We start from the raw sequence: 57,489 nt of genomic DNA, 5'->3' as shown, positions 1-57,489 counted from the left end.
AGCGCGTCGGCGTGATCGGCACCGGCTCCTCGGGCATCCAGGCGATCCCTGAGATCGCCAAGCAGGCCAGCCACCTGACGGTCTTCCAGCGGACGCCGAATTTCAGCGTCCCCGCACTCAACGGCCCACTCGACCCCGAGTTCTGGGCCGACGTGAAGGCCAACTACCGCGATGTGCGCAAGCGCGCCCGCAGTACGCCTACGGGCATGCCCTTCCCCCCGGGGTCGGAATCAGCCCTGGACGTCGGCGATGCGCGCGTCCAAGAGGTCTTCGACGAGCACTGGACACTGGGTGGATTCCGGATCGGCGCATGCTTCTCCGACCTCGGCATCTCGCGCGAGGCCAATGACAAGCTTGCCGACTACATCCGGGGCAAGATCGATACGATCGTCGAGGATCCAGCAACGGCCGAGAAGCTGAAGCCCCGCGACTACCCCGTCGGGGCCAAGCGCATCTGCGTGGACACGGACTATTACGCGACGTTCAACCTGCCCCATGTCGACCTCGTCGACGTGCGCGCGAATCCGATCTCGCGGATCACCCCCGAAGGCGTGGCCACGGGACAGGAAGAGTACGCCATGGATGTCCTGGTGTTCGCCACCGGGTACGACGCGATGACCGGCTCCCTGTCGAGGATCGACATCCGTGGACGCGATGGGAGGTCCCTGCGGGACCACTGGGCGGCCGGCCCCAAGACGTACCTGGGCCTCAGCGTGGCGGGCTTCCCCAACATGTTCTCCGTTGCCGGCCCGGGCAGCCCGAGCGTGCTGACGAACATGGTCACCGCGATCGAGCTGCACGTGGAGTGGATCGACGAGCATATCGCATACCTCTGCCAGAACGGACTGGAGACATCCGAAGCGCTCCCGGAGTTCGAGGACGAGTGGGTCCAGCACGTCAACGACGTGGCGGACATGACACTGATGAAGCAGGCCAACTCCTGGTACCTCGGGGCCAATGTGCCGGGCAAGCCGAGGGTCTTCATGCCGTACGCGGGGGGGCTGACCGCCTACACCCAGCGGTGTGACCAGGTGGCCGAGCAGGGCTACCACGGCTTCCAGCTGGCCTGACCCTTCCCGGCGGCCGGTGTCAGGGTCGATCCCCGGCTCCGGCTGCCGGCGCGGCCTGGGACGACGGGCAGCCGGAACGCCGAACGCATCGGAGGGTGATCCATCTCACGCAACCCCCTGGGTAGAGGCCTCGCCCGCATCCCCACTGCGGGCAGGGATTCGGCGTCTCCGCGGGCCGCACCGCCCCTGAAGAACACGGGCCGCCGCGGGCCCCGATGCCGCCATGGGAGCCACCTCCTGGACACCCCTGCCCCGATGGATGCGCATATGATAATAATGGAATTCATCAATAGACGACGGTGGTTCTGACGCTCGTCACGAGCGTCGGCCGGTCGGTGAACACACCACCCGACGGGTGGGCATGAAAGGCGTGGCTACGGATGACGGCGATCGCAGTGCTGGCCGGTGGTGTCGGAGGCGCCCGGTTCGTCCGCGGCCTGCTTCACCATGAGAGGGCCCAGGAGACGACGCCGGCCGGGAGGACCCGGACCCACGTGCGCGTCATCGCCAACACCGGTGATGACATGTGGCTCAACGGACTGCGCGTCTGCCCGGATCTCGACACGCTGATGTACACCCTCGGCGGTGGCATATCCGAGGACCAGGGATGGGGTCGCAATGGGGAGACCCGCAGGACGTCCGCGGAGATCTCCGCCTACGGGCGGGGCTGGGACTGGTTCACCCTCGGCGACCTGGACCTCGCCACCCACGTCGTCCGCACTGACCTGCTCCGCCAGGGATCGACGCTCACCGAGGTCACGGAGTTTCTCTGCCGCCGCTGGCAGCCTGGCGTGGAACTCCTCCCCATGAGCGACGACGCGGTGGAGACCCATGTCCGACTGACCCAGGACATCGATGAACACCCGGCCGGGAGCCTCATCCATTTCGAGGAATGGTGGGTCAGGTATCGTGCGGCGGTGCCCGCCGGCGAATTCGTGCAGGTGGGCCTGGACACGGCCCAGGCAACGGAGCAGGTCATCGAGGCCATCCTCTCGGCCGACGTCGTCGTCCTCCCGCCGTCCAACCCCGTCGTGTCCGTGGGAACCATCCTGGCGGTTCCCGGAGTCCGCGAAGCCCTGGGCCGGACGTTGGCACCCGTCGTGGGCATTTCCCCGATCATCGGCGGAGCGGCCGTGCACGGCATGGCGGATCAGTGCCTGGAGGCCATCGGCGTCCCCTCCACCGCGTTGGATGTCGCACTCCACTACGGTGCGCGGCGTGACGGCGGTGTCCTGGACGCCTGGCTCGTGGACACCACCGACGCATCGGCGGTGGCACCGCTCGACGAGGCGGGCATCCGGGCGGCAGCGGTCCCGTTGTGGATGACGGATGTGCCGGCAACCGCAGACATGGTCGCAGCGGCCCTCGATCTCGTCCGCCTGCCCGCCCCCTCCTGATCCCTGCCCGCACCGCCCGTCCCCAACATCCCGATCCGTCACCCTGGAGGTCCTGACCTTGTCTCCCACCGAAACCTTCATCCCCAACGAGAGCGCGCTGCGCCGTGCCGTGCGCCGCGCCGAGGACGGCGTCACGCTCGACGCCCTGGAGGCACAGACGCTCCTGCACGCCCGCGGCGAGCACCTCGACCGGCTGCTGACCGCGGCGAGCCGGGTCCGGGACGCCGGGCTGTTGGAGGCCGGGCGCCCGGGCGTCATCACCTACTCGAAGAAGGTCTTCGTGCCGGTGACCCACCTGTGCCGCGACCGCTGCCACTACTGCACCTTCGCGCAGACGCCGGGCCAACTGCAGAAGGCCGGCAAGCCCCTGTTCCTGTCCCCGGACGAGATCCTCGACGTCGCACGCCGGGGCGCGGCCATGGGTTGCAAGGAGGCGCTCTTCACCCTGGGCGACCGGCCCGAGGACCGCTGGCCCGCTGCGCGGGAGTGGCTCGACGCCCATGGTTATGACTCCACCCTCGACTACGTGCGCGCGATGGCCATCAGGGTCCTCGAGGAGACCGGGCTGCTGCCGCACCTCAACCCGGGCGTCATGAGCTGGGAGGAGATCCAGCGGCTCAAGCCGGTGGCGCCGTCCATGGGAATGATGCTGGAGACGACGTCCAGCCGGTTGTTCTCGGAGAAGGGCGGCCCCCACTTCGGTTCCCCCGACAAGGACCCGGCCCTGCGGCTGCGGGTCATCGAGGACGCCGGCCGCTCCAACGTCCCGTTCACCACGGGAATCCTGCTCGGCATCGGGGAGACCTATGCCGATCGCATCGATTCCATCTTCGCGATCCGGGCCGCGGCCCGACGCCACGGGCACATCCAGGAGGTGATCGTCCAGAACTTCCGGGCCAAGGACGCGACCGCCATGATGGGTTCCCCCGACCTGGCCACCGAGGAGTACACGGCCGCCGTCGCCGTCACCCGGATGTTGATGGGGCCCAAGGCCCGCATCCAGGTCCCTCCCAATCTCACGGACGAACACGAACTGGGCCTGTTGGTTCGCGCCGGAATCGACGACTGGGGCGGAGTCAGCCCCCTCACCGTTGACCACGTCAACCCGGAGCGGCCCTGGCCACAGCTCGATGACCTGGCCCGGCTCACCGCCGAGAGCGGATTCGAGCTGAGGGAAAGGCTGACCGCACACCCGCACTATGTCCGCGCCGGAGAGCCCTGGATCGATCCGCGCGTCCAGCCTCACGTGCGGGCGCTGGCCGCGCCGGACGGCCTGGCCGTGGAGGACGCGAAGCCGACAGGGCATCCCTGGCAGGAACCGGACCCGGACTGGGCCACGGCGGGGACCGGTCGCGTCAACCTGCACACGGAGATCGACACGACCGGACGCACAGCGGACCGGCGGGGCGACTTCGATGCGGTCTACGGGGACTGGGAGGCCCTGCGCGAGGAGGCGTCATCGTCCGCCGGGTCGGTGTCGCAGGCGGGCCGAGCCGGGTCCGCCGATGTCCGTGCCGCGCTGGGACGTGCGGAGATCGATCCCGCCGGGCTCTCTGACGCCGACTACCTGACCCTGCTCAGTGCCGAGGGCCCCGAGCTGGAAGCCCTCGCCCACCTGGCGGACCAGGTCCGTGAACAGGCCGTCGGCAAGGGCGTCGGCTACGTCGTCAACCGGAACATCAACTTCACCAATGTCTGCTACACCGGGTGCCGCTTCTGCGCCTTCGCCCAGCGACGGACCGATGCCGATGCCTACACGCTGTCGATGGCGCAGGTCGGTGACCGCGTCGACGAGGCATGGGCCATCGGCGCCACCGAGATCTGCATGCAGGGCGGCATCCATCCCGACCTGCCCGGCACCGCATACTTCGACCTCGCTCGTGAGGTCAAGAGGCGTCGACCGGACATCCACCTGCACGCCTTCAGCCCGATGGAGATCGTCAACGGTGCAGCCCGGACCGGTCTGTCTTTCAAGGAGTTCCTGTCGGAGGCCAAGGACGCCGGCCTGGACACCATCCCGGGCACGGCCGCGGAGATCCTCGACGACGACGTCCGGTGGCTCCTGACCAAGGGCAAGCTACCGGCGTCGGCCTGGATCGAGATCGTCACGACGGCCCATCGGCTGGGCATCCGCTCGAGCGCCACCATGATGTACGGACATGTGGACAACCCCTCCCACTGGGTTGGCCACCTGCGGACGCTCTCCCGGATCCAGGACGAGACGGGAGGCTTCACGGAGTTCGTCCTGCTGCCCTTCATCCATACGAACGCACCGGTCTACCTGGCGGGGGTCGCCCGCCCCGGGCCGACCCTGCAGGAGAACCGGGCCATCCACGCGGTCTCCCGGTTGATGCTGCACGGGCGGATCGACCATGTCCAGACCTCCTGGGTGAAGCTCGGCACCGAGGGCACGCGCCTGATGCTGGAGGGTGGTGCCGACGACCTCGGTGGGACCCTCATGGAGGAGACCATCAGCCGCATGGCCGGCGCGGACAACGGGTCAGAGAAGACGGTCACCGAGCTCGAGGCCATGATCCGGGAGGCCGGCCGCACGCCCTGGCAACGAACGACGACCTACGGCGTCCCCTCCTCGGAACGGCTCGCCACCGCTGCACTGCATGCAGACACGGGGTTCGCCGCCACGGGCAAGTCGCTCTCGGTGTCCCCGGAGGAGGCCGACGGCGGTCGCGTCCCCTCGACCAGGGTCCCGGTCTCCATCGGGGTGAGGCCCGCCTAGCGCGGGCCTGGTCCTGGAAAGGAACAGATCATGCTGGGTCGAACGTCCGCTCACGTCAGCGCCTCGTGGACCGTTGTGGTGCCCTTCAAGGGCGGCTCCATGGCCAAGAGCCGGCTCGGCCACGCGAGCGAGGGAAGACCGGGGTTACACCCTGAGCAGCGCAGGCGGCTGGCCCTGGCATTCCTCCGGGACACCGTCGTGGCGGCCAGGGCCGCCGAAGAGGTCGGTCGGGTGGTCGTGGTCTCCGCAGATCCGGCCGTACACACCATGCTGCCCGGGGTCACCGTGGTGGCAGACCCCCAGCGCGGGCTGAATGCCGCTGTCGAGGCCGGCCTCGCCTGGGCCAGGGACCATCATCCCGTTCCGGTCGCTGCTCTCACGGGCGATCTGCCCTGCCTGTCGCCCCGCGACCTCTCGGCGGCCCTGGACCTTGCCCGCAGAGTCTCGCTGGGACTGGTACCCGACAAGGAGGGCAGTGGCTCGACGTTGATCACGGCGGCACCCGGGGCCGGGATTACCCCCCGTTTCGGCCCCGGGTCGAGCCAGGCGCACCGCCGCGCAGGGCACGCGGTGCTGCCCGTACGCGCAGACTCCTCGCTCCGCCAGGACGTCGACACCGTCTCCGACCTCCACCGGGCGCTGGAGCGCGGTGCCGGCCTGGCCACTGAGTTCGCGGCGCTGCAGTGGCACGCCGACCGGACGCCCCGGACCCGTCCCTTCCACGGCACGAGGAGGACAGCATGACCGCCCTGTCGATCACCGCCCTCGGCGGCATCCCCGAGGTCCGGCCCGGCGACGACCTGGCCACGCTCATCGGGGACGCTGCCGCCGCATCACCTGAAGGCCTCCGCACCGGGGACATCCTGGTCGTGACCAGCAAGATCGTCTCCAAGGCAGAGGGACGGCAGGTCCGCGCCGCCGACCGCGAAGAGGCCATCACCGCGGAGACCGTCCGGCTGGTGGCCAGCCGAACCCACCCGGGGGGCCGTACCCGGATCGTGGAGAACCGCCTCGGATTGGTGCTCGCCGCCGCGGGGGTGGACAACAGCAACACCCCCGACGGCACGGTCCTCCTACTGCCCGAGGACCCGGATGGTTCGGCCCGGCATCTCTGCGCGTCGCTCCGCACCCGCTTCGGTATCGCCGTCGGCGTCATCCTCTCCGACACCCTCGGCCGGCCCTGGCGAGACGGCCAGACGGACGCAGCGATCGGGGCAGCTGGCTTGAAGGTGCTCGAGGACTACCGTGGCACCCAGGACACCCACGGAAACCTGCTGTCGGCCTCGGCCGCGGCGGTCGCTGATGAGATCGCCGGAGCAGCCGACCTAGTCAAGGGCAAGGCCACGGGCCGGCCCGTAGCGCTGGTCCGTGGCCTCGGGCACCTGGTCCTGCCCGACGTCGACCCGTCCCGCCCCATGGCGACGGCCCGCGACCTGGTACGCCCCGCCGAGAACGACATGTTCCGGCTCGGCAGCGCGGAGGCCTACGACCTGGGATTCGCCGCCGGCCTGGCGGCGGCCGCCCCCCGGTCGGACGACGCTCGGGAGAACACTCACGAGACGCTCGGTGCCGCTGATCCGTTCACGTGCATGATGTCGAAAGGAACAACGCCATGACCGTCCTGTCCGGCACCGAGGCCCTCGCGAGCCCCGTCCAGACCGCATCGAGGAAGGAGATCCGGCGCATCGTCAGCGGCGGCGTGGCGGGCCAGGTCGTCGAGTTCTACGACTACGCCCTCTATGGGCTCCTGGCCGCCACGATCGCCCGCCTCTTCTTCCCCTCGGACGACCCGGCGATGGGCATCCTGTCCGCCTTCGCGGTCTTCGGCGTCGCCAACCTGATGCGCCCCCTGGGAGGCCTCGTCCTCGGACCGCTCGGGGACCGGGTCGGGCGGCGGACGGTCCTGGTCATATCGGTGACGGCCATCTCTCTGGCCACCTTCCTCGTGGGCGTCCTGCCGACCGAGGTCGCGATCGGTGTGGCCGCCCCCGTCATGCTGGTACTGCTGCGCCTGGTCCAGGGCTTCTCCGCCGGCGGTGAGGTCATCTCCGTGGTCACCTACATCGCCGAGCACTCCCCCGCACACCGCCGGGGGTTCTACACCGCGTTCCTCCAGAGTGGCGCGACCTTCTCCTTCCTGCTGGCCTCCGCCGTCGTCCTCGGGGTCACCGCCCTCGCACCGGGAGAGGCCTTCGACGCCTGGGGCTGGCGCATTCCCTTCCTCCTGGCCCTGCCTCTTGGCGGTGTGGCCATCTACCTTCGGCTGAAGCTGGAGGAGAGCCCGGTGTTCATCAAGCTCCGGCGCGAAGGGGAGTTGTCGCAGCGACCGCTGCGCGAGGCCATCAGGGAGACACCGTGGGTCATCGTCCAGGGGACGGCCGTGGTCGCCCTGACGTTCTCCGCGAACTTCGTCTTCCTCTCCTACTTCCCGACGTACCTGGGAGCTCAGGGGTTCTCCGGCCAGGAGTCATTCCTGGCCACCACCATCGGCCTCGGGCTGAGCGTCGTCCTGCACCCCGTGGTCGGCTGGCTCTCCGACCGCGTGGGCCGGAAGGAGGTGGCCGTCGGTTCAGCCGTGTTCTTCCTGGTCCTGAGCTATCCGCTGTTCGTCCTGCTGTCATCCGGTTCGCTCGCCCTGGTCATCCTGGCACTAGGGCTCATGGCGATCGGCCTCGGAGGCGCCGTGGCGGTCGTCATCTGCTTCTTCACCGAGTTCACCTCATCGCGGACCAGGATGGCGACGTTCGCCGTCGGCTACAACATCGGCGGAGCCGTCTTCGGCGGGACCGCGCTGTTCCTCGTCCAGTTGCTGACGATGAGCACCGGTGACCCGCGCTCCCCGGCGTACTTCCTCATGGGCGCCGCCCTGGTCACGTTGCTGGCCCTGCTGAGCATCCGGCGGTACGCGCGGCCTGGTGAGCCCCTGGACTGACCTGCTCGACCGGGCGGGCACGGGCCCCGGGTGTGATCGGCGAGGCGGACGCCGGGCCCGCAGGCATGAAGGGACCCTGTTCCGGACGCCAGGTCCGGAACAGGGCCCCGGGGCGCCCGAAGGCTAGGGCTGGCCGCCGTCCACGGAGATGATCGCCCCCGTCGTGTAGCTGGATGCATCGCTGGCCAGGTAGAGAGCGGTGCCGACGACCTCCTCGGGTTCGCCGCCTCGGCGCAAGGCGAACGTCTCCGCGCGGCGGCCGAAGGCCTCCTCGTCCCAGGACTTGCTCACGTCGGTCCGGAACGTGCCCGCCATGATGGCGTTGCAACGGACCGAGGGCCCGAAGGTGTGGGCCAGCCCGATGGTGAGCGCGTTGAGGCCGGCCTTGGCGGCCGCATAGGGCAGGACGTGCGGCTTGGGATGCACCGCGGCCGCACTGGAGATGTTGATGATGGATCCACCGTCACCGGCGGCCATCCGGGTCCCGACCAGGGCCGCCAGCCGGAACGGCCCCTTCAGGTTGACGTCGACGACCTTGTCGAAGAGCTGCTCGCTCACGGTGTCGACGGAGTCGTAGAGCGGGGACATCCCCGCATTGTTGATGAGGATGTCGATCTTCCCGAATGCCTCGTAGCATTCGTCGACCAACGGTTCCAGGTCGTCCCAGCGACCCACGTGGACACCGAAGCCGGCAGCCCGGCGGCCCGTCTCCGCCTCGATCTCCCGGGCGAACTCCTCGCAGGCCTCGCCATTGCGGCTGGCGATGATGATGTCCGCCCCAGCGCGGGCCAGTCCCAGCGCCATGGCGCGTCCCAGCCCGCGGCTGCCCCCCGTCACGAGCGCCACGCGCCCGGTCAGGTCGAATTCCTTGAAACTGTCGGTCTGCACGGTTTCCCCTAACTCCAGTGGATCATTGCCGAGGCCCGGCGCACGCTGCACCCGGACCGGCCTCGGCCCCGGCACCGTCCGCCCCTGTCGAACCGATGGCCAGTCTGGTAATCTCTTATCATTATTACTACCTATAGCGTAGCACTCAAGAAAGAGGGTGAGGTTGCCATGGAACAGCCCAAGTCAGAATCCCGATCATTGCTCGATGGCGTGCGGGTCGTGGAATTGGGATCGATGTACGCCGCCCCCACCGCCGGGCGCATGCTGCGCGACTTCGGAGCGGAGGTCATCAAGGTCGAGGACCCGGTCAACGGTGACATGGCCCGGCAGTGGCAACCACAGAAGGACGGGCTGGCCCTGGGATTCGCCCGCCTGAATTCCGGTAAGCGCTCGGTCGGCATCGACCTGCGCCAGCCGGAGGGACGCGAGCTGGCCCTCGAGCTCATCCGCGGTGCGGATGTCGTGATCGAGTCGTTCCGCCCGGGCCGGCTCGAGGCGTGGGGCATGGGGTACGACGTCCTGGCCGAGGTCAATCCGCGACTGGTCCTGACCCGGGTCAGCGGCTTCGGCCAGAGCGGTCCCTACAGTGGCCGCCCCGGCTTCGGCACCGTGGCGGAGACAGCCAGCGGATATGCGTTCCTCAACGGCTGGCCGGACACCCCTCCGACCTCTCCTCCGTTCGGCTTTGCCGACTCGATCGCCGGCATCTCGGCCGCCTTCGGCACCGCCATGGCCCTGTACCGCCGGGAGATCAGCGGCGTCGGCTCCGAGGTGGACGTGGCCCTCTATGAACCGCTGATGTTCATCCTCGGCGACGCGTTGCTCAACTACACCTCCAACGGCGTCATCATGACCCGGGTGGGCAACACCTCCGGCTCGGCCTCTCCTCGCGGGATCTACCAGTCCGGCGATGGAGGGTGGCTGTCCATCGCCGCCTCCGCGCAGACGATCGCCATGCGCCTCTTCGACGCCATGGGCCGGCCGGACCTGAAGACGGATGAACGGTTCTCCACCAATCCCGCCCGCATGGAGAACAACGACGAGCTCCAGGAGATCGTCAAGGGCTGGGTCGGCTCCATGCCCCGCCAGCAGGTGCTCGCCGTGCTGGAGGAGTACGAGGTCGTCGCGGCTCCGGTGAACGACTCCAGCGACATCGTCCAGGACCCACACTTCCTGGAGCGCACCCTGGTCGAACTGTCGGGAACGGTGCTGGGCAACGCCACGATGACCGGCCCCATCCTGCACGTTGCAGGCACCCCCCGGCCGTCCTACCACGGCGTCCCGGCGGTCGGGGAACACACGGCCACGATCCTCGCCGATGAGCTGGGCGTGGAGACGGACACCCTGGACAGACTCGCAGCCGGGGGCGTCATCGCCCACGATGTCACCGCCAAGGCCTCGTGATGCCCGATTCATCCATGCGCCCGCAGAAGACCGCCATGCTGGTCGCCCAGCGGATCGTTGCCGACATCCAGCGCGGCGGCAATACCGTGGGCGACCGGCTTCCCCCGGAACGGGCCATGCTGGAGCACTACCAGATCGGGCGCGGGACGCTCCGGGAGTCCCTGCGGTTCCTGGAGCTCCAAGGGGTGATCGCCCTCAAGCCGGGGCCGGGCGGTGGGCCCGTGGTTCAGCAGCCGGACGCCACGGGACTCGCCACCGCCCTGACGCTGCTCCTGCAGTTCGAGAACGCTCCCTTCCGCACCATCGCCGAGTCCCGCGCCGGCCTGGAACCGATGATGGCCCAGTTGGCGGCCACCAGGATGAGTGGCGATCAACTCGCGGACCTGGCCTACAGCGTGGAGCACATGGGGGAGAACCTCGGCGATGAAGCCACTTTCCTGGAGATGAACCGGCGGTTCCACGACACGATCGCCCACGGTTCCGGGAATGCGATGTTCGGCTACCTCGTGGAGTCGCTGCTGGGCATGCTCGACGGCAGCGCCATCGGCTTCGACTATCCCGAGCACCGGCGGGCGGCCGTGTACGAGGCGCATTCCAGCATCTACCAGGCGATCGCTGCCCGGGACCCCGTGACCGCGGCCGCGGCCATGCACGAGCACATTGCGGCCTACACCCGGTACGCGGAACGGAAGTTCCCCGAGCTGCTGGACACTCCAGTCTCCTGGACCGCCCGCATCTAGGAGCCCGCTCGGGCGGGGCGCCGGCCGGCGCCCCGCCCCCAGGGCCCCGCCGTCGTCGTGCGGTCCTGCACGTCCGACACGACGACGGCGGCTCACCGGGAGCGGGGCCGGATCACCCCGCCGTCCGACGGCAGCATCACCACAGGTACTTCTTGAGCCAGGCGCTCCCCTGCTCCGAGTACAGCGACTCCGGCCAGTCGGACGGCCGGTGGTCACCGTAGGCCCGGACGCTGTTCCGGTCGCCCAGCCCCTCGGCGTACTCGGTGACGGGCAGGTAGTACATGTAGGACATCAGGCGGTCGGCGATCCGCCAGCGGCCGTCCACCCGACGGTAGGTGTCCTTGTAGCGGAGGGCGACCTGCATCGCCACCTCGTTCCGCGAGACCTCCGCGTGGGAGGCAAGCAGGCCGAAGGCGACGTCGGGATCGTCGGCCTGGAACCGCACCACGTGGCCGTGGCTGTAGTGGTTCGTGGGACCCAGGGCCTTGAACCGACCCAGGTACGTCTCCACGATCTCGTCGATCCCCGAGGCCGCGAACACCCCGTCCTGGGAGCGCAGGGTGGCGTCCTCCGTGAAGATCTGGCGGATCCCGTCCTCGTCGCGCTCATCCATGATGAACCCGTACAGGACCGCGAGCTCTTGGATTTCGGCCCGGTCGGCGAGCTGCCGGACCCGGTCGTCTACCGCGATGGTGCTGGGCATCTTGTCACTCCTTGTCCGGGCCGCCCTTCGGGGCCCCTGCTGACTACGATATGTTGAATATAACAATCATCATGGATTATGGACACGCCCCTCAGCGGGCCGGGAGGTCACACGATGACATCCCCTGGCGACCCATTGCGGGCAAGATGACAATCATGATAAGCAATATGCAGGAGGTTCATCCATGACTACCGACGCCTTGATCGCTGACGCGCTACGCACCCCCACCGGCCGCGGCCGCGCCGGCGGCGCACTGGCCGAGATCCACCCCGTGGACCTCCTGGCCCAGGCGCTGACCGCCCTGGTGGACCGCACGGGCATCGACCCCGGAGAGGTCGACGACGTGCTCATCGGCTGCGTCTCGCAGACCGGGGAGCAATCCGCGACACCCGGGCGCATGGCCTGGCTGGCCGCCGGATTCCCGGCGCACGTCCCGTCGACCACCATCGACCGCAAGTGCGGCTCGTCACAGCAGGCGGTGCACTTCGCCGCGCAGGGCATCATGTCCGGAACCTATGACCTGGTGATCGCCGGCGGGATCGAGTCCATGAGCCGCGTGCCCATGGGCTCCGCCCGCGCCGGGGCCGATCCCTTCGGCCCGTCGGTCACGGCCCGTTACTCCCCGGGGCTGGTCTCCCAGGGCGTCGCCGCGGAACTGGTCGCCGCCAAGTACGGCATCGCCCGGACGGCGCAGGACGAGTACGCCGCCCGGTCCCACCACCTGGCCGCTGCCGCCGCCCCGTGCTTCGAACGGGAGATCGTTCCGGTGACGGCCCCGGACGGGACCGTGGTCAACCGGGACGAGACCCCACGACCCGGCACCACCGTGGAGCGCCTGGCCACCCTCAACCCGGTCTTCGAGACGCCAGAGCTCAGCGGGCGGTTCCCCGAGGTCACCTGGTCGGTGACCGCCGGCAACGCCTCCCAGATCTCCGACGCCGCCAGCCTCGTGCTGATGGTCAGCGAGCGCAAGGCACGGGAGCTGGGCTTGCGGCCCCGTGCACGGATCCATGCCATGACGGCCGTCGGTGACGATCCTCTGCTGATGCTCACCGCTCCCATCCCGGCTACGGAGAAGATCCTCGAGCGGTCGTCCATGCGGCTGGAGGAGATGGACCACGTCGAGGTCAATGAGGCCTTCGCCCCGGTCCCCCTCGCCTGGCAGCAGCACTTCGACGCCGATCCTGCGAAGCTCAATCCCCGCGGAGGGGCGATCGCCCTCGGACATCCGCTCGGCGCCTCGGGGACCCGGTTGCTCACCACGATGCTGCACGCCCTGGAGGACAACGATCACCGCTTCGGCCTCCAGCTCATGTGCGAGGCCGGCGGCATGGCCAACGCCACCATCATCGAACGACTCTGAACGACTCGTCAGGAGAACAAACATGGATATCAACGGAGCATCCGTCGTCGTCACCGGAGGTGCGTCCGGCCTCGGCCAGGCGACGGTCCGGCGCCTGATCCAGGACGGGGCGAGGGTCGTCATCCTGGACCTTCCCTCGTCCCGTGGCGAGGAGGTCGCCGCGGAGCTCGGCGCCACCTTCGCGCCCGCCGACGTCACCGACCCGGACAGCGTCAACGCGGCCCTGGACGCCGCGGAGGACCAGGCGCCGCTCCGCGCCCTGGTCCACTGCGCCGGTCGCGGCGGGGCAGTCCGCCTCGTCGACCGCGATGGCAACCCGGGCTCGCTGGAAGACTACGAGGGCGTCGTCCGGACGAACCTCATCGGCACGTTCAACGTCCTGCGCCTGGCGGCGGCCCGCATGGCGAAGAACGACGTGGTGGACGGCGAGCGCGGCGTCTGCGTCCTCACGGCCTCCGTCGCCGCCTACGAGGGCCAGATCGGCCAGATCCCCTACGCCTCGGCCAAGGCCGGCATCGTCGGCATGACGCTGGTGGCCGCCCGTGACCTCGCGAGCAAGGGCATCCGGGTGATGACCATCGCCCCGGGCCTGTTCGACACGCCCATCCTGGCCAGGCTGCCGGAGAACGTGCGTGACTCCCTGGCCCAGAGCATCCCTCATCCGAGCCGTCTGGGCGTCCCGGAGGAGTACGCGGACCTGGCCCAGCACATCATCTCCAACCCCATGCTCAACGGGGAGACCATCCGACTCGACGGAGCCATCCGGATGGCACCGCGCTGAGCACGAGACAGATAGAGGACACGTCATGTACAGAATTGCAGTCATCGGCGGCACGGGACCCCAGGGGCGCGGCCTGGCCTACCGCATGGCGCTGGCCGGCCACACGGTCACCATCGGCTCACGCGATGCCGGCAGGGCCGCTGAGAAGGCCGAGGAGATCGCCGCGAAGGTCGGGAACGGAGCAGTGATCAGCGGGACGGACAACGCGTCCGCGGCCGCCGACGCCGACGTGGTGATCCTGGCGGTCCCCTGGGACGGCCACGCGGAACTGGTCACGTCACTGGCCCCGTCCCTCAGCGGCAAGACCGTGATCAGCTGCGTGAACCCGCTGGCCTTCGACGAGCACGGCCCCTACGGCCTCACCCTCGAGGAGAGCGCAGCGGAGGAGGCGCAGCGACTCGCTCCGGAGGCCGCCGTCGTCGGCTCGTTCCACCACGTGGCGGCGCTGACCCTGTGGAAGACGGACGGCCCGATCAGCCACGAGGACGTCCTGGTCTGTGGTGACGACCAGGACGCGAAGGACCTGGTCATGGACCTGGCCCCTGCCGTCACCGGCAAGCGCGGCATCGATGCCGGCGCCCTGCGGCTGGCCCGCCAGTTGGAGCCGCTCACCGCCGTGCTGATCAACATCAACAAGAAGTACAAGACCCGGTCCGGAGTGGCCGTCACCGGAGTGGGAGGGAAGGCATGAGCCGCGAGGACCGGCCACTGATCATCGAGGAACGCGGACGGATCCTGGTCCTCACGCTGAACCGCCCCCACGCCCGCAACGCGATGTCCCTGCAGTTGTCCGAGGAGCTCGCCGAGGCCTTTGACCGGCTCGACAGCCGTCCGGACCTGAGCCTGGGCGTCATCACGGGAGGCGGCGGGACCTTCTGCGCGGGCATGGACCTCAAGGGGTTCGCCCGGGGCGAGATCCCCATCGTGCCCGACCGCGGCTTCGCCGGGTTGGTGCAGCGTCCGCCGCGCAAGCCGCTCATCGCGGCCGTTGAGGGCTATGCCCTGGGTGGGGGGTTCGAGATCGCCCTGGCGTGCGACCTGATCGTCACCGCCACCAATGCCACCTTCGGGCTGCCCGAGGTCAAGCGCGGGCTCACCGCCAACGCCGGAGGTCTCCTGCGCCTCGCCCAGCGCATCCCCTATCACGTGGCCATGGAGCTCGTCCTGACCGGCCGCATGCTCCCGGCAGAGGAGGCGGGGGAACTGCACCTCGTCAACCGCGTCGCCGAACCGGGTGCCGCACTCGACGTGGCGCTCGAGCTGGCCGAAGAGGTCGCCGGCAACGCACCGCTGGCGCTGGCCACGTCCAAGCAGGTCATGATCGAGTCGGCCGACTGGCCGCTCGCGGAGAAGTTCGCCCTCCAGCACGAGTACGTCGATCCGATCCGAAAGTCCAACGATGCCGCGGAGGGGGCTCGCGCCTTCGCCGAGAAACGTCCTCCCGTCTGGACGGGCAGCTGACGCATATCACCTCGTCCCCCACGGGACCCGACCGCGCCGCGCACCGCGAGGACGCCGGCGCATGAGGCCCAGGAGGCTGCAGTGAGTGGTGGTACGGCCACACGAAGCGATCCGCCGGCGACCCGTCTGCTGTGGGCGGGCCGGGGGCTCGCGCTCCTCGGCATCATTCTGGTGGCCATCAACCTCCGGACTGCCGTCACGGCCGTGTCGGCCATCGTCACGCAGATCAGTGCCGACGTCGCCCTGAGTGACGTCGCCCTGGGGACCATCGGCATGCTGCCCCCGCTCATGCTGGCCGCCGGGGGGCTCGTGGGTCCGGTCCTCACGCGCTGGATCAGCCTCGAGACCGGCCTGGTCATCTCCCTCGTGGTGATGGTCGCCGGCCACCTGATGCGTGCCGGGGCGGACACCTTCCCGGTACTCCTCGTCAGCAGCATCGTGGCGATGCTCGGGATGGGCGTGGGCAACGTCCTGCTGCCGGCCCTGGTGAAGAAGTACTTCCCGGACCGGATCGCGGTGATGACCAGCATCTACGCCATGCTGTTCTCCGTCAGCACGGCGATCCCCGGCGCGGTGTCGCCGATGGTCGCCGATGCCGCCGGTTGGCGAACGGCCCTGCTGCTGTGGGGCGTCGTCGCCGCGGTCGCCGTCCCGCCGTGGCTGGCCCTCCTGCTCCGGAGCAGGAGGGTATCGAGCACCGAGGAGGCAGGGAACGATGCCGTCGTCGGCGGGCCCACGCGGGCCGGGCTGTGGCGCTCCCGGACGGCGTGGGGCCTGCTGCTGATGTACGGGCTGAGCTCCCTCAACGGATACGCGATGCTCGCGTGGCTGCCGGAGATCCTGCGGGACACTGCCGGCGTGACGGCCGTCGATGCCGGCATCCTGTTGTCCGGCTACGCCGTGACCGCCGGTCCCCTGGCGCTCATCGTGCCGGCCATCGCCCTCCGGATGAGCAATCCCGGTGTCCTGAGCTATGTCGGTGCCGTCACCTTCATCGCGGGTTATCTCGGCCTCATGCTCTGCCCGGAGTTCCTGACGCCGCTGTGGGTCCTCACCGCCGCGCTGGGTACCGGGCTCTTCCCGGTGATGCTGGCGCTGATCAATGCGCGGACCCGGACCCCGGCCATGACCGCCTCCCTCAGCGGCTTCGTACAGGGCCAGGGTGCCCTGGTCTCGGTGGCAGGTCCGCCGGTGGTGGGGATCTTGCGGGACTGGACGGGCAGCTGGACGGCCCCCTTCGTGTTCCTGATCGTCACGGCGGCCGGCATCGCGCTGTCGGGGATCCTGCTTCGCAGCCCCCGGCTCGTTGACGACGAGCTTGCCGAGCTCACCGGACGGGACGAGCGCCGCCGGGCGATGTCGGTGTCCGCCGGCCAGAGTCGCTAGGTCTCCGCGGTCGCGGCGGCAGCCGGCCGTCGACGAGACGCGGAGGCCTGCCAGGGATCTCCAGGCCGGTCCCCGCGAGCGCTTCCTCCGGGCCTGGATCCTCCGACGGCCCTCAGACCGCCGCGGCGGCCGCCACGGCCTTCTCGTCCCCCGTGGTCGCGCGGCGCCCGGCGGTGCGCCCGGCCAGGTAACCGAAGACCAACGCGGGCCCCAGGGTGCCGCCGGCGCCCCCATAGACCATCCCCGTCGGTCCGGCCATCACGTTACCGGCGGCGAAGAGTCCGGGGATCACCTCACCGTCGACGTCCAGGACCTCCGATCGGACGGTGGTCCGAGGTCCGCCCTTGGTGCCCAGCGTACTGCTGTGCAGCTGGACGGCATAGAAGGGTCCCCGCTCCAGTGTGCCGAACGTCGACTCCGGGCCCGGATAGGCGGTCCTGTCGCCGACGAAGCCGTCGAAGGCGCTCTCGCCGCGGCGGAAGTCAGGATCGACTCCCCGCCGAGCGTGCCCGTTCCATCGGTCGACTGTAGCCTCGAGGGCGCCGTCCGGAAGGCCCAGCCTCTCCGCCAGCCCCGCCAGGGTGTCGGCCCGGGTCACCCAGTCCGGCATCGCCTCACCCGGTGCGCGACCGAATCCTCCGAAGCGTTCCACCATGTTCTCGTCGAAGACCACCCAGCAGGGCAGGTTCCGGTAGTCGAACGAGGTGGGGTCCAGTTCGTGCAGGGCTCCGCCCATCGCGTTGTAGTTCGTGGCCTCGTTCGTGAAGCGCTTTCCTTCTCGATTGACCATGATCGAATGCGGGACGGTGCGTTCCCGCTGGACGAGGTACACCGGCCGTGACCCATCCGGCCGTTCTCCGGGAAGGGTGCAGACGGGCGCCCACCACGCCTCGCGCATGTTGCCGAGGGCGGCCCCGGCGCGCATGGCCATCCGCAGGCCGTCCCCCGTGTTCGTCGGCACGCTCGCCGGGTGATCCAGCGGGCCGCGCAGGAAGTCGCGGGCCAGGGCCCGGTCCCACTCGAAACCCCCGGTGGCGAGGACGACGCCGTGCTGGGCCGCCACGCTGTGGGCCCCCTCGGGACCATCGAAGACCACACCGCGGACCTCCCCGTCCTCGATGCGCAGACGGGTGGCCCGTTCCCGGACATGGACCTCGACGCCCCTCTCCAGGCAGCCCTGCAGGAGGGCGGCGACCATGGCCCGCCCGAGCCCCTCGACCTGCTCGGCCTCTCGTTCTCGTGCCACGTCCTCCGGGAGGAACCCGGTGCCGCCGCCGATCGGTGTCTCGCCCACCACCATGCGGCGCGGCGTCCCCTCCAGGCGCTCGGCCCATGCGCCGATGCCCTGGAGCGAGAACAGCCGCGGTTCCAGCGACCTGCCGCCACCGGGCTTCCCTCCCGGCTGCTCCGGATGGTAATCGGGATACCGCTCCACGAGGGACAGCTTGAGCGGCGTGGTGTCCAGCCACTCCAGGAGTTCCGGGACGGTGTCCACGAAGGCCTCCGCGAGCTCGGGGATGATCATCCCGTTGGACAGGGAGGCGAGATAGGACAGGGCCTCCTCGCGCGAGTCCTGCACCCCCGCCTCCCGCGCGTAGCGGTTATCGGGCAGCCAGGCCACGGCGCTGGACAGGCACGTGGTCCCCCCGAGCACCTCGGCCTTCTCGAAGATGCCCACCCTGGCCCCGGCGTCGGCCGCCGCCAGTGCGGCGACCAGCCCCGCCGCCCCACTGCCGAGGACCACCACGTCGTAGTTTCCGGCACTTACCCTGTTCTCCATGCGTCATCTCCCTTGTTCCGAGCACTCCGAGGCGGGGCCGGGCCCCGTGACGATCACTCCTCCGGGACGACTCGGCCGTTTCGTGAGGGAGCCGGCGAAACCGCGCCGGTGGGTTGAACGCACCGCGGGATCCCCGAGCGCGGGGAGGACGGTGAGGTCCCGGACGCGGTGACGACTCCCATCCCTCCATCGGCCGGCACTCCACACCGGATGGTGATGCATGTCACCCTTGACGGTAACGCAGTGCGCCTAACAGAACAATGGTTATATGAGATTGGCCGCCCCTCGTTGCCCCAGGGCGCGGAACATGATCCCCGATGTCCGCCTACAGGGTCCAGGAGATGGGGGCGTTCAGCACCTCGGGGAACTTCCGCTGGACATAGTTCGCATACTCCAGGATGTGCTGGTGCATGGCGTCCGCGGCGGCCTCCGAGTCCCGCGCCGCCAGCGCCTCATAGATCGCGGCGTGCGCCTTGTGGACGGCCTTGCGTCGATGCGGGGGGTAGTCCACGCCGATCGCCGTTCCGTCCAGCATGTGCAGCAGGGTGTCGATGAGGTGACCGAAGAGGGCGTTGCCTGAGCTGTGGGCGATGAGGTCGTGGAACCGCTGGTTCATCTCCAGGAACACGTCCTCGTCGTTGAGGCTCTCCTGCATCTGGTCCACGCTGTACTTGAGGTCCGCCAGCTGCTCGTCGCCCATGCGCGTGGCGGCGAGCCGGGCGATCATCGGCTCCAGGGCCGTCCGGGCCTCGGTGATGGTCCGGTACGGGGCGTTCTCGAACTGCAGCAACAGGGTCAGGGCCGTGGCGAGGCCGCTGCCGTCCGGCTGCTGGACGATCGGCCCGCCACCGGGACCCGGCTTGAGCACGATGATGCCCTGGAGCTCGAGGAACCGCAGCGACTCACGCAACGTGCCACGGCCGATGTTGTACTCCTCCAACATGACCCGCTCAGGGGGCAGGTGGTCCCCCACCTTGTTCCCCCGGCGCTGGATGTCGGCGACGATGCGCTGCGCCACCAGGACAGCAGTCTTCTGGGGCCTCAGTGAAGCCTCCATGGATTCCCTCCAGACACGGCGTGCGGCAAGGCCGCCCAACAATTCGAATCATCAGTATAGTCTCTGATCCTGTTGGGCGGACCGTGCTGCCGCGCGCTGCGTCAGGACGCCGGGGCCAATTCCGCCACCAGCTTCTTCAGCGGCGTGCCCGCATCGACGACCCGGTCCGCCGGCACATTGATCCCCTTGGCCAGGAGTGCCTTCACCGCCATGAAGTCCACCGGATTATTGATGCAGTCGGCCGCGATGACCTGGCCCTCCCGGTAGTAGATGAACGAGAACTTCTCGTCCTCGACCGAGCCTCGCGTCACGATCTGGTCATAGCCAGCCGACAGTCCCGCCATCTGCAGCTTGACCTCGCCCTGGTCGGACCAGAACCACGGGACCATCCGGTAGGGCACCCTGCCGCCCGCCACGGTGGCGGCGGCGTTGCGGGCCTGCTCGACGGCATTGTTGACGCTCTCCAGGCGCAGGCGCTCCGGCGCCCCGTCGCGGGGCATCGGGTTCGGCAGCTCGGCGCAGTCACCGGCCACGACGGTGGTCCCGTCGGAAGCCAGCGAGAACTCATCGACGATGACCCCGTTGCCACAGGCGAGCCCCATCTGCTCGGCGAGCTCAGTGCGGGGAACAACCCCGATGCCCACGAGGACGATGTCAGCGGGCACGACCCGGCCGTCCTCCAGTTCCACACCGGAGACCCGGCCGGACTCACCAGTGAAGCGGACGATCTTCGCATTGAGCGTGATGTCCAGGCCGCGGGAGCGGTGGGCCTTGAGGAAGAACTCGGAGGTCTCCTCCCCCACGGCGCGGCCGACCAGCCGTGGAGCCGCCTCCAGGACGGACACGGACTTGCCGAACTTCTGGGCACTCGCGGCGGCCTCCAGGCCGATGAAACCGCCCCCCACGACCACCACGTTGTCCGCAGAGGCCATCCGGGCCTTCATGTCCTCGGCGTCGTCCGCGTCACGCAGGTAGAGCACGCCATCCAGGTCCGCGCCCTCGATCTGGAGCCTCCTCGGTCTCGCGCCTGTCGTCAGGGCCAGGCGGCTGAAGGCGAATTCCCGCCCGGATGCGGACATCGCCGCGCCCGAGCCGTCGGGTGCCTTGTCGACGGCCACGATCCGCTCGTTCAGGACCAATTGGATGTCGTGCTTGTCGTAGTACTCCTGCGTCCGGAACGACAGCGTCTCCGCCGTGACCTTTCCCTGCAGGTACGCCTTGGACAGCGGGGGTCGCTGGTATGGGGCATGGCGCTCTGCGCCGACGATCGTGATCGGGTCGGCATAGCCGATCTCCCGGAGCGAGCTCGCCAGCTGCACGCCCGCCTGGGACGCGCCCACGATGAGGATTCCACGGTTCGTTGACATCTCGATCAGACCTGGCTTTCCGGGGTCTCGACGTGCAGGTTGTCCTCGGCCGAGAGGGTGAGCTGACAGGACAGCCGCGAGTTGGCGCGACGCTCAGAGGTCGTGCCGTCGAGCATGTCGTCCTCCATCTCCTCCAAGGGCGGAAGAAGGCCGAGGTCGTCCTCCCGCACGTACACGTGACACGTGGAGCAGGCCAGGGACCCGCCGCAGTCGGCCACAATTCCCGGAACGCCATTGCGGACCGCGATCTCCATGACGGAGTCGCCGGCGTTGCCCTCCAGCACGCTGACGTCACCGTCTGCCGAGGTATAGGTCACCTTGGGCATGGTCTTCCCCTTCCGTTACTCGGGATCAAGTCAATTATGATCATCATTGTAACCATCATCGGCCCGGTGCAACAGGGGGAGTGACACTCTCGGCGTCGTGCGCGGCGGTTGGGACTCCCGTGCAGTAGCGGGCCGGCTCCAGCACCTCGCCCACCGGGTAGACGTCGTTGAACACCGCGGCGCCCTCCGCGGACAACCGCGCTTCCTGGCATCTCCAACCGGGCGGAAGGCCGCGGGAGCCGCGTTCGTCGGGCCGCAGGGTCGCCAGCGTGATCCGGTGGTCGCGGTCGGGCCAGCGCTCGGCGTCGACGACGGTCAACAACACGCCGTCCTCGTGGAACTCCAACCAGGGATCCACGATCATCACGAACAGCATGCCGCCGTGCGCCTTGAAGCGGACGTCTCCGCGGTACTTCACGAGGCCCTCCTGGGCACGTGGATCGTAGCCGGAGGCGTCGTCCAGCTCGAAGAAGAAGGCCCCGTCAGCGGTCTCGGTGGCCCCATGGCCCGCTCCGTACCGCCCATCGGGCATGGAGGCGACGTACCGGGTGAAGCTTCCCTTCACCCCCCACGACAACCCCGCCCGCAGGGCGGACTCCGCCGGGTCGGACTCCGCGGTCACGGCACTCGAGTTCATCCTGGTCATCCTCACTATGGCGTCACCGGTCCCGACCACCCCGGGGCAGTCGGGACCGGCACGCGCTATGGCTTCTGCTGTCAGGCCGGGGTCAGAGCCGCTCGTCCAGGAGACGCTTGCCCGGCGTGAAGGTGGTGGGCAACTGGTCGAAGCCGGTATTGACGCCCTGCCGCGGGTACCGGACCACCTTCTCGTGGTCCACCCTGTAGTCCGGCATGCGTTCCAGGACCTGGGTGAGGATGGTTCGCGCCATCAGCCGGCCGAGGTGCGAGCCGGCGCAACGGTGGCTGCCCACGCCGAAGGACATGTGCCGGTTCGGCATGCGCTCGATGTCGACCTCGTCGGGGTCCTCGAAGCCACCGGCCGCATCGCGGTTGCCCGAGGACCAGGCCAGCAGGGCGCGGTCGCCCTTCCTGATCCTGACACCATGGAAGTCGGCGTCCTTGCCGACGGTACGCGCCAGCGCCTGGGTCGGGGAGAAATAACGCAGGAACTCCTCGACGGCGTTCTGCATCAGGTCGGGGTTGTCGATCAGCCGCTGACGGACGTCCGGGTTGGCCGACAGCCACTCGAGGGCCTGGCCGCTGAGGGAGGCGACGGTGCCCACCCCACCGGAGATGATCAGGTCGACCATGTTGAGGGTCTCCTCCTCGGTGATCGGCCGACCGTCGATCTCATGGCCGAGGATGAAGCTGATGGGATCGTCCCCGGGGGTGCGCTTGCGCTCCGCGATGACCCTCCGCACGTCCTCGGTCAACGCCGGGAGCTCCTCCTCCGTCACCTTGATGTAGTCGGGGCTGCCGACCGGCGCGGAGAGGACCTTGCGGTGGGCGAAGGAGTAACGGCGCCAGTCCTCGATGGGCAGGCCCAGCCAGGAGATCGTGATGATGGACGGAATGCCGGTCAGGGTGGCGAAGTCCGCCTCGCCCTTCTCGATCACCTCATCGATGAACAGGGTCGTGTACCGCTCGACCATCGGCCGCATCTCCTCGACCCGCTTAGGAGTCAGGAGCTGGTTCATGATCTTGCGGTACGGCAACGACGCCGGCGGGTCGAGGTCGATCGGGTAGTGCTCAGTGATCGGACGCTTGGGAATGAGGATGGCCTGCCCCTCTCCCCCGTGGGGCGAACGGGCGGAGGAGAACATCTCGTCGTCACGCGCTGCGTCGAACACGGCCTCGTAACCGGTCAGCACCCAGTATCCGCCCCAGGCCTCGGTCCAGACGATCGGGCCCTCGGCACGCAGCTTGCGATAACTCGCCACGGGGTCCGCACTGTGCTCCGCGGCATTGTGATCGAAATCGACGACCGGGCGATCATCGACGAGTACCGAATCCTCAGTGACCTTCTGCTCTGTCATGGAACTTCCCTTCACTTTCGGGCTCCGCGTCCTGTGAATGCCCGGGCGAACCGGTCTGCCTGCGAAACACGTCCTTGTATCTACTAATTATTATAATAGACTGGACTTTAGGGCGAGTCCAGAGCCCGCTGAACATTTCCGGAACCGTAGTCAGGGACCTGTGACCGGCTCGCCATGGGCACCACAACCAGAAGGAGTACTGATGCGCATCGAACTCGACCGCAAGGTCTGCCAGGGACACGGCGTCTGCCTGATGACCGCCCCGAACCTGTTCACGCTCTCCGACGAGGACGGCCTGGCCAACCAGCCCACCAACCCGACTCCGGAGGAGTTCGAGGACGAAGGTCGCCTGGCAGTGGCCAGCTGCCCCGAGCTGGCACTCACCCTCATCGAGCAGCACACCCTGATCGAGAAGCACTGAGCGGCCGGCCAAGGGACCGGGAACCCGGTCACGGACGACGTACGGAGTGCCCCGCCGAGTGATCGGCGGGGCACTTTCCTGCCCCTGCGGGCGCCGGAGTGCTGGCCCGCAGCCCGGAGGCAAGCCCTGGGATTCCGCACGATCCGATAGCCGTCGGCGCCCTTCACGGACGAGGCACGGTGCAGCCCGCGCCCCTTTCCCGGCCGAAGGCGGCTGGGGGCCGGCCGATTGCTCGGCCGGCCCCTCCCCCGTGTGGTTCAGACGGTCACGGGTTCATCAAGAGCTTGGTCTCCAGGAACTCTTCCATGCCCTCGACGCCGCCCTCACGCCCCAGCCCGGACTGCTTGTAGCCGCCGAAGGGCTGGATCACGTTCATGGTCCACGAGTTGATGCCGATCTGGCCGGTCTTCACCCGCCGCGCGATCTCCTCGGCGGTCTTGTCGTCTCTGGCGAAGACAGCTCCGGACAGGCCGTACTCGGTTCCATTGGCGATCTCGACGGCCTCGTCGAGCGAGTCGTACGGGATCACCGAGAGCACGGGGCCGAAGATCTCCTCCTGGGCGATCCGCATGTCCGGCGTGACATCGGCGAAGAGTGTCGGCTCGACGTACCAGCCGGTGTCCAGGCCCTCGGGGCGGCCACCGCCGGTCACGAGACGCGCACCCTCCCTCTTGCCGATCTCGATGTACTCCTCGACGCGCTGGCGCTGGCGTTCGGCGGCCAGAGGGCCGATCAGGGTGTCCGGCTCGCGGGGATCGCCGATCTTGACGTTCTCCATCACGGCCCGGATGCGCTCCACCACCTCGTCCTGGCGCTGGCGCGGGACCAGGATGCGGGTCAGGGCGGCACAGACCTGGCCGGAGTGGCCGATGCCGTAGAACACCAGCTCCGGGAAGACCGTGTCGAGGTCGACGTCGTCGGTGATGATGGCCGCCGACTTGCCGCCCAGTTCCAGCGTGACCCGGGCGATGCGCTCGGCCGCGATGCCCATGATCTTCCGGCCGGCCGCAGTGCTGCCGGTGAACGTGATCATGTCCACGCCCTGGTGCCGGACCAGGTGCTCACCGACCTCACGCCCGGCGGGCAGCAGGCTCACGACGCCCTCCGGGAGGCCGGCCGCCTCGATGGCCTCGGCCAGCATCATCATGCTGACCGGCCCCTCCGGGGCGGGCTTGACGACCACGGTGCAGCCGGCCGCCAGCGCGGGGCCGAACTTCAGCGAGGCGGTCGCCACGGGCCCGTTCCACGGCAGGATGGTTGCCACGACGCCGACCGGCTCGCGGATGATCCGGCCCGAACCGCCCTCCCAGCTGCGCTCCTCCTCGAACGCGAAGCGCCGATGCAGGCTGACGACGTCGTCCCACACTTTCACGGCATTGCCGTGGAACGCCTCACTGGAGCCGGCCGGAGCGCCGATCTCGGCCGTGAAGGCGTTCGACATCGCCTCGACGCGCTTCTTGACCTCGGCGCCCACCCGGGCAAGGATCTCCGCCCGTTCGGCGGGGCTCATCCGGGGCCACGGGCCCTCGTCGAAGGCCTTCCGCGCCGCGGCGACCGCGACATCCATGTCGGCTGCCTGCGCATCCGGCACGGTGGCGATCACCTCACCCGTGATCGGCGAGACGACCTCGATCGTGGCGTCACTGGACGGCTGGACCCAGCGCCCGCCGATGAACAGCTTGTCGTAGCTCGGAATGGTCTGCTCCGCAGTGGCTGCGGCGGAAGTGGTGGTGGTCATGGCTGCTCCTCCATGGTCGTGGTTGTGGTTGTCGAATGATTGGCGCTGGTGTCAGGGGTGGTCGGACGAGACCGGCGCGGGCGGTGGTGCCATCAGCGCGTTCGCCGCACGACGGGAGAACTTCCACCCCGCGGCCGTCCTGACGTAGTCGTCGGCGTAGTAACCGATGGACTCGTCCCGCCGGCCGCCCTCCATCACGACGATTGCGTGGAGATAGACCGTCGCCGAGGCGGTGTCCCCGTCCACGTCGATCCGGTGGTTCATCGCCAGGTGGCAGCGCTCCCGGGTCGTGCGGACCAGTTGCGCGAAGAACTCCCGGATGGCCGGCAGGCCCCGCTCCACCCCCATGCCGAAGGCCGTCGTATCCCACTCCGCATCGTCCGCGAACAAGGACATGAGGTCATCGAGCCTGGCGGAGTCCACCGCCCGGGCGTACTCGCCGGTGAGCCACCGGATGGCCTGGATGTCGGCCAGCACCTCGGGCGTCGGGGACGTGGCCCGGTTCTCCGTCATCGTCTCGTTCACCGTGCCGCGCTCAGGAGGCCTGGCCCACCAGCGCGGACTGCTCATCGGAGGAGCCCGGACCGTCGCGGAGCCAGTCGGCGAGCCGCTCACCGATCATGAACGCGGTGAGGTTGGTCAGGCCCGTGGTCACGTTGACCATCACCGAGGCGTCGGCGACCCAGAGGTTCTCGGTGCCGTGAACGCCGAGGTGCTGGTCGACGACAGCCCGCGGGTCGCCCTCCGGCCCCATCCGAGCCGTCCCCGCACAGTGCAGCGACGTGGAGGCGAAGGACCGGATGTAGTCCTCGAGCTTGTCGTCGTCGGCGATGGTCTCGGCGTCCAGGAAGCAGATCTCGTCGATCTCTTCCTTCATGGGTGAGGAGTTGATCATCTCCCAGGACTTGCGCATGGAGCCCTTGAGCCGCTCGATGTCCAGGGGATGGGACAGGAAGTTGACGTGGATCTCGGGCTGGACGTGCGGGTCCGCCGACGCCAGCGTGACCCAGCCGACGGAGTGCGGCTTCGCCAGGAGGTTGTTCATCATCAGGGCCTTCTTGCCCTTGGTCTCGGCGGGAATGTTCATCGTCGCCGGGTCGAGCACGGCCGCGAAGATCATCATGTCATCGACCAGGTCCTCGGTGCCGGTGCTGTACTTCAGCTGGGCCCGCACGCCGCCCTTGTCGGTCTTCTCCTTCAGCAGGGCCACCATCGGGGAGAACGGGTGGTCCTGCAGGTTCTGGCCGACGGCCTCGTTGACGACGACCGGGTCGATGCCGTGCGTCTCGAGCACCTCACGCGGCCCGATGCCCGAGAGCATCATCAGGTGCGGGGTGTGGAAGGCCCCACCGGCGAGGACCACCCGGTCGGCCGGGATGTTCTCGATCACGCCGCCCCGCTCCACCTCGACGCCCACCGCCGTGGTGCCCTCGAACAGGACCCGGCGGGCCAGGGTGTCGGCCCGGATCTCCAGGTTCGGGCGGCGGCGGGCGGTGGCGAGATAGGTCAGCAACGCACCTGCCCGCAGCTCCTCCGCCCCCTGCAGGTTGCGGGGCACCGGGCCATAACCGGACGAGGACTTCGCGTTGAAGTCCTCCACCCGCTCGAAGCCCTGCTCCGCGCAGGACTGGGCGAACGCCCGGGTGATGGCCGGCCAGTTGTCCTCGAAGTGCCGCACGATCGGCACCGGACCGCTGGAGCCGTGGCCGGTGCCGTCCGGGAAGTCGAGGTCGTTCTCGAGCCGCGCGAAGTAGGGCAGGGTCTTCTCGTACGACCATTCCGGGTTGCCCGCGGCCACCCAGGTGTCCAGGTCCTCCTTGGTCGCTCGCTGGGCGATCGCGGCGTTGACGGACGAGGAGCCGCCCACGATGCGGCCACGGGCGTAGGGCATGGCCGCGCGGGCCGACGGCGGCTCGAGGAAGTAGGCCTTCAGCCCCCAGTCGTGCTTCTCGACGCTCATCTCCTTCGCGTCACGCACGTCGTCGGGCAGGTTGTTCACGTCCTCGTAGTCCGGCCCCGCCTCGACGAGGACGACCCGCTGGTCGGAGTCCTCCGTCAGGCGGGCGGCCAGGGTGGCGCCGCCGCTGCCGGCTCCGACGATCACGGTGGTCATGGACATGGAATGCTCCTTGGGTTGAGGTACCGATCCGGTGACGCCCGGTGCTCCAGGCGTCCGCCGCGGGAAAGCTGTCATGGCGTGCCCGGCTGCCGGCTGGGGCGCCGACGTCGGCCGGGGCAGGTGTCTCTCAGGTGTCGGATGCGGGGGCGCCTGCCAGCAGTGGCTTGATCACCCGGCTGCTGAACTTCCAGCCGTCCACGGTTCGGGCGTAGGCGTCCTCGTAGAGGGCCAGGTTCTCGGCCCTGCTGCCGTCGGGGTTGAGGACGAACGCGTGACAGTAGACCCGGCCGGTCGCCGTGTCCCCGTCCACGTCGACCAGGTGGTTCATCGTCAGGTGGACGCAGCCGCCCAGGCTGTCGATCATCGCCGAGAAGGCCGCGCGGACCGCCTCACGCCCTGCGGACTCGGCAGGCGCCCCGAATCCCCGCATGTCGAAGATCGCGTCCTCCGTGAAGAGGGCGACGAGATCGTCCAGGAGGAAGTTGTCGATGGCCCAGGCGTAGTCGTGGGTCAGGCGCCGGATCTGCTCGACGTCCTGTGCGGTGGACTGCAGTGCTTCAGTGGTCATGGGAATGGGATGCTCCTCGGAGTAAGGGATGCGCGTCCTGCCCGCCGGGATGCGATATACAATGCATCGTTGGTGTTAGGCAGATCACAATTCCTGCAGATGATTAGGACCATAGGACACCGCGCGGGGGCGAGTCAATGGGTGATCATGACCCGCATCACATACTGCTCATGCGTCGGTCGCGGTACCTCCGGGAACCGGACCCGCAGACGACGACGGCCCGGCAGCCGAAGGCTGCCGGGCCGTCCCACCCCATCCGGGGCGTCGTCAGACGCGCCACTGGATGTGCTTGGGCTCCAGGTACTCCATCATTCCCCACTCACCGAGTTCGCGGCCGACGCCGGAGCGCCCGTATCCGCCGAACGGTGCGTCGGGGCGCATGGAGCCCCCGCCGTTGATCCACACCGTTCCGGCACGGATCTGCTCCGCCACCCGACGCCCCTCGGCCAGGTCCTCTCCGCACCATACGTTCGCGGCGAGCCCGTACGGCGTGTCGTTGGCCAGCCGGATGGCCTCATCAGTGTCCCTGAACGGCATGATCACGGCGACGGGACCGAAGATCTCCTCCTGCACCGCCCTGGCGTCCTGCGGGAGTCCCCCGAGCAGCACCGGGTTCACGTACCAGCCCTTCTCGGGGAGCGGGCGGGTCACCTCCAGGAGCTTCTGCCCGCCGTCGGCGACGGATCCGTCGATGAACCCCCGGACCCTGGCCTGGTGGTCCGGCCGGATCATCGGCCCGATGTTGGTCGCCCGGTCCCAGGGGTCCCCCACGATCATCTGGTCGAAGGCGGAGGCCCCGGCCTCGAGGAACTCGTCGTAGAGCTTGTCGTGGACCAGGATGCGCGCCAGCGCAGCGCACCCCTGGCCGCCGTTCCGCGCCCATCGCAGGTGCATCTCCACGGCGATCTGCCGGACGTCGACTCCGGGCAGGACGATCGACGGGGACTTCCCGCCCAGTTCCAGCGTCACACCGGTGAGGTTGGTGGCGGCCTGCGCCATGATCTTGGCCCCGACTCCGTCGGAGCCGGTGAAGGACACCTTGTCCACGCCGGGATGGGAGGTCAGTTGCTGGCCGACGTCGACGCCGCCGATGATGACGTTCATGACGCCCGGGGGCAGGCCTGCCTCGCGGATCAGGTCTCCCAGGAACAGGGTGGTCAGCGGTGTCCGGGGGGAGGGCAGGAGCACCACGGTGCACCCGGCGGCCAAGGCCGCACCGAACTTGAAGACCGCGAGGTTCAGCGGGTAGTTGTACCCGGTGATGGCGGCCACGACACCGACCGGGTCGTGGACGACGTCGCTCATCGTCGGGTGTGGCTTGTCGTAGCCGCCGAGGTGCTGGACGCGCTCCTCCTTGGCCGCCTCGGCGGCCCAGCGGAGGTGCTCGTCGACGGCCATCTTGACCTGCAGGTACTCAGCCAGGGCGACGGGCGTGCCGACCTCGTTGACGATCGAGGGCAGCAGGCGGTCGGCGGCAGCCTCCAGTGCGTCGGCCAGGCGGTGGATGTGCCGCGAACGCTCCTCGCCGCTCAGGGCGGCCCAGGCGGGAAAGGCCTGGCGGGCGGCGGCCACGGCATCGTCGACCTGCTGGCTCGAGGCCCCGCCGACGGTCGCGATGACGCCCTCGGTGGCCGGGTTGTAGACGTCCCAAGTCTCCCCCTGCGGCTCGACCGGCGTGTCCCCGATGAGGAGGGTGCGCGTCTCCGGCACCCAGTCCTGGAGGGGATTGCGTGTGGTTTCGGTGCTGAGTGTCATGCCGACACACTCTCCTTCGGCTTCCTGGCCATCAGGCCGACCCGGACCATGTCGCAGATGACCTCGTCGCGCTGGTTGAGCCCGAGGTGCTTGAACCAGACGATGCCGGAGTCGTCACGGGTCTTGGACTCCCGCTTCTTGAGGATCGTGGTCTCCGCCCGAAGGGTGTCACCGTGGAAGACCGGGTGGGGGAACTTGATGGAGTCATAGCCGAGGTTGCCCAGGGTCGTGCCCATGGTCAGCTCCGGAACGTGGAACGCTCCGATGAGGGCGACCGTGAAGAGGCTGTTGAGGACCCGCTGCCCGTGGATCGTCGTCTTGGCGTATTCCTCGTCCAGGTGCAGCGGTGCCACGTTCATCGTCAGGGACGTGAACATGACGTTGTCCATCTCCGTGATGGTCCGCGTCAGGGCATGCTTGTAGTGCGCACCCTCCTCGAATTCCTCGAACCATAGTCCGCGCATGGTCATCGCCTTCCTCCTGTCGTGGTCTGTGCCGCGCCCGACGTGAGCTGCGCGGCGCGGTCGAGCCATTCGACCGCCTTGTCGTAGTGCGCCTTGTCGATGTGCAGTCCGCGGTAGCGCAGGGCACCGGTCCCGTGCGCCGCGGCGGACTCGTAGGCCTCGACCATGCCGCCGTAGAAGGCGATGTCCTCCTCGGAGGGCGAGAACACGGCGTTCACGGTCTCGACGTGCTTCGGGTGGATCGCGATCATCCCGCGGAAGCCCAGTTGCCGTCCCCGGAGGGCGAACTCGCGGAGTCCCTCGAGGTTCTCCAGGTCCTCCCAGAGGCCGGTCAGGGCATGGATGCCCGCCTCCCGGCAGGCCAGGAGCACCCGGCTGCGCAGGTAGAGCGTCTCCAGGCCCTCGGGCGTCCACTCGTAGCCCACCGCACGCGCGATGTCGGCGTGCTCGGCACTCGGGCCGATCATCGCCCCGACCCTCGGCGAGGCTAGGGCCACCTCGCGGCAGTTCTGGATGGCCTGGACCGTCTCCACCGGGACGATGTACTCCAGCCCCCCGACACCGTTGCGCGCCTCGAAGTGGTCCAACAGCGCGTCGTACTGCAGGACGTCGGTGGCCTTCTCGATCTTGGGGGCGAAGATCCCGTTCAGCCCGGGGACCACCACTTCCTCGAGATCGCCGCCGGTGAGCTTCGTGGCCAGCGGGTTCACCCGCACGAAGAGCCCCACGTCCTCGTTGGTGACGCGGACCCGGCGGATCGAGTCGGCGACGAGCGCCCGCGCGGCGGCCTTCTCCGCCTCGGGGACGGAGTCCTCGAGGTCGAGCACCACGCAGTCCGCGCCGGCGTCAATGGCCTTGTCGACCCATGAGGGGCGGTGCCCCGGGACGAAGAGAATGGACCGGTACGCCTGCATCAGTAGCTCCTGGGCAGGCCGAGCACGTGCTCGGAGAAGTAGTTCAGGACCATCTCCTGGCTGATCGGTGCGATGCGCATCAGGCGGGCCTCGCGGAAGTAGCGCTCCACGTGGAACTCCTTGCCGTAGCCGAAGCCGCCGTGGACCTGCAGCGCCGCGTCCGCGGCGAAGAAGCCGGCCTCCGCGCAGAGGTACTTGGCGGCGTTGGCCTCGCGGCCGCACGGCAGTCCGTTGTCGACCATCCAGGCGGCCTTCTGGACGACGGCCTCGGCCGCGTCGAGCTTCACCTGGGCCTCGGCCAGCTGGAAGGCGATCCCCTGGTTCTGACCGATTGGACGGCCGAAGACTTCCCGCTCGTTCGCGTAGCGCACGCCACGGCGCAACGCCGCCTTGCCGATGCCCAGGGCGGCATTCGCGGAGATGACGCGCTCGGCGTTCAGTCCGCCGAGGATGGCCCGGAAACCGTGTCCGACCTCGCCGACTACGTCCTCGTCGGCCACGAACAGTTCGTCGATGAACAGCTCGTTGGTGTCGACCGCGTTGCGTCCCATCTTCGGGATGGGCCGGATGGAGACCCGCTCCCGGTCCATCTCGGCGAAGAACAGGGTCATGCCGGCCGTGCGTTTGGCGTTGGGGTCGCGCGGACTGGTGCGGGCGAGGATGAGCATGCGCTCGGCTTCCTGCGCCTTGGTGATCCAGACCTTCTGGCCCGAGATGAGGTAACCCCCGTCCACCTTCTTGGCGAAGGTGGAGATGTTCGTGGTGTCCGTGCCGGCGTCCGGCTCGGTCACGGCGAAGGAGGTGTGCAACTCGCCAGTGACCACCCGCGGGAGGAACCGGTCCTTCAGGCTCTGGCTGCCGTGGTGGATGATCGGCTCGAAGCCGAAGATGCCGATGTGCACCGCACTGCAGCCGCCCATGCCGGCGCCGGAGGCTGCGATCTCCTGCTCGACGATGGCCGCCTCGGTCACGCCGAGCCCGCCGCCGCCGTACTCCTCGGGGACGGTCAGGCCCAGCCAGCCGGCCTCGGCCACGGCGTTGTAGAACTCCCAGGGGAACTCCTTGGATTCGTCGTGCTCCATCCAGTACTCGTCCGGGAAGCTCTTCATGAGCGTCCTGACGGAGGAACGGATGTCCTCGTGCAGTGTCTGGGTCTCGTGCAGTGCGTCAGTGCTGATGGCCATGCGTCTCTACTTTCTCGTGTGTCGGCGGTCCGTCAGGAGACCGGTGCCGCTGCGGCGTTGCGGTCGAAGGTGCTGCCGTCGACGGCTTCGACGCGCAACACGGCCTTGCGGATCTTCTGAGAGGGGGTCTTGGGCAGTTCATCCACGATGCGCAGGTACCGGGGGATGGCGAACGCCGGGATCCGGCCCTCGCACCAGTCGAGGATCTCGGCGGGCTCCACGTCCTCGGAGACGACGACGACGGCCAGGACCTCGTCCTCGCCCGCCTCGACGTCGGCAGGGACGCCGACGACGGCGCATTCGACCACGGCCGGGTGCCCCATGACCGCGGCCTCGATCTCATACGAGCTAATGTTCTCGCCCCGGCGGCGCAGGGCGTCCTTGTAGCGGTCCACGAAGTAGAACCAGCCGTCCTCGTCCTGCCGGAGGGCGTCGCCGGTGTGGAACCACAGGTTCCGCCAGGCTTCCAGGGTCTTCTCCGGCATCCCGTAGTACCCGTTGCTGCAGGTCCACGGCTGGACCGGACGAACCACGAGTTCGCCGACCTCTCCGACCGGGACCTCACGATCCGTCTCCGGGTCCACCAGCCGGACGTCGAACCAGTCCGCAGCCACCAGTCCGGCAGCGCCAGCGGGGCGCGGAACCCCGTACGGCGAGAGGATGGGCGCACAGGTCTCGGTCAGTCCGAAGGCGTCGACGAACGCCTCGATGCCGTACCGCTCCTTGAACTGCTCCACGATCGTGCTGGCCGTGGGAGCGGCGTACACCGCACGGAGCACATTGTCCCGGTCGTCCTCGCGGGGCGGCTGCTTCCACGCGAAGTCCATCATCACGCCGACGAAGTTCGTGACCGTGACGCCCGAGTCACGGACGTGGTCGATCCAGCGGCTGGCACTGAACTTGGGACGGATGACCGCCCGGCCCCCGGCGATGATGACGGGGTAGACGGCCATGAACTGCGCATTGCCGTGGAAGAGCGGCGTCGTGGTCAGGTACGTGTCGTCCTCGGTCAGCCGGGTCAGGCAGACGACTTCCTGGGCGAAGAAGTAGAGCTGTGAGTGCGGCATCGAGACGCCCTTGGAAGGGCCGGTGGTTCCGGAGGTGAAGAAGATCGCCCCGAGGTCCTGTGCGCGCGGCGGCACCATCTCCAGGATGGGTCCCTCCTCGAGCTCCTCCCAGGCAGCGGCCTCCCAGCCATGGGAGCGCAACAACTCGATGGCCGCATCCCGCTGCCCGGTCCCCGTGTCGATCACCCAGAAGCGCTTGATCCCGCGGGCATGCTCGGCGATGGCGACGAAGCGCGACGCGAAGGTGTCGTCGATGACCGCGAAGCGGGCGTCGACGACATTGAGCTGGTGGCGGAGGAACTCGCCCTCGTAGTTGGTGTTGATCGGGACCTCGACCAGGTTGCCCAAGGCCGCGCCCCACCAGGAGCGCACGAGCTGGGAGGAGTTCATCGCCATGATGGCCACCCGGTCCCCCGGCTGCCCGCCGGCCGTCAGCCAGGTGCCGGCGATCCGCTCTGCGCTGGACAGGGCCTCGGCGTAGGTCCAGCGGGCGTCCTCCACCGGTGCGTCGAGGCACACGGCGGTGGGGCGGACCGACGCGTGGTGCCGGAGCACCTGGTCGAGGGTCCAGCTCTCCGGGTCCGGGAACGTGGGGACCAGATCCGTGTAGACCTGCCGCTGGCTCATCGACTACCTCCGACCGTAGGAACTGAAATCATGGCTGACCGCCATCGAGAATGTTGTCTGGCTAACAATCCTGAACCGTAGCACCGATCCGACGTTCCTGACAATGATGCGACTAGTTTATGTCCGGTGGAGAACGGCGCGCGTACGAGTCCTGCCACCGTGGAGTTCGCGCGTCCAGAAGGATCGCGCCGCCCGGGCGATACCGGAGGGACCCCGGAGGGAACGGTGAGGGCGCTGAGCACTCTCGACGGCGACGCCCGTACCATCTCCACCAAGCCGAGAGGCGCTTTCCCCCGGCACGGCCGGGGGGAAAGCGCCTCTCGTTGTGGGGACAGCGGATCAGGAGCGCGTCACGTCTTGCGGTCGACGACCGTCGTGCGCCATCGAGCGTCCTCGGCTCCGGACGGCACCGTGGCCCCACGCGCCTGTTCCCAAGCCGTGCATAGTGCCGACCGACTGGTCAGCGTGATCTGGGCGAGGCCACGCGTGAACAATGCGCTCACCGATGCGGGCGAGGGCAGTTCCAGCCCGACCGGACCCCCAGGGGACCATGGACCGGCGGTGCCGTGAGGACACGGGTCCAGTGCCCACGTCCGTGCAGCACAGCCAGCGAAGCCCGTGATCACCCCGCCCGGTCGGCAGTGCCGGCTGTCGCCATCACGCCCTCGAAGGTGGTGCTCTCCAGGCCGGCCAGCGGCTTGACGACCTCCTCGCCCACCTTCTTGAGGTACGCCGCCGTCTGCTCGGCGTCCATGCCCGGCCAGTGCGGCCGGATCAGGAGCGGGCCGACGGGAAGGCGCTCGGCGATGGACGCGATCTGGTTCCGCACATCATCCGCGGAACCGAGCAATACGTGGTCACGCACGGTGTCCACGAAACCCTCACGAACCGCCTCGTTGGAGAGCAGGTCCATTCCCCGGTCCGCATAGGCCTCGTACTTCACGCGGGCCACGGCCGCGAAGTTGTCCACTGCGTCGTCGAAGTCCCGGCCGATCATCAGCTCCCTGCGCAGCGGAAGCTTGTTCAGCGGCAGGCCGGCGTCCAGCCGCTCGTCCACATAGATGCGGATGAGGTCCTCCACCTGGTCGATGGTCTGCTGCGGGGTGATCGTCCAGACGTCGCCCAGGCGTGCCGCGCGGCGCACGCCGGTTTCCTTCATGGCGCCGAGCCAGATCGGCGGCCGGGGCTCCTGGACCGGCCGGATGTGCGTCGGCGCGTCCTCGATGTCCCAGAACTTGCCGTGGTGCGTCACCCGGTCCTGGGTCCACAACTTGGTCATGACCTCGATGAGTTCCTCCAGCCGGCCGTAGCGCTGCTTGAAGTTCACCCCCATCGTCTCGTATTCCTGGGGCAGGTATCCGGTGCCGATCCCGACGACGAGCCTGCCCCGCGTCACGATGTCCAAGGTTGCGAGTTCCTCGGCCAGGATGACCGGGTGCTGGACCGGACCGACCAGCACCGTGGTCCCCAGGCGGACGTCGTCGTCGAGCTCCGCGGCCAGTCGGGCCAGCAGGGGAATGGGCTGCAACCAGCGGAAGCCGTCGTAGAGGAAGTGCTGGCCGATGGTCAGGTACTTGAAACCCGCCTCCTGTGCGGCCTCGACCTTGCGCAGCATGAGGTCGAGGTGCTTGAGCGGTGAGGACTCGACCGGCTGGTCGCCCATGAGGATGCCGAAATCCATGGTGATCTCCTTGCTGTCTCGCCCCCTAGGGGGCCATCGGTCTACTTGGCGGTGAGTCCGCCGTCAACGGGCACGGTGATGCCCGTGACATAGCTGGACAGTCCGCTGGCCAGGAAGAGCGCGACGTTGGCGATCTCCTCCGGCTGCGAGGCCCGGCCGAGCGGGATCTGGGCGAAGAACGCCTTCTTGCGCTCCTCCACCTCCTCGGGCGAGGCCCGGAAGAAACCGGACAGGCCGGGGGTGTCGACGGAGCCGGGCGCAATGGCATTGACACGGATCTTGTCCGCCGCGAAGGCGAGGGCCAGGGAGCGCACCAGGGCGATGAGGCCACCCTTGGTGAACGAGTACAGCGGGCTGAAGGGGGACCCGACCAGCCCGGAACTGGAGCTCTTGAAGATCACCGAGGCGCCATCAGCCGCCTTGAGGACCTCGGTCAGGTAGTGGGTGAGGTAGAAGCTGGCCCGGGCATTGATCTCGATCAGTGCGTCCCAGTCCTCGGAGCTCAGGTCCATTCCCGCCGCCCCGGGGATCCCGACGTTGTTGTACAGGACGTGGAGCACGCCGTGCTCCTTCTCCACGCGCTGGGCGATCCCCTGCAGCGCCTCCAGGTCGCGGACGTCCGCGACGATTCCGGCGGCTTCTCCGCCCTTCTCGCGGATCCCCTCCACCACGGACTGGGTGGCGGACTCGTCGCGGTCGACCACGTAGACGAACGCTCCCTGCTCGGCAAAACGCTCAGCGCCCGCCTTGCCCATCCCAGAGCCACCGGCGGTGACGAGTGCGACCTTGTTCTGCAGCAGCATGGTTTACCTTCTTCAGTGAACGGCTTCTCGGCCGTGGGCGACGCAGGCCGCGCGACGGAATGCCCCGTCGTCACCCTCGACCCATTTAGTAATCATCATTATGACGGATGTTTCGAGCGTGATCAAGGCCACGTTCCCGCCCGTCCACGGGCGGGAACTCAACGTCCTCGGCTGCTCCGGAACGCGGACACCGCCTCCCGGTGCTCATCCGTGCCGAACAGCAGGGCCGTCGCCTCCACTGACTCGGCGAAACCGCCGGTGGTGTCCCGATTGATGAACGCCTTGCCCACCTGGACGGCGAGGGGTGGCTTCGTCGCGATGTCCCGGGCGAGGCCCAGTGCCTGGTCGAGCAACTCGCCGTCGGGGTGGACCTCCTGGACCAGGCCGCACGCCCGGGCCCGCTCGGCATCGATCGCACGCCCGGTCAAGGCCAGATAGGCCGTCCACTGGCGGCCCATCGCCTGGGGGCCGCGGACGATGCCGAATCCCGGTTGGAGGCCGACCTCGGGCTCCTTGAAGGCGAAGCGGGCCGACTCGCCGGCGACGACGACGTCGCAGGCCAGCGCCAGTTCGGTCCCTCCCCCGTAGGCCAGGCCGTTGACCGCGGCGATCACCGGTACGGCGCAGCGCTCGACGGACTGGAAGGCGTCGTAGACCGCACGCAAGTGCGGCCTCACGCGGCCCACGTCGCCGGCCAGGTCGTGGAACATGTCGATGTCGCCGCCGGCCGAGAAGGCCCGCCCCTCTCCCGTGAGGACGACCGCACGAACCGAGTCCTCCACCCCGAACCGTCCCATGAGGAACGTCAGTTCCCGGAACCAGCACCGGTCCATGGCGTTGAGCTTCTCCGGGCGGGACATCCTGAGTTCGACCACGTGCTCGGAGTGCTCGACGAGCGTGAACCGGTCCAGGGACTCAGTCATTCTGCCTGCCCTGGCTGTCCCAGGTGTCCTCGGTGACGCCCTCGGCGCGCAGGCGATACTTCTCCACCCGTTGGCTCGGGGTCATGGGCAGGGCCTCGACACGCCTGACGTAGCGAGGGACGGCGAACGACGTGAGCGCTCCGGAGCAATGGGCCACCAGGCCGGCAGGATCGACCGTACGGCCGTCGCGCGGCACGACGGCGACCATCACCTCTTCCTCGCTGAGCTCCGACGGCACCCCGTAGGCAGCGACCTGGGCCACGTCCGAGTGCTGACCGACGACCCGCTCGATCTCCCAGGAGGAGATGTTCTCCCCGCGGCGTCGGACGGTGTCCTTGAGGCGGTCGACGAAGGTGAGGAAGCCCTCGTCGTCGAGGTATCCGCGGTCGCCGGTGTGGAACCAGAGGTTGCGCCAGCTCGTGGCGGTGGCCTCGGGCATCCGGTGATAGCCGTCGAACATCCATCCCGGCTTCTTCGGCCGGACCACGATCTCCCCCGTCGTCCCGGCGGCCACCGGCTCATCCCCGGCGTCCACGACCGCCACCTGGTAGTTCTCCGACTCATTGCCGGCCGTGCCGATCTTCCGGTCCCACGGCGGCATGTCGGTGACGATCGATACCTCCGTACTGCCGTAGATCTCGGTCAGGCGAACCTGGAAGCGCCGCTCGAAGTCCGCGAAGATCTCCGGGGGGCAGGGCGCGCCGAAACCGAGCCGGACCGGGTTGTCGGCGTCGTCGGGGCGAGGCGGTTGCTTGTGCAGGATGCTCATCATCGCGCCCTGGTAGTTGAACGCGGTGATGCCGTGCTCTCGGCAGATGTCCCAGAACCGGCTGGCGGAGAACCTCCGGTGCATGACGAGGTCGGCTCCGGACTCGATGGCCGCCATGACGCTGCAGTACCTCGCGTTGCTGTGGTACAGCGGGAACACCGAGTACAGGCGGTCTGCGGCCGTGTACTCCAGCAGGGAGACGGTGTGCCGGGCCAGGTTGATGTTCGCACGGTGGCTGAGCAGCACCCCCTTGGGCGGGCCCGTGGTCCCCGAGGTGTACAGGATGACGGCCGCCGAGGCCGGATCCACGTCGCAGGAGGTGTCCGCGGCGTGGTCCAGCACCTCGTCGAGCGTGACGCGATGGACTCGCGCGCCCCGGCCCTCCGGTCCCCGTCGGTCGGTTCCGGCGGCTCCCGGCCCGGCGACAACCAGGTGGCGCACCGCATCGACGCCCTGCAGGCACTCACGGACCGCCGCTTCACGCTCCCCGTCGCAGACCACCACCGTCGCCCCGGACTGCTCGATGCAGTAGCGGAGCAGTTGTGATCCGCTGCCCGGATTGAGCGGGACCTCGACGAGACCGGCCCGCGCCAGTCCGAACCACACGGCCAGCGCCTCGACGCCGGCCGACATGACGAGGCAGACCCGGTCGCCGGGAACCAGGCCCAGGGCCCGGAAGCCTGCAGCGGACCGGCCGGCCAGGACGTCCACCTCGGCGACGGACGTGGCGCATCCCTCCACGGTGAGGGCGGCGCTCGGATGCCGGTAGGCGGCGTCGGCGAGCCAGTCCCCGATCGATTGCTGTTGCTGAAGTGCGATGGATGGCGTCACTCTGGGTCCTTCCCCTCTCGCGCCTGGAACCCGGGTTGATGACTCAGCACGCGGTCCCCGGCCGGCCGAGGCCATGCCCGGCCTACGACAGGCGTCCGAACGAACTGGCCTGGAGGGGAGCGAGCATGTCCTCACCGACCAGGGCGGTACGCGTCACCATGATCCGCTTCGCGCTGAGCACCCAGGATCCGGCGTGTTCGGTCATCTCATCGTCATACCGGCCCCAGGTCAGGCGTGCCCCCTCGGGATGGGTCGTGATCGCCATGAAGCAGGACCTCATGGAGACCGACCCCTCCAGCGCTGGACTGACCTCCAGGTTGGTGGTCATGTGCTGGCTGTCCTGCACCTCCGAGGAGGCGAAGTCCCGGTAGAGATCCAGGAAGGCCTCCCTTCCCCGGCGCTCTCCGTCCGCACTCCGCACCAGGACGATGTCCGGGTGGACGATGCGCGCCAGCCCCTCCAGGTCCCTGGAGTCGACCAGGCGGGTATAGCCGTTGAGCAGCTGCTGGGCACGGAAGTGGTGCAGCATCATTGGGTCATCGAGCACGTCGTTACCTTTCCTCGGTTGCGACCGTGGGATCCACGGGTTCAGTCGGAGACGATGTTCTCGCGTTCACCGTCCCAGCGGACCAGGACGCCCGGGACCCGCATGTCATTGCCCTCGAAGGTCAGGTCTCCCATGGCCCCCGTGAAGCCCTCTGCCGCAACCTGCTGCAGGCCCCGGCTGATCCCCTCACGGGAGGAGTCACCGCTGGCCCTGATGGCGCGGGCCACCCACCACACGGCGTCGTAGCCCTCCGCGGCGTAGGTCTGGGGGAGGTCGCCGAAGCGCTCCTGGTAGGCCGTGACGAATCTGGTGGCCTCCGGGTCCTGTTGCGCGGCGGAGAAGTCGACGGGATACACCATGTCCACGGAGTGCTCCCCCGCTTCCGCCGCATTGCCACCGGCGTTGTTGGTGTTCCCGACGAACTGGCCGTCATAGCCGGCCTGGCGCAGCTGGGTCATCGCCGTCACCGACTGGGAGGAGAGCAACAACACGATGACGGCATCGGGTTCCTTGCCGGCCAGTGCCTGAGCCTGGGCGGTGAAGTCCTGCGTCGTCGACTGCACGGGGACGCTCTCCACGACGTTCAGCCCCTCGGCCGCGGCCATCTCCGGCAGGTGCTTCTCGGCCAGCTCGGCCAGCGTGGGGTAGGTCGAGTTGTACAGCACGGCGACGTCGGTGAGCCCCTCGTCGGCCAGGTACTCGGCGGCATGATGGTAGAAGGTGTGCATCGGAGCCGTGGCCCGGAAGGTGTAGTCGCCGATGACCACGCCGTCCGACGCAGACTGGGTGAACACGATCGGGACCTGTCGCGATTCAGTGACCGGTGCGACGGCGGCCGACTGCTGCCCCTGGATCGGCCCCAGGATCACGCTGACCTCGCTGTCGGAGACGGCGCGGGTCACCTCGGAGGAGGCGCGCTCGATCTCGCCCGCGCTGTCGATCTCCTCCAGGACCAGGCTCACGCCCTTCCCCAGGTACTCCTGCTCGTTGACCTCCGCCACGGCGAGCTCGGCACCGCGGGCCGCGCCCACGCCGGCATAGGCGACCGGGCCGGTCTGGTCACGGATGCCGATCATCCTGATCTCCTCCGCGATCCCGCCGTCCGTCGACGCCGTCGTCGAGCCTCCGCAGGCGGTCAGGGCCAGCACGGCCAGCACGGACGCCCAGGCTGCCACCGCGCGGCGGGGTACGGTCCAATTCACGTCGTTCTCCTCGTTCTCGAATGGGGGCTGGGGCTGGACGCCAGCCGGCGGGGCGCCTCAGGCGCCCAGCGCGGCCTCACCCAGGAACGTGTGCACCAGGGCGGTGTCGGCCTGCGCCTCGGCGGCGGTCCCCGTCCACACCACCTCGCCGCGCTGGACCAGGACGACGTCGTCCGCCACGGCCAGGGCCGCGTCGGCGTTCTGCTCGACCATCAGGACCGCGATACCGGTGTCCGCGATCTCCCGGACCCGGGTCATGACCCGGTCCACCATCCCCGGGGCCAGCCCCATGGACGGTTCGTCGAGGAGCACGACTTCCGGCTGCGACATCATCGCGCGGCCGAAGGCCAGCATCTGCTGTTCACCGCCGCTCAGCAGGCCGCCGGGCATCGCCTTGCGTTCCAGGAGGATGGGGAACTTCTCGTAGATCCCGGTGACGACCTGGTGGGCATCGGCCCGGCTCACCGAGTAGGCCCCCATGCGCAGGTTCTCCTCAACGGTCAGCGACGGGAAGATGCGCCGCCCCTCCGGAACCATGACCATGCCCTGGCGGACCAACCGGTGCACGGAGTGGCCGAGGACCTCCTTGCCATTGAGCCGCACCGAGCCGCTCTTGGCCTTCAGCAGACCGCTGACGGCCCGCAGCGTCGTCGTCTTGCCGGCCCCGTTGGACCCCAGGACGAGGGTGATCCGTCCCGCTGACGCGGACATGCTGACGCCCCGGACGGCGTTGACCGCCCCATAGCTCACATACAGGTCTTCGACCTCAAGCATGATTCACCGCCTGCTTTCCCAGATAGGCTTCCTGGACCGCGGGGTTGCGCACGACGTCGCGTGGCTCCCCTTCCACGATCAGCTTCCCGAAGTTCATCGCCAGGAGGATGTCGCAGGTGTCGACCATCATCTGCACGTCGTGTTCCACGATGAGCTGGGTGAGCCCCTCCGCCCGGAGGGACATCATGAGGGCGGACACCTCCTCCTTCTCCGCCCGCCCCATGCCGGCCGTGGGCTCGTCGACGAGCAGAAGCTTCGGCTCCATCGCGATGGCCCGGGCGATCTCCACGCGACGGCGGTTCCCGTAGGACAGTTCGTCCGGCCGTTCCTTCGCCAGGTGCTCGCATCCCGTGCGCTGCATGGCGACCTGTGCCCTCTCGTGGGCCAGGCGACGTTCGGCCCGGCCGCCGCCGCTCAGGGAGTCCGTACCGAGCAGGACGTTCTCCAGCACCGTCCTCTCCTCGAGGAGGCGGACGGTCTGGAAGGTCCGGGCGATGCCCCGGTGCGGCACCAGGTGCGCCCGGTCGTTCCCGTAGTCCTTACCGAGGAATCTCAGCGTCCCGCGGGTGAGGGGTACGTGACGGGTGATCGCCCCCACCAGGGTGCTCTTGCCCGAACCGTTGGGGCCGAGGATCCCGACGATCTTGCCCTCGGGGAGCCCGAAGGACAGTCCGTCCACGGCCTTCACACCGCCGAAGTGCACGGCGACGTCGTCGGCCTCGAAGATCATCTGCGGTTCGGCAGCGTCGTGCGATGGACGGCTCACAGGGCTCCTCCTTGGCTGGGCACCGGGGTGCGGGACGGTTCGGGGGCATGGGGTTCGTCGTCCGGCGGAGCGGCCGCGCCCTCCTCGGGCGGCGGCGTGGAGCCACGCCGCGCTCCCCGACGGTGCCTCAGGTCCTTGACCAGGCCGAGGATGCCGCCCGGGAGGAAGATCGCTGCCAGCGCGACCACGAAGCCGTAGATGATCGGCTCCCACTCGGCCACGAAGCTCAGCACCGTCGGCAGCCAGGTGATGAAGACGGCCCCGATGAACGCTCCGAGCCACGAGCTCGAGCCGCCGATGATGATGACCGTCAGTGCCACGACGACCAGGTGGAAATTGACCTCGGCGGGCGTGATGGTCGAGCGCAGCAGGGTGGTCACCGCACCGGCCAGGCCGCCGATCAGGCCGCTGGCCAGGAAGGTCAGCTTCCGGTAGCGGGTGACGTTGATCCCGAGCGCGACAGCCAGTTCGGGATCCTCGCGCACGGTGTCGATCTTCCGTCCGAACCGGCCGGCCTCGGAGATCGCCAGTCCGATGATCACCACGGCCAGTAAGAGGAAGACGTGCAGGTTCGTGATGCCGCCCAGAGCGCCGAAGAGCCCGGAGGCCCCACCCGTGAGGCTGCCACCGTTCGTTGCCACTACGGAGACGATCAGCGCGAACGCGATCGTGGCCATGCCGAGGTACAGGCCCGTCAGCTTGTGGACGAGCAGGCCCAGCAGATAGCACAGCACTCCGGCCAGGACCGTTCCGAAGGCCACCGCCGTCCACGTCCCCATGCCGAACTTGGTGAAGGCGATCGCGGCGGTGTAGCCGCCGATCCCGAAGCAGCCGACACCGGCGAAGGAGAACACTCCCATGCGCAGGGGCAGCTGGATGCTCAAGGCCAGCAGCAGTGTCGTCATCGTCGCCTGGATGACGACTGAGTTCGCGGTATACCAATCGATCATGTCCGACGCACCTCCTGGCGCCCGAAGATTCCCTGTGGTCGCACCAGCAGGACGAGGAAGATGAGTCCGAAGGACACCGCGTCGACCCAGGTGCCCATGTTCGCTGCGAAGATCAGGCTCTCAGCGCCGGCCAGGACGAAGGCACCGAGGATCACGCCGGCCATCGATCCCAGTCCGCCGAGCACGATCATCGCGAAGGCCTTGATCAGCAACTGGTCACCGGTCTCCACCCCCATGGCCTGGAGCTGGAAGACCTGCAGCGCGCCCGCCAGGCCGGCCAGGCCGCCGGCGATCGCCATCGTGCCGATGGCCATCACGGTGCGGTTGACGCCCATGAGGGACGCCGTCTCGGAGTCCACGCCGATGGCCCGCAGGCCGAGCCCCTGACGGGATCTCCTGAGCCACAGCGTCAGCCCGACGGCGATACCGACTCCGGCGATGATGACGATCAGCGAGGTGTTCGTGATGCGCAGCCCCATGATCTCGTAGACCTGGGTGCTGTAGCTGGAGTTGGCGAAGCCGAACGGCGCGGACGCGGTCGCCCAGTCGACGAGGGCGATCGGGATGGCGGCGACGCCGATGCCGCCGATGAGGATCCTCAGCTCAGCCGATCGATGGTTCTTCGATCTCTTGAGGATCGGCTCGAAGGCCAGCCACTGGGTCAGGGCTGACAGCGTCGCCCCGACCAGGACGGAGATCAGGATGATCGCCGGCATCGACAGGGGCACGAAGTCCGAGATGAAGTGCGCACTGAACGCCGAGAACACGAAGATGGCACCGTGCGCGAAATTCAGGATTCCGATGGTGCTCCATGCCAGGGCCATGCCCAGGGCGAAGAGCAGGTAGATGGACCCGAGGGTCAGGGTGTTGAGCAGCTCTTGCACGCCGCCTGTCCTTTCAGCTCGACTGATGCCGGTCTACGGCGGTGGCGGGGCACCGGGTGCCCCGCCACGACCCTGGGTCACTGCGTGACGAGCTTCTCGTCGGTCCCGTCCCACTCGACGAGAACGCCGGAGACCCGCATGTCGTTGCCCTCGAAGGTCAGGTCACCCATGACACCTTCGAAGCCTTCGGCCGCGACCTGCTGTAGGCCCGCCCGGATGCCTTCACGGCTCGAGTCCCCGCTGGCCTTGATGCCCCGGGCCAGCCACCACATGGAGTCATAGCCCTCGGCTGCGTACGCGTCAGGCGTCTCGCCGTACTTCTCCTCGAAACCCTTGACGAAGTCCACCGCGAGCTCGCCGTCCTGAGCCGCGGAGAAGTCCACCGGGTACATCAGCCCCGCGGCGTGCTCACCCGCCTGGGCCACGTTGCCGGCGGCCTGGACCGACGTCGCCATCACCTGGCCGTCGTACCCGGCCTGGCTCAGCTGCGTCAGTGCGGTCACCGACTGGGGAGCGATGAGCAGCATGACCACCGCGTCGGGCTTGTCCTGGGCAATGGCCTGTGCCTGGGAGGTGAAGTCCTGGGTGTTGCTCTGCACGGCCTGCGACGAGGTGATGTTCAGGCCGTGCTTCTCCGCCAGTTCGGGGAAGATCTCCTGGCCGATCTCGGCGAAGGTCGGGTACGTGCCGTTGTAGATGACCGCGACGTCGGTCAGCCCCTCCTTCTCGAGGTGCTCGGCAGCGATGTCGTAGTACGTCCCCATGGGGGCGGTACCGCGGAACGTGTAGTCGCCGATGACGACGCCCTCGGAACCCGCCTGGTTGAAGATCGTCGGGACCTTGGACTGCTCGGCCATCGGGGCCACGGTGGCCGCCTGCTGTCCGGCGACGGGACCAAAGATCGCCGCGACTCCCGGGTCGGCGACGGCGCGGGAGAACTCGCTCGACGCTCGTTCGATCTCGCCGGCCGTGTCGACCTCCTCCAGGGAGATCGAGACGTCCTCGCCCAGGAAGCCCTGCTCCTCGATCTCCTCCATGGCCAGTTGGGCGCCCTTCGACGCGCCGACACCCGCGTAGGCGACCGGGCCGGTGGTGTCGTAGATTCCCTTGAGCTTGATCTCGCTCGCGATGCCGCCACCGGCATCACCGCCGCCCTGGGTGCCGGCACCGGTGCTGCCACAGGCAGCAAGCAGGCCCACGCTGGCGAGGACCGCCGTGGCCTTGAACAGATGACGCCGTGGTGTAGGAACACTCATGGTCCTACCCTCCATTCGTGTAATGGGTATGAAAATCGTGGATGGTGGTCGGCCTACGGCCGCAGGTCGCGCCCGGCGCGCTTTGTCCGGATCGGACGGTCAACGGCTGCCGGCCGCCACGCCGGCAGCGGACCCGACCGTCGTCAGCTCGTTCGCGACCAGGTAGGCCAGGGTCAGGCCTCGCCCCAGGGCGATGCCGCTGTTGTACGCGGAGCCCGTGGTCGTCAGGCCGGCCGCTGATCCCACGGCGTACAGCCCGCGGATCCGGTCGCCCTGCTGATCGAGGACGCGGCCGTCGCCGTCGATGCGCACACCGCTGGAACCGATGCCGGTGCCGACGAACTTCAGCCTGATCCCGTGGAAGGGCCCCTTGGCGATCTCGCCCAGCACCGGGCTGGGCTCGTTCGTCGGGTCCCCGGCGAACTTGTTGACGTAGGTCACGGTGCCCCGGCCGAAGTCGGGGTCCTCGCCCTTCCGGGCGTTCTCGCTGAAGCGTTCCGCGGTCCGCTCCAGCTGCTCGCCGTCGATGCCGAGCTTGTCCCCCAGTTCTCGGAGGGTCGGCGCGGACTCCACCCAGCCCTCGGGGTACTCGCCACCCGGAGGAGTACCGGCGAGTCCGTACTTCTGTCGATGCTGGTCGTCCCAGACGAGGAAGAAGGGCAGGTGCCGGTCCTCGGGGTTGAGGGTCTTGGCCACGATGTCGACCCAGTAGGAATCGTTGCAGTACCGGTTGCCGGACTGATCGACGATCATCGAATGCGGCATGGCGTACTCCGGTCCGTAGCCGTAGCCCGTTCCCACCTGCGACTTCCATCCGGGCAGGATCGGCACGGACGTGGCGGGGATCTTCGCGATGTCGCCGCCGATGGCGCGGACGAGGCGGATGGCGTCCCCCCGCAGGGTCTCGGGGGCGACACTGCCGAAGTCCTCCGGCTCGGTCCCGAGCATCTCCAGAACCAGCTCGGGGTCCCAGTCGTAGGTGCTCGTCGCCAGGACCACCGGCCCATCGACCTGGACGTCTCCGTCCGGTGACTCGGCACGAACTCCGACCACTGCTCCCGAGGAGTCGGTCAGCAGCTCGACGGCGCGGTGCTCAAGACGGATCTCGATGGACGGCTCGGCGATCACCCGGGCCAGGAACGAGGCCACCACGCCGGTGCCGAAGGTCAGCGGATCATCCCCGGTGCCCCGCTCCGTGCCGTGGCTGCCGTCGGCGAGCCCGAACGCCGGCAACCCGGCATGTGCGTGTTTCGAGGGTGCGTCCTCCTCGACATAGCTGGCGCGACGGCCCTTGCCCAGCATCTCGGCATAGGTCTGGCCGACGGGGAAGTAGGGGCTGTAGCGCAGCTTCTCCCGCCAGTCGCCCAGCACGCTGCCGTCGATGACCGCATTGGTCAGGTAGCGTCCCTCGGGCAGCGCCCCGTCCGCCTCGTTGTGGTAGTCGGCGAGTCCGGGGATGACGGTCCACGTGATCGCGCCGACCTCCTCCCAGTACTTCAGCGCCTCCGGCGAGGTCTCGATCCAGCGCTTCAGCGCCGCTTCGTCAAGCACCTCGGGGGCATCGTGGGAGGCGACATCCCGGATGTACCGCTCGGTGAGCTCGAAGGAGTCCTCGATGCCCATTCCGGCCGCTACGTGATTGGCTCCGGACCAGACCTGCCCGCCGGAGTACGCGGCGGCACCGCCGACCAGGTCGGCGGCCTCCAAGACGATCGCCTTCCCACCGCGCAGGGCCACGCCCAGGGCGGTGGCCAGGCCGGACAGCCCGGCCCCCACCACAACGACCGGCTCGGCGTCCTCCACGGGCACAGTCCGCGCATCCTCGACCATCACAGCTCCTCGTTCGTCGATCAACCACTAGTCATAGTCGATATGATTATCAGAGATAAGTCAAGGGTTTTCGTGAGCTCGATCACAGCTCCTGTGGGAGTGCCGGGGGCGCACGCAACAGGTCGTCGCCACGTCCGGCAGGTCCCCACCAGTGCGGGCCGACCGTGCGCGGCAGGTCCGGGTAGCGAGCACCTCGGCCTGGGGTCGCGTTCCAGCAGCGAAGGCTCAAGGCCGACACCGTGGGCTCAGGGCCGGCACCGGCGGGGCGCAGCCGGAACGCATGCCTTCACTCCTGAGCCGCTCCGCCGCCCCGGCCGTCGCCCGCCATCCTGGTCGAGTCGTGACTTACCGCCACAGCCGTCGGCTGGAACTGGAACACGACCCGCCGCGGACTGTCCAGGAGGCGGACGAAGGCCTCGGGATTCCCCGGCTGATGGCGCTGCGCAAACCTTCGGAGGATCCTCGCCTTGGTGCCCGGATCTCGATGGACGATGGTCGTGCCGCGGAAGGAGATCATTCGCCGCCCACTCAGTCCCGTCCCCGCATTGGAGATCACCAGGCTCGCGCGCGGATCGCTCTCGATACCGCGCACGTGCCCGCGGCCGTCGACCGCCGTGAGCCAGAAACACCCCTCCAGCTCTATGTACGTCATGACGACGCCGCCGGGCCATCCGTGCTCAGTGGTGAAGACAAAGGTGCATTCCGTCTGCGCCTCGATCAGCTCGGCCTGGTCGTCCCTGCCGAGCCGTGCGCCACGCAGGTCTTCGAGGTCGTCCTCCCCGATGGTGCCCATGTCAACACGACCTTTCCTCCCTTGCCGATTTCCTCGGCAACACACCCTTCCGCCACCGGGCGGACGAAGCGGGAGCACGGCGAATCGCCGTGCTCCCGCGCACCGGAGTAGGCTCAGCCGTTCGACAACTGGAGCAGCCGGGCAAGATTGGTGCCGAGCACCATCCGGGTCTCGTCATCTGTGAGGCCGAGCGCGTGGATCGCCGCGATCTCCTCCCCTGGATTCGTCATGGGCCAGTCAGACCCGAAGATGATCCGTTCTGCGCCGTGGTTGCGGATCAGGCGCCGCACCCGGTCGGGCGCGAGGGCGGTCAGGGTAGGCGGCCACGAGGTCTCCAGGATGACATCGGCGCCGGAGAGCATCTCCTCGGCGTCGTCCAGGATCTTGTACCCCCCGAAGTGACATGCCATCAGCGTCAGGGCAGGGAACTGCCGGGCGATATCGGCGATCATCTTCGGACTCGACAGCGCATTGGTCCGTGCGTCACCCCCCTCGCCGACATGGGTGATCACCGAGATCTCGGACCCGAAGGCGTCCAGGATCTCCCACAACCGCGGGTCGTTCAGCGCGAAGTTCTGGAACAGCGGATGCAACTTAACGGTCTTGATGCCGTGGCGCCGCAGGCTCGCCATGTTCTCCTCGACCGACAGGCCGACGTGGACGGTGCCCACCGGATGCCTGCGGTCATTCGCCAGGCCGGCCACGAACCGGTTGACGGAGTCCACGTGGCGGGCTTCGTTGGCGATGCCCAGACAGCAACTGGAGGTGACGCCGTGGGCGTCCATGGCCGCGTCCAGTCCGGAGACGGTGCCATCGCCACGCGGTTCAAGGCCAGGGACCGGGTTGGAGTTCAGGGCGAGGCCGGCGATCTTGTCCGGCCAGACATGGGTGTGGGCGTCGATGATGAACTCGGGATTCACCGGTTCTCCTTCTTCAGCCGGCGGGCGATGGAATCCAGCAGGACCTCAGTGGAGCCTTCGTAGATGCGCGCCGGACGCGCATTGCGATAGAGCCTTTCGATCTTCGACCCGCGCACCAGGCCGAACCGCCCCATGACCTGGACGGACCGGTCGACGATGCGGCCGGCCGTTTCAGTGGCGGAGACCTTGGCCATCGACGAGAAGTGGATGTTGCCCAGGGGATCCGTGGTCGCCAGGGAAGCAGCCCGGTAGGCCATCGAGCGGATGGTCTCCACCTCGACCCAGGACAGGGCCAGCGACTGGGACACGGCGCCGAGCTCGAACAGCGGGGCGCCGAACTGCTCCCGCGTCTTGGCGTGGGCGACGGCCTCGTCGAGGGCCGCCTGCGCCAGGCCCACGGCGGAACCGGCCACCGAGGCACGGAACACCGCGAGGGCCTGGAGCATGAGGGAGAACGCCTTGCCGGTCACGCCCAGGCGATGGTCGGCCGGGACCACGACGTCGTCGAACTCGAGTTCACCGAGGATGTGCGGGGCGATCAGGTCGTCACCCGGGCGAGCCGTCAGGCCCACCGCGTCCGCCGGGACCAGGGCCATCGAGTAACCCTCGCCCTCACGGCCCAGGACACAGTAGAAGGAGGCGGCCCCGCCGTTGGTGATGAAGGACTTTCGGCCGCGGATCCGCAGCCCGCCCTCGACCTCCTCGATGGTGGTGGTGATGGCCCGAAGGTCCGAACCGACGTCAGGCTCGGTCAGGGCGATGGCGGCGATGGCCTGCATCGAGACGACCTTCGGCAACCAGTGCTGCTTGAGGTCCTCGGCCCCACCGACGGTCAGCGTGTACGAGCCGATTCCCTGCATGCCGAAGAGCGAGTCCAGGTGGGCCGACGTGTACATCAGCGCCTCGCGGATCAGCGAGATGGCCAGGGGGTCAAGCTGCTCCGAGTGACCGCCGTACGCCGCCGGAACCACGTGACCGGCCAGCCCGGAGGCTGCGAGCGCGGCACGCATCGGCTCGTAGAGCTCGGTGTACTCGTCCGCCTCGTGTGCCACCGCCTCCATGTCGGCAGCGAGCGCCCGTGCACGCCGCTGGATCTCTTGGTGGGCCCCGCTCAGGTCGAACAGCCCGCCGACCGACTCCACACCGGTCACGTCTTGAAGGTCAACGCTCACTGCACATCCCGCTTTCCCGCTCATCGAATCTCGCCTACGTCTTGATACAGAAGATACGGCCCCTGAGGACCGGGCTCCGTCCGGGGCTCACGCCCCGGACGGAACCGTCAGCCGCGCTGGTCGAATCGACGCCCGAGGACCTCGGAGACGATGCGGATACGCTGCATCGAGGGGGTGCCGCCGGCGATCGCCCAGCCGTGGGCGTCGCGGTGCAGCCGCTCCAGGCCGTACTCCTCGGTGTACCCATTGCCGCCGTGCGCCTGGATGGCCAGGTCGGTGACCTTCTTCGCCATCTCGTTGGCGGTGCACTTGGCCAAGGAGACCTGCAGCGGGTTCGGGATGCCGTCCTTCACGCTGCCGGCTGCCCGCTCGACGAGCAACCGTGCAGCCTCGACCTGCAGCACCATGTCCGCCACCATCATCTGCATCGACTGGAACTCGATGAGGTCCTTGCCGAACTGCTGCCGCTCCTGCACGTACGACAGCGTCTTGTCCAGCGCTGCCTGGCCGATGGCGAGCGACATGGTCGCATTCCCCATGCGCTCGATCGAGAAGGCCCCGAACAGCGAGCTGAACTCACCCGCGGGGACGACGACGTTCTCCTTCGGGACCAACACGTCATCGAAGATGACGTCCGCGGACGGGATCCCGCGGAAGCCCATGAGCCGCTCGGAGGCCCCGAAGCTGACCCCCGGCATCGTCTTGTCGACGACGATGGCCCCGATCCCCTTCGCCCCGGGAGCGTCCGAGAGGCGCGCGTACACCAGGTAGTGATCGGCCTCGCCGCCGTTGGAGATCCAACGCTTGTTCCCGTTCACCACATAGCCGTCGCCCACGGGGCGGGCCGTCGTCCGGGCGTCGGTCGCCGCGGAGCCAGCGTCGGGCTCGGAAATGGCCACGGCCATGGTCTTGTCACCGGTGATGATGTCTGGCAGGAGCCGCTCACGCTGCTCCTCCGTGCCCAGGTGATGGATGACCTGGGCGGGCCCCGTGTTCGACTCGAAGATCTGGAACGCAGCCGGCCGGCAGACCTTGGCGAACTCCTCGATCACGGCGAGCGCCTGCGACAGCGGGGCCCCGGCGCCGCCGTACTTCTCCGAGTGCGCGATCCCCAGAAAGCCCAGGTCGCCCAGGCGTTTCCGCTCGGCCAGGGAGATCGGGGTCCTGGTGACATCCAGCTCCTCGGCCATCGGCGCGTAGACCTCTCGGGCCACTTGGGCGGCCAGGTCCCGGATCTCAGCATGCTCATCAACAACGGAAACCGTCACGGCCCCCACCTCCAATTGCATTGAATTCGTTCACGTAGCCGGAGCGTCGCTGCGCTCTGCAGCAGGATCCGCTCGGGCCGACAATCGTTATGTCTGTCTTATTCATTATACTAGATAGGCCGGCGAACGAGAAGCCCCCTTCCCTCAGCCGGCCAGCCTCAGGTCAGGGTGCCTGCCCTGGTCACGAGGACGCCGGCCGAGGCGTGTCCCGGAACCTGGGCTTGCGCTTCTCCATGAAGGCCCGACTCCCCTCTCGCATGTCATCGCTCCCGATGGCCTGGATGAGCGTCTCCAGGCCCGCCTGCATGTTGTCCTTCGAGGCGTTCCACCACAGGTTCGAGCTCACCTTGGCGATCTCCAGGTATCGCGGGCTGAGCTGGTGGATCTCAGCGAGCCAGCGGTTCACCGCCTCATCAAGCTGGCCATCGGCCACCACCTCGTTGATCAGGCCCATCGCCAGGGCCTGCTCCGCGCTGTAGCGACGGCACATCAAGGACATCTCCTTGGCCCGCTTCTCACCGATCTGGACGGAGGCGAGATTAGTGGCTCCAAGCACCGGGGCCGAGCCGACCTTGGGACCGGTCTGGCCGAACGTCGAGCGGCTGGTCGCGATCGCGAAGTCGCAGGCGATGACCAGCTCGTTCCCGCCACCGGCAGCAGGGCCGTCGACGGCGGCGATGACGGGGCGAGGACAGGCGCGGATGGCGTCGACCAGTCGCAACGATGTGGTGAACAGGTCGCGGAGTTCCTCCGGGTCGGGATCGCTGAGCTGCCCCAGGGCACCTCCCGCGCAGAACGACCCGCCACTGCCGGTGATCACCACGGCCTCAGCGCGCGAGGCGGCCTGGAGGCCGTCGATCATGGCCCGGGCCATCTCGATGTCGTAGGCATTGCGCCGTTCCGGGCGCTCGAGCCGGATCCGGACGACCCCGGCCTCCTGCTCGACAGTCACACCAACTGAAGACATGTCCACTCCCAACTCTTAGGTTCTCGCCCCGAAGCCGATGGCCGTTCACCGCCTCACCGGCCAGGACGACTCTATGCACCCGGCGGGCACGCGTGGGTGTCGGCGGCCGACCGCACACCGCGGAGCCACGACCCGGCGCCATTCGCCTTGACCCGTTCCCACCGGAGAACTACCTTAATTATATGGATCATGAGCACGAATTGGAAAGCGTGCCGGGACATGCGTTCCCGCACCTGTTCACCAGCACGATGCTGGGACCGATGCGCCTTCGCAATCGCGTCATGATGCCTCCGCACAACTCGGCGATCGGCAACCTCTGGAGCGCGGACGACAGGGACGCCGCCCGGACCATCGCCTACCTCGAGTCCCGGGCCAAGGCCGGTGTGGCGTGGATCGGCGGGGTCACCGGAAGGATCCAGAACCAGTTCATCCCCGGTTTCGAGCCATCGGGCATCAGCGCCGAGACCAAGGGATACTTCCGGCTGCCCTACTTCGTGGACCGAGTCCGCTGGGTCACGGACACCCTGCACGCGGCCGGCGCCGTGGTCACCTGCCAGATGACCATGATCGGCGGATTCCCCCACGCGCCGTCCGCCCGGCTCAGCGCACCGGTCGGCAACGCCCTGCCGCACGTGCTGACAACCCGTGAGATCGCGTGGTTCGTCGAGGAGTACCGGTTCTCGGCGGAACAGGCCCGACGTGCCGGACTGGACGGCATCGAACTCCATGCCAACCACGACGACATGCTCCAGTGGTTCCTCTCCCCGCTGACGAACCAGCGCCAGGACGCCTACGGCGGCTCCCTGGAGAACCGGGCCCGGTTCGTCGTCGAGGTACTGACCGCCATCCGCGACGCCGTGGGCGACTCGATGGCCGTGGGCGTGCGGCTCAACCTCGTGGAGGACGTCCCCGGTGGTTACGACGCCACAGGCGGTCGCGAGATCGCCGCCTACCTCGAGTCCACAGGACTCATCGACTTCATCCATGCGGTCGTCGGCACGCCATGGGGCAACCCCAGCTACATCCAGCCCCACTTCTACGACGCCGGCCAATGGGCGGGCCTGTCGGGCGAACTCAAGCGCACGGTCCGCCTGCCCATCGTCCATACCGGGCTCGTCAGCTCCCCGGAGATCGCGGAACGGATCCTGGCTGCCGGCGAGGCCGACGTCGTCGGCATGGCCCGGGCGCACATCGCCGACGGTCAACTGCTCACCAAGGCGGCCCAGGGACGCACCGAGGCGATCCGTCCGTGCGTCGGCGGCAATGAGTGCATCAGCCGCCGCTACGTGGACGGGTTGCCGTTCGGATGCGCGGTCAACCCCCACACGAGCCAGGAACTGGAGGGGCCCTGGCAGCGAGCCGCCGCCCCGCGGCGCCTGCTCGTGGTCGGTGGCGGCCCGGCCGGCATGGAACTGGCCGCCCTCGCGGCCGAGAGCGGTCACCGGGTCGAGTTGTGGGAGGCCGCGGACGCCCTGGGCGGCCAGTTGAGGATCGCCGCTGCCGCGCCCTGTCATGAGCGGTTCGACCAGTACCTCGAATGGCAGCGGAGGCGCCTGGCAGAGGCCGGGGTCCGGGTCCGCCTCGACCACACCGCCACGGTGGAAGGGGTGCTTGCCGAGAACGCCGACACGGTCGCCGTCGCCACGGGCGCCTCGGCGCGCCGTCCGGACATTGCGGGCGTCGAGGGCCAGGACGTGCTTGAGATCAGGGACGTGCTCTCGGGCGCCGCCGTCCCCGGCCGCCGGGTCGTCGTCGTGGCCCAGGACGACCACATGCCGCCCCTCGCCGTGGCCGACCACCTGAGCTCCCGGGGGCATGACGTCACGGTGGTCTACGGCACGAACGGCCCGGGCCAGTTGCTGGGTCGCTACATCATCGGCGGGATCCTGGGTCGGCTCAGCGCGCAAGGGGTTACGATCCGCTGCATGGAGGAGGTCGTCGCGGTCGGCGGCGGGTCCGCCACCACACGCAACGTCTACTCCGGCGTCGAGGACCGCCTGACGGGCGTCGACTCCGTGGTCCTGGCCTGTGGCGGTGTCTCCGAGAGCGGGCTGTTCGAGGAGTTGCGCGAGCTGCACGGTGACGTCCACCTGCTCGGGGACGCCTACGCACCGCGCCGACTTGTCTTCGCCACCCGTCAGGCCTATGCGCTGGCCAAGATCCTGCAGGAGCAGGGCCGGACGTCGTCGGCGACGGCCGTGCTCACCGCCCCCGGGAGCAGGCCATGAGCACCCCCGTATCGATCACTGTCGAGTCCCCCGATGGAACCGCCAGCGGCATCGCCCCGGAAGGTCCGTCCGTGGACCTCGGCGCGGTGTTCGCCCCTCGCTCCATCGCCTTGGTCGGAGCCTCTGCCAACCCGGACGGTTACTCGTCCCGCAGCCTGACCAATCTTCTGCGGACCGGTTATGCAGGGGCGGTCTACCCGGTCAACCCGCGGCACACCGAGATCAACGGCCTGACGTGCTATCCCACGGTGCGCCACATCGGCCGGCCGGTGGATGCCGCGATGATCCTGGTGCGCAGTGATCTGGTGCAGCAGGCCGTCCGCGACTGCGTGGAGGCCGGGGTCAAGGTCATCACCGTGTGCTCGGCCGGCTTCGCCGAGGACGGTCCGGCCGGCAGGGAAGCCCAGCAGGATCTCGTCCACGTGGCCCGGGCAGGGGGCAGCCGGCTGATCGGGCCGAACTGCATCGGTGCCGTCAGCGTCGTGGACAACGTGGTGCCCTGTCCGACGCTCAACATCACCGACGCCCACACCCCCGGTGGCATCAGCATCGTCAGCCAGAGCGGCGGAATGGCCGTGAACCTGTTCAACCGTGCCCAGGGACGCGGCATCGGCGTGCGCGGGTTCGTCAGTGTCGGCAACGAGGGGGACATCGATGTCGCCGAACTCGTCGAGGCGCTGGCCGATGACGGACCCACCCGGGTGATCGCCCTGTTCGTCGAAGACCTACGCGACGTCTCGGCGTTCCGGGCCGCCGTGGCCAAGGCCCATCGGGCGGGCAAGCCCGTCCTGGTCCTGAAGGTCGGCCGTTCGGACGCCGGGCAGCGCAGCTCGCTCAGCCACACCGGCGCGCTGGCCGGCTCCTACGCGGTCTTCCGCGATGTCATGGCCCAGCTCGGTGTCCTCGAGGTCGACTCCGTGGACGCCCTCATCGACACCGCCGGACTGATGTCGCGCATGGACCCGCCGGCGTCAGGCCGCCTTCTCATCGTCTCACCGTCCGGCGGCGAGTGCAGCTACGCCGCCGACCGGGCCAGCGAGCTCGGACTCGACGTTGCGCCCCTGTCCGCCGGCACCGTCGAGGCGCTGTCCCGGGACATGCGTTTCGGGACACCCAGCAACCCCTTCGACCTCACCGGCCAGGTGATCGGCAACTCCGAGTTCCTCGGCACCGTCCTGGGCGAGCTCGAGCGCGCCGACGAGTTCGACATGGTGCTGTACGCCATCCCCACCTGGGGGGCCCACGACGCCGAGCGACTGCTGCCCGGATTCATCTCCGCGGCGAAAGCCAGCACCAAGCCCACGGTGGTCTCGGCCTGGACGGCCGAGAACCTGACAGGCCGCAGTGAGCAGATCATGCGGGCCGGCGGGGCGCCGGCCTTCGGTTCGGTCGACGCGGCGCTGACCGCCCTGGCCGGCCTGCACCGCTGGTCCGTCCTGCGGGGCACCGTGGTGGAGGACACCGCCCGCCCGGAGGTGCTGTCGGTCTCCCGCCCGGCAGGGCTGGCGAACGAGCCCGGTGAGCATGAGGCCAAGGAGTTCCTGCGGCAGCACGGGCTGCCCGTCGCCCGGGAGGTCCTGTCCATGGACCCGGCCGACGCCGTCGAGAAGGCCCAGCAGATCGGCTTTCCGCTGGTCGCCAAGCAACTCTGCACCGGCGTCATCCACAAGTCCGACCTGGGTCTGGTCCGGGTCGGCCTGCGCGATCAGGCTGAACTCGAACAGGCGATCCACGATTTCACGGGCATCGTCGACGAGAACCAACTGAACCCCGAGGGCGTGCTGCTCTCCGAGCTTCACCGGGGCCTCGAGGTGATCATCGGCGGCGTACGCGACCCGCGGTTCGGCCCCCTGATCATGGTCGGGGCCGGAGGGGTGCTCGCGGAGCTGCTCGATGACGTGGCGTTCCGCCAGTGCCCCGTCTCGGCCGAGGAGGCCGGTGCCGCGCTCGACGGGCTCGCCATCGACCGCGTACTGCGCGGCCATCGCGGAACCACCCATGACCGTGAGGCCCTGACCCAGCTCATCGTGGACTTCTCCGTCCTGTTCGCCGGTGCCGACTGGATCACGCAGGCCGATCTGAACCCCGTCGTCGTCTCCTGCACACCGGGAGGCGGCGCCTCCATCGTCGACGCCGCCCTCGTCCTCGACCCGTTCCACAAGGAGTGATCCCATGGCCCTGAAGTTCGGCCTTGCCCTGATGAATGACTTCCCGGCGCACGTGGTGCCCGCCAGCCGCGTCTCCATGCTGCGCGAACAGGTCCGCGCCGCACGTGACGCCGGGATCGACTCACTCTGGGTGCTGCAGCACTACCTCGGCGCCATGCCGACCCTGCAACCCGTGCACCTGCTGTCCGCCCTGGCACAGGACGCCGGCGACATGAAGCTCGGCACGAACATGTACATCCTGCCGCTGCGCCACCCTGTAGGGGTGGCCGAGGAATTCTCCACCCTGGACCACCTCACCAACGGCAACGTGATCGCCGGGTTCGGCATGGGCTACCGGGAGAACGAATTCAAGGCCTTCGGGGTGCCGATGGAGGAGCGCATCGGGCGATTCGAGGAGAGCATCCAGCTGGTCCGCCAGCTCTGGAGAGGAGAACCGACGAGCTTCGCCGGCCACCACTTCCAGGTCGAGGACGAGCGGATCAGCCTGGTCCCGGTCCAACCCGGTGGCCCA

At 68.6% G+C, this 57,489-nt stretch carries 51 protein-coding genes (2 of these 51 only partly in view); 17 read left to right on the top strand and 34 right to left on the bottom strand.

The window, feature by feature from the left end:
* The 6 genes from CITRI_RS0107670 to CITRI_RS0107645 form a co-directional block, all read left to right on the top strand.
* Positions 1-1,070, top strand: partial view of an NAD(P)/FAD-dependent oxidoreductase gene (locus CITRI_RS0107670; protein WP_010144127.1) — the 3' portion only. Its footprint begins 538 nt before the window's first position; only the last 1,070 of its 1,608 coding nucleotides appear in the window; its start codon lies beyond the left edge, outside the window; it ends in the stop codon at positions 1,068-1,070.
* 380 nt (positions 1,071-1,450) lie between these two features.
* On the top strand, positions 1,451-2,467 hold the full coding sequence (cofD, locus tag CITRI_RS0107665) for a 2-phospho-L-lactate transferase (RefSeq protein WP_010144125.1): 1,017 nt from the start codon (positions 1,451-1,453) through the stop codon (positions 2,465-2,467).
* Between the two features lie 58 nt (positions 2,468-2,525).
* Entirely contained in the window at positions 2,526-5,204 is a 2,679-nt protein-coding gene (locus CITRI_RS0107660; protein ID WP_010144124.1) for a bifunctional FO biosynthesis protein CofGH, read from the top strand.
* 30 nt (positions 5,205-5,234) lie between these two features.
* On the top strand, positions 5,235-5,948 hold the full coding sequence (gene cofC / locus CITRI_RS16860) for a 2-phospho-L-lactate guanylyltransferase (protein ID WP_010144123.1): 714 nt from the start codon (positions 5,235-5,237) through the stop codon (positions 5,946-5,948).
* On the top strand, positions 5,945-6,820 hold the full coding sequence (locus CITRI_RS0107650) for a coenzyme F420-0:L-glutamate ligase (protein ID WP_010144122.1): 876 nt from the start codon (positions 5,945-5,947) through the stop codon (positions 6,818-6,820). Before cofC ends, CITRI_RS0107650 begins: the two co-directional genes overlap by 4 nt.
* Positions 6,817-8,136, top strand: a complete 1,320-nt coding sequence (locus CITRI_RS0107645) for an MFS transporter (protein WP_010144121.1) — start codon at positions 6,817-6,819, stop codon at positions 8,134-8,136. Before CITRI_RS0107650 ends, CITRI_RS0107645 begins: the two co-directional genes overlap by 4 nt.
* Before the next feature lie 123 nt (positions 8,137-8,259).
* Here the strand turns inward: CITRI_RS0107645 and CITRI_RS0107640 are convergent, their stop codons facing one another.
* Positions 8,260-9,024 carry an SDR family NAD(P)-dependent oxidoreductase gene (locus CITRI_RS0107640; RefSeq protein ID WP_010144120.1) on the bottom strand — a complete coding sequence of 255 codons (765 nt, stop codon included), beginning with the start codon at positions 9,022-9,024 and terminating at the stop codon, positions 8,260-8,262.
* A 168-nt stretch (positions 9,025-9,192) separates the two neighbouring features.
* On the opposite strand from CITRI_RS0107640, the gene CITRI_RS0107635 reads away from it, so the two are divergent.
* Both CITRI_RS0107635 and CITRI_RS0107630 read left to right on the top strand, forming a co-directional pair.
* Complete coding sequence (locus CITRI_RS0107635) at positions 9,193-10,428, top strand: CaiB/BaiF CoA-transferase family protein (protein ID WP_029139133.1); 1,236 nt, start codon at positions 9,193-9,195, stop codon at positions 10,426-10,428.
* Positions 10,428-11,168: a FadR/GntR family transcriptional regulator gene (locus CITRI_RS0107630; protein WP_040386003.1), complete on the top strand. Its 741-nt coding sequence runs from the start codon at positions 10,428-10,430 to the stop codon at positions 11,166-11,168. Before CITRI_RS0107635 ends, CITRI_RS0107630 begins: the two co-directional genes overlap by 1 nt.
* Positions 11,169-11,304: 136 nt before the next feature.
* On the opposite strand, the gene CITRI_RS0107625 is transcribed toward CITRI_RS0107630, so the two are convergent.
* A complete protein-coding gene (locus tag CITRI_RS0107625; RefSeq protein WP_010144117.1) occupies positions 11,305-11,871 on the bottom strand; it encodes a nuclear transport factor 2 family protein in 567 nt (188 codons plus the stop codon).
* Between the two features lie 184 nt (positions 11,872-12,055).
* On the opposite strand from CITRI_RS0107625, the gene CITRI_RS0107620 reads away from it, so the two are divergent.
* From CITRI_RS0107620 to CITRI_RS16855, 5 genes are all read left to right on the top strand, one after another.
* On the top strand, positions 12,056-13,234 hold the full coding sequence (locus CITRI_RS0107620; protein ID WP_010144116.1) for a thiolase family protein: 1,179 nt from the start codon (positions 12,056-12,058) through the stop codon (positions 13,232-13,234).
* 22 nt (positions 13,235-13,256) lie between these two features.
* Positions 13,257-14,015 carry an SDR family NAD(P)-dependent oxidoreductase gene (locus CITRI_RS0107615; protein ID WP_010144115.1) on the top strand — a complete coding sequence of 253 codons (759 nt, stop codon included), beginning with the start codon at positions 13,257-13,259 and terminating at the stop codon, positions 14,013-14,015.
* Between the two features lie 25 nt (positions 14,016-14,040).
* On the top strand, positions 14,041-14,706 hold the full coding sequence (npdG, locus tag CITRI_RS0107610) for an NADPH-dependent F420 reductase (protein ID WP_010144114.1): 666 nt from the start codon (positions 14,041-14,043) through the stop codon (positions 14,704-14,706).
* Positions 14,703-15,476, top strand: a complete 774-nt coding sequence (locus CITRI_RS0107605) for a crotonase/enoyl-CoA hydratase family protein (protein ID WP_010144112.1) — start codon at positions 14,703-14,705, stop codon at positions 15,474-15,476. The genes npdG and CITRI_RS0107605 overlap by 4 nt, the downstream gene beginning before the upstream one ends.
* A 171-nt stretch (positions 15,477-15,647) precedes the next feature.
* Positions 15,648-16,862 (top strand): MFS transporter, encoded by a 1,215-nt coding sequence (locus CITRI_RS16855; protein WP_010144111.1) that lies wholly within the window; start codon positions 15,648-15,650, stop codon positions 16,860-16,862.
* A gap of 112 nt (positions 16,863-16,974) precedes the next feature.
* On the opposite strand, the gene CITRI_RS0107595 is transcribed toward CITRI_RS16855, so the two are convergent.
* The 6 genes from CITRI_RS0107595 to CITRI_RS0107570 all read right to left on the bottom strand — a co-directional run bounded on the left by CITRI_RS0107595 (position 16,975) and on the right by CITRI_RS0107570 (position 23,389).
* Positions 16,975-18,642: an FAD-dependent oxidoreductase gene (locus CITRI_RS0107595; RefSeq protein ID WP_010144110.1), complete on the bottom strand. Its 1,668-nt coding sequence runs from the start codon at positions 18,640-18,642 to the stop codon at positions 16,975-16,977.
* 325 nt (positions 18,643-18,967) lie between these two features.
* Positions 18,968-19,699 carry a FadR/GntR family transcriptional regulator gene (locus CITRI_RS0107590; RefSeq protein WP_029139132.1) on the bottom strand — a complete coding sequence of 244 codons (732 nt, stop codon included), beginning with the start codon at positions 19,697-19,699 and terminating at the stop codon, positions 18,968-18,970.
* Between the two features lie 101 nt (positions 19,700-19,800).
* Positions 19,801-21,066, bottom strand: a complete 1,266-nt coding sequence (locus tag CITRI_RS0107585; protein WP_029139131.1) for an NAD(P)/FAD-dependent oxidoreductase — start codon at positions 21,064-21,066, stop codon at positions 19,801-19,803.
* A gap of 5 nt (positions 21,067-21,071) precedes the next feature.
* Positions 21,072-21,392: a 2Fe-2S iron-sulfur cluster-binding protein gene (locus CITRI_RS0107580; RefSeq protein WP_010144107.1), complete on the bottom strand. Its 321-nt coding sequence runs from the start codon at positions 21,390-21,392 to the stop codon at positions 21,072-21,074.
* 55 nt (positions 21,393-21,447) lie between these two features.
* Positions 21,448-22,029, bottom strand: coding sequence for an HtaA domain-containing protein (locus tag CITRI_RS16850; RefSeq protein ID WP_010144106.1), 582 nt, complete (start codon positions 22,027-22,029; stop codon positions 21,448-21,450).
* A gap of 91 nt (positions 22,030-22,120) precedes the next feature.
* Complete coding sequence (locus CITRI_RS0107570; RefSeq protein ID WP_010144105.1) at positions 22,121-23,389, bottom strand: cytochrome P450; 1,269 nt, start codon at positions 23,387-23,389, stop codon at positions 22,121-22,123.
* Positions 23,390-23,591: 202 nt separating this feature from the next.
* Between CITRI_RS0107570 and CITRI_RS19345 the strand changes: the two genes are divergently transcribed.
* Positions 23,592-23,810 (top strand): ferredoxin, encoded by a 219-nt coding sequence (locus CITRI_RS19345; protein ID WP_010144104.1) that lies wholly within the window; start codon positions 23,592-23,594, stop codon positions 23,808-23,810.
* 265 nt (positions 23,811-24,075) lie between these two features.
* On the opposite strand, the gene CITRI_RS0107560 is transcribed toward CITRI_RS19345, so the two are convergent.
* From CITRI_RS0107560 to CITRI_RS0107435, 26 genes are all read right to left on the bottom strand, one after another.
* Entirely contained in the window at positions 24,076-25,548 is a 1,473-nt protein-coding gene (locus CITRI_RS0107560; RefSeq protein ID WP_010144102.1) for an aldehyde dehydrogenase, read from the bottom strand.
* A 51-nt stretch (positions 25,549-25,599) separates the two neighbouring features.
* Complete coding sequence (locus CITRI_RS16845; RefSeq protein ID WP_010144101.1) at positions 25,600-26,061, bottom strand: nuclear transport factor 2 family protein; 462 nt, start codon at positions 26,059-26,061, stop codon at positions 25,600-25,602.
* Between the two features lie 22 nt (positions 26,062-26,083).
* Positions 26,084-27,667 carry a GMC family oxidoreductase gene (locus tag CITRI_RS16840; protein ID WP_010144100.1) on the bottom strand — a complete coding sequence of 528 codons (1,584 nt, stop codon included), beginning with the start codon at positions 27,665-27,667 and terminating at the stop codon, positions 26,084-26,086.
* A 127-nt stretch (positions 27,668-27,794) separates the two neighbouring features.
* Entirely contained in the window at positions 27,795-28,235 is a 441-nt protein-coding gene (locus CITRI_RS18400; protein ID WP_010144099.1) for a nuclear transport factor 2 family protein, read from the bottom strand.
* A 267-nt stretch (positions 28,236-28,502) separates the two neighbouring features.
* Positions 28,503-29,990, bottom strand: coding sequence for an aldehyde dehydrogenase family protein (locus CITRI_RS0107540; protein WP_010144098.1), 1,488 nt, complete (start codon positions 29,988-29,990; stop codon positions 28,503-28,505).
* A complete protein-coding gene (locus CITRI_RS0107535; RefSeq protein ID WP_010144097.1) occupies positions 29,987-30,460 on the bottom strand; it encodes a MaoC family dehydratase in 474 nt (157 codons plus the stop codon). Before CITRI_RS0107535 ends, CITRI_RS0107540 begins: the two co-directional genes overlap by 4 nt.
* The gene (locus CITRI_RS0107530) at positions 30,457-31,368 is read right to left on the bottom strand and encodes a CoA ester lyase (protein ID WP_010144096.1); all 912 of its coding nucleotides are present in this window, start codon (positions 31,366-31,368) and stop codon (positions 30,457-30,459) included. Before CITRI_RS0107530 ends, CITRI_RS0107535 begins: the two co-directional genes overlap by 4 nt.
* Positions 31,368-32,552, bottom strand: coding sequence for an acyl-CoA dehydrogenase family protein (locus CITRI_RS0107525; protein WP_010144095.1), 1,185 nt, complete (start codon positions 32,550-32,552; stop codon positions 31,368-31,370). Before CITRI_RS0107525 ends, CITRI_RS0107530 begins: the two co-directional genes overlap by 1 nt.
* 32 nt (positions 32,553-32,584) lie before the next feature.
* The gene (locus CITRI_RS0107520) at positions 32,585-34,246 is read right to left on the bottom strand and encodes an AMP-binding protein (RefSeq protein ID WP_010144094.1); all 1,662 of its coding nucleotides are present in this window, start codon (positions 34,244-34,246) and stop codon (positions 32,585-32,587) included.
* Positions 34,247-34,868: 622 nt separating this feature from the next.
* Positions 34,869-35,927, bottom strand: coding sequence for an LLM class flavin-dependent oxidoreductase (locus tag CITRI_RS0107515; RefSeq protein WP_010144093.1), 1,059 nt, complete (start codon positions 35,925-35,927; stop codon positions 34,869-34,871).
* Between the two features lie 41 nt (positions 35,928-35,968).
* Complete coding sequence (locus tag CITRI_RS0107510; RefSeq protein WP_010144092.1) at positions 35,969-36,730, bottom strand: SDR family NAD(P)-dependent oxidoreductase; 762 nt, start codon at positions 36,728-36,730, stop codon at positions 35,969-35,971.
* A gap of 158 nt (positions 36,731-36,888) precedes the next feature.
* Entirely contained in the window at positions 36,889-37,653 is a 765-nt protein-coding gene (locus CITRI_RS16830) for an enoyl-CoA hydratase/isomerase family protein (RefSeq protein WP_010144091.1), read from the bottom strand.
* On the bottom strand, positions 37,646-39,253 hold the full coding sequence (locus CITRI_RS16825; protein ID WP_010144090.1) for an AMP-binding protein: 1,608 nt from the start codon (positions 39,251-39,253) through the stop codon (positions 37,646-37,648). Before CITRI_RS16825 ends, CITRI_RS16830 begins: the two co-directional genes overlap by 8 nt.
* 82 nt (positions 39,254-39,335) lie before the next feature.
* Positions 39,336-39,800 (bottom strand): nuclear transport factor 2 family protein, encoded by a 465-nt coding sequence (locus tag CITRI_RS0107495; RefSeq protein WP_141566010.1) that lies wholly within the window; start codon positions 39,798-39,800, stop codon positions 39,336-39,338.
* 41 nt (positions 39,801-39,841) lie between these two features.
* The gene (locus tag CITRI_RS0107490) at positions 39,842-41,002 is read right to left on the bottom strand and encodes an ABC transporter substrate-binding protein (RefSeq protein WP_010144088.1); all 1,161 of its coding nucleotides are present in this window, start codon (positions 41,000-41,002) and stop codon (positions 39,842-39,844) included.
* Between the two features lie 57 nt (positions 41,003-41,059).
* Positions 41,060-41,776, bottom strand: coding sequence for an ABC transporter ATP-binding protein (locus tag CITRI_RS0107485; protein ID WP_010144087.1), 717 nt, complete (start codon positions 41,774-41,776; stop codon positions 41,060-41,062).
* Positions 41,769-42,542 carry an ABC transporter ATP-binding protein gene (locus CITRI_RS0107480; RefSeq protein WP_010144086.1) on the bottom strand — a complete coding sequence of 258 codons (774 nt, stop codon included), beginning with the start codon at positions 42,540-42,542 and terminating at the stop codon, positions 41,769-41,771. Before CITRI_RS0107480 ends, CITRI_RS0107485 begins: the two co-directional genes overlap by 8 nt.
* Positions 42,539-43,492, bottom strand: a complete 954-nt coding sequence (locus CITRI_RS0107475) for a branched-chain amino acid ABC transporter permease (protein WP_010144085.1) — start codon at positions 43,490-43,492, stop codon at positions 42,539-42,541. Before CITRI_RS0107475 ends, CITRI_RS0107480 begins: the two co-directional genes overlap by 4 nt.
* Complete coding sequence (locus tag CITRI_RS0107470; protein ID WP_010144084.1) at positions 43,489-44,376, bottom strand: branched-chain amino acid ABC transporter permease; 888 nt, start codon at positions 44,374-44,376, stop codon at positions 43,489-43,491. The genes CITRI_RS0107475 and CITRI_RS0107470 overlap by 4 nt, the downstream gene beginning before the upstream one ends.
* A gap of 77 nt (positions 44,377-44,453) precedes the next feature.
* On the bottom strand, positions 44,454-45,632 hold the full coding sequence (locus tag CITRI_RS0107465) for an ABC transporter substrate-binding protein (protein ID WP_050813625.1): 1,179 nt from the start codon (positions 45,630-45,632) through the stop codon (positions 44,454-44,456).
* A 99-nt stretch (positions 45,633-45,731) separates the two neighbouring features.
* A complete protein-coding gene (locus tag CITRI_RS0107460; RefSeq protein ID WP_010144081.1) occupies positions 45,732-47,462 on the bottom strand; it encodes an FAD-dependent oxidoreductase in 1,731 nt (576 codons plus the stop codon).
* A 286-nt stretch (positions 47,463-47,748) separates the two neighbouring features.
* Positions 47,749-48,255 (bottom strand): hypothetical protein, encoded by a 507-nt coding sequence (locus CITRI_RS0107455; RefSeq protein ID WP_010144080.1) that lies wholly within the window; start codon positions 48,253-48,255, stop codon positions 47,749-47,751.
* Between the two features lie 113 nt (positions 48,256-48,368).
* Complete coding sequence (locus CITRI_RS0107450; RefSeq protein WP_010144079.1) at positions 48,369-49,175, bottom strand: amidohydrolase family protein; 807 nt, start codon at positions 49,173-49,175, stop codon at positions 48,369-48,371.
* Complete coding sequence (locus tag CITRI_RS0107445; protein WP_202798435.1) at positions 49,172-50,347, bottom strand: acyl-CoA dehydrogenase family protein; 1,176 nt, start codon at positions 50,345-50,347, stop codon at positions 49,172-49,174. Before CITRI_RS0107445 ends, CITRI_RS0107450 begins: the two co-directional genes overlap by 4 nt.
* 107 nt (positions 50,348-50,454) lie before the next feature.
* A complete protein-coding gene (locus tag CITRI_RS0107440) occupies positions 50,455-51,615 on the bottom strand; it encodes an acyl-CoA dehydrogenase family protein (protein WP_029139127.1) in 1,161 nt (386 codons plus the stop codon).
* Between the two features lie 181 nt (positions 51,616-51,796).
* A complete protein-coding gene (locus tag CITRI_RS0107435) occupies positions 51,797-52,582 on the bottom strand; it encodes an enoyl-CoA hydratase/isomerase family protein (protein ID WP_040385993.1) in 786 nt (261 codons plus the stop codon).
* Between the two features lie 182 nt (positions 52,583-52,764).
* Between CITRI_RS0107435 and CITRI_RS0107430 the strand changes: the two genes are divergently transcribed.
* The 3 genes in view from CITRI_RS0107430 to CITRI_RS0107420 are tightly spaced (at most 4 nt apart) and all read left to right on the top strand, a layout consistent with a single transcriptional unit that may run on beyond the window.
* Positions 52,765-54,810, top strand: coding sequence for an FAD-dependent oxidoreductase (locus CITRI_RS0107430; protein ID WP_050813624.1), 2,046 nt, complete (start codon positions 52,765-52,767; stop codon positions 54,808-54,810).
* Entirely contained in the window at positions 54,807-56,978 is a 2,172-nt protein-coding gene (locus CITRI_RS0107425) for an acetate--CoA ligase family protein (RefSeq protein WP_010144074.1), read from the top strand. Before CITRI_RS0107430 ends, CITRI_RS0107425 begins: the two co-directional genes overlap by 4 nt.
* Positions 56,979-56,982: 4 nt before the next feature.
* Positions 56,983-57,489 carry the 5' end (the start) of an LLM class flavin-dependent oxidoreductase gene (locus CITRI_RS0107420; RefSeq protein ID WP_010144072.1) on the top strand. It continues 507 nt past the right edge of the window, so the window shows 507 of its 1,014 coding nt (coding positions 1-507); it begins with the start codon at positions 56,983-56,985; the stop codon falls past the right edge of the window.

Origin of the sequence: Citricoccus sp. CH26A, assembly GCF_000224415.1 — a bacterium.
GTDB lineage: Bacteria > Actinomycetota > Actinomycetes > Actinomycetales > Micrococcaceae > Citricoccus.
The sequence above is the reverse complement of the archived record's forward strand: the minus strand, read 5'-3'. Positions and strand labels throughout refer to the sequence as shown.

What these genes read in the sequence shown, in the direction of transcription:
- cofD (WP_010144125.1), top strand. Translation starts at nt 1,451, where the DNA reads ATGACGGCGATCGCAGTGCTGGCCGGTGGTGTCGGAGGCGCCCGGTTC.
- cofC (WP_010144123.1), top strand. Translation starts at nt 5,235, where the DNA reads ATGCTGGGTCGAACGTCCGCTCACGTCAGCGCCTCGTGGACCGTTGTG.
- CITRI_RS0107650 (WP_010144122.1), top strand. Translation starts at nt 5,945, where the DNA reads ATGACCGCCCTGTCGATCACCGCCCTCGGCGGCATCCCCGAGGTCCGG.
- CITRI_RS0107645 (WP_010144121.1), top strand. Translation starts at nt 6,817, where the DNA reads ATGACCGTCCTGTCCGGCACCGAGGCCCTCGCGAGCCCCGTCCAGACC.
- CITRI_RS0107635 (WP_029139133.1), top strand. Translation starts at nt 9,193, where the DNA reads ATGGAACAGCCCAAGTCAGAATCCCGATCATTGCTCGATGGCGTGCGG.
- CITRI_RS0107630 (WP_040386003.1), top strand. Translation starts at nt 10,428, where the DNA reads ATGCCCGATTCATCCATGCGCCCGCAGAAGACCGCCATGCTGGTCGCC.
- CITRI_RS0107625 (WP_010144117.1), bottom strand. Translation starts at nt 11,871, where the DNA reads ATGCCCAGCACCATCGCGGTAGACGACCGGGTCCGGCAGCTCGCCGAC.
- CITRI_RS0107620 (WP_010144116.1), top strand. Translation starts at nt 12,056, where the DNA reads ATGACTACCGACGCCTTGATCGCTGACGCGCTACGCACCCCCACCGGC.
- CITRI_RS0107615 (WP_010144115.1), top strand. Translation starts at nt 13,257, where the DNA reads ATGGATATCAACGGAGCATCCGTCGTCGTCACCGGAGGTGCGTCCGGC.
- npdG (WP_010144114.1), top strand. Translation starts at nt 14,041, where the DNA reads ATGTACAGAATTGCAGTCATCGGCGGCACGGGACCCCAGGGGCGCGGC.
- CITRI_RS0107605 (WP_010144112.1), top strand. Translation starts at nt 14,703, where the DNA reads ATGAGCCGCGAGGACCGGCCACTGATCATCGAGGAACGCGGACGGATC.
- CITRI_RS0107595 (WP_010144110.1), bottom strand. Translation starts at nt 18,642, where the DNA reads ATGGAGAACAGGGTAAGTGCCGGAAACTACGACGTGGTGGTCCTCGGC.
- CITRI_RS0107590 (WP_029139132.1), bottom strand. Translation starts at nt 19,699, where the DNA reads ATGGAGGCTTCACTGAGGCCCCAGAAGACTGCTGTCCTGGTGGCGCAG.
- CITRI_RS0107585 (WP_029139131.1), bottom strand. Translation starts at nt 21,066, where the DNA reads ATGTCAACGAACCGTGGAATCCTCATCGTGGGCGCGTCCCAGGCGGGC.
- CITRI_RS0107580 (WP_010144107.1), bottom strand. Translation starts at nt 21,392, where the DNA reads ATGCCCAAGGTGACCTATACCTCGGCAGACGGTGACGTCAGCGTGCTG.
- CITRI_RS16850 (WP_010144106.1), bottom strand. Translation starts at nt 22,029, where the DNA reads ATGAACTCGAGTGCCGTGACCGCGGAGTCCGACCCGGCGGAGTCCGCC.
- CITRI_RS0107570 (WP_010144105.1), bottom strand. Translation starts at nt 23,389, where the DNA reads ATGACAGAGCAGAAGGTCACTGAGGATTCGGTACTCGTCGATGATCGC.
- CITRI_RS19345 (WP_010144104.1), top strand. Translation starts at nt 23,592, where the DNA reads ATGCGCATCGAACTCGACCGCAAGGTCTGCCAGGGACACGGCGTCTGC.
- CITRI_RS0107560 (WP_010144102.1), bottom strand. Translation starts at nt 25,548, where the DNA reads ATGACCACCACCACTTCCGCCGCAGCCACTGCGGAGCAGACCATTCCG.
- CITRI_RS16845 (WP_010144101.1), bottom strand. Translation starts at nt 26,061, where the DNA reads ATGACGGAGAACCGGGCCACGTCCCCGACGCCCGAGGTGCTGGCCGAC.
- CITRI_RS16840 (WP_010144100.1), bottom strand. Translation starts at nt 27,667, where the DNA reads ATGTCCATGACCACCGTGATCGTCGGAGCCGGCAGCGGCGGCGCCACC.
- CITRI_RS18400 (WP_010144099.1), bottom strand. Translation starts at nt 28,235, where the DNA reads ATGACCACTGAAGCACTGCAGTCCACCGCACAGGACGTCGAGCAGATC.
- CITRI_RS0107540 (WP_010144098.1), bottom strand. Translation starts at nt 29,990, where the DNA reads ATGACACTCAGCACCGAAACCACACGCAATCCCCTCCAGGACTGGGTG.
- CITRI_RS0107535 (WP_010144097.1), bottom strand. Translation starts at nt 30,460, where the DNA reads ATGACCATGCGCGGACTATGGTTCGAGGAATTCGAGGAGGGTGCGCAC.
- CITRI_RS0107530 (WP_010144096.1), bottom strand. Translation starts at nt 31,368, where the DNA reads ATGCAGGCGTACCGGTCCATTCTCTTCGTCCCGGGGCACCGCCCCTCA.
- CITRI_RS0107525 (WP_010144095.1), bottom strand. Translation starts at nt 32,552, where the DNA reads ATGGCCATCAGCACTGACGCACTGCACGAGACCCAGACACTGCACGAG.
- CITRI_RS0107520 (WP_010144094.1), bottom strand. Translation starts at nt 34,246, where the DNA reads ATGAGCCAGCGGCAGGTCTACACGGATCTGGTCCCCACGTTCCCGGAC.
- CITRI_RS0107515 (WP_010144093.1), bottom strand. Translation starts at nt 35,927, where the DNA reads ATGGATTTCGGCATCCTCATGGGCGACCAGCCGGTCGAGTCCTCACCG.
- CITRI_RS0107510 (WP_010144092.1), bottom strand. Translation starts at nt 36,730, where the DNA reads ATGCTGCTGCAGAACAAGGTCGCACTCGTCACCGCCGGTGGCTCTGGG.
- CITRI_RS16830 (WP_010144091.1), bottom strand. Translation starts at nt 37,653, where the DNA reads ATGACTGAGTCCCTGGACCGGTTCACGCTCGTCGAGCACTCCGAGCAC.
- CITRI_RS0107485 (WP_010144087.1), bottom strand. Translation starts at nt 41,776, where the DNA reads ATGCTTGAGGTCGAAGACCTGTATGTGAGCTATGGGGCGGTCAACGCC.
- CITRI_RS0107475 (WP_010144085.1), bottom strand. Translation starts at nt 43,492, where the DNA reads ATGATCGATTGGTATACCGCGAACTCAGTCGTCATCCAGGCGACGATG.
- CITRI_RS0107465 (WP_050813625.1), bottom strand. Translation starts at nt 45,632, where the DNA reads ATGAGTGTTCCTACACCACGGCGTCATCTGTTCAAGGCCACGGCGGTC.
- CITRI_RS0107460 (WP_010144081.1), bottom strand. Translation starts at nt 47,462, where the DNA reads ATGGTCGAGGATGCGCGGACTGTGCCCGTGGAGGACGCCGAGCCGGTC.
- CITRI_RS0107455 (WP_010144080.1), bottom strand. Translation starts at nt 48,255, where the DNA reads ATGGGCACCATCGGGGAGGACGACCTCGAAGACCTGCGTGGCGCACGG.
- CITRI_RS0107435 (WP_040385993.1), bottom strand. Translation starts at nt 52,582, where the DNA reads ATGTCTTCAGTTGGTGTGACTGTCGAGCAGGAGGCCGGGGTCGTCCGG.
- CITRI_RS0107430 (WP_050813624.1), top strand. Translation starts at nt 52,765, where the DNA reads ATGGATCATGAGCACGAATTGGAAAGCGTGCCGGGACATGCGTTCCCG.
- CITRI_RS0107425 (WP_010144074.1), top strand. Translation starts at nt 54,807, where the DNA reads ATGAGCACCCCCGTATCGATCACTGTCGAGTCCCCCGATGGAACCGCC.